The sequence below is a fragment of the Streptomyces sp. BE20 genome, from assembly GCF_036322525.1.
GTDB lineage: Bacteria > Actinomycetota > Actinomycetes > Streptomycetales > Streptomycetaceae > Kitasatospora.
The window spans coordinates 57,672-113,945 of sequence record NZ_JAQYWW010000587.1 but is presented as its reverse complement, the minus strand read 5'-3'; the positions used below and the strand labels follow the sequence as shown (position 1 = coordinate 113,945).

General features: G+C 75.2%; 50 protein-coding genes and 1 pseudogene (1 of these 51 cut by a window edge). 33 read left to right on the top strand and 18 right to left on the bottom strand.

Features of this window, described 5'->3' with window-relative positions; translation table 11 throughout:
* Nucleotides 1–775, bottom strand: partial view of a LysR family transcriptional regulator substrate-binding protein gene (locus PUR61_RS11250; protein WP_329878386.1) — the 5' portion only. It extends 116 nt beyond the left edge of the window; only the first 775 of its 891 coding nucleotides appear in the window; its start codon is at nucleotides 773–775; its stop codon lies off the left edge, out of view.
* A gap of 115 nt (nucleotides 776–890) precedes the next feature.
* Here PUR61_RS11250 and PUR61_RS11245 point away from each other — a divergent pair, with 115 nt between their 5' ends.
* The 4 genes from PUR61_RS11245 to PUR61_RS11230 all read left to right on the top strand — a co-directional run bounded on the left by PUR61_RS11245 (nucleotide 891) and on the right by PUR61_RS11230 (nucleotide 4,485).
* Nucleotides 891–1,889 carry a DMT family transporter gene (locus tag PUR61_RS11245; protein ID WP_329878383.1) on the top strand — a complete coding sequence of 333 codons (999 nt, stop codon included), beginning with the start codon at nucleotides 891–893 and terminating at the stop codon, nucleotides 1,887–1,889.
* Between the two features lie 348 nt (nucleotides 1,890–2,237).
* Nucleotides 2,238–3,560, top strand: coding sequence for a sensor histidine kinase (locus PUR61_RS11240; protein WP_329878498.1), 1,323 nt, complete (start codon nucleotides 2,238–2,240; stop codon nucleotides 3,558–3,560).
* Entirely contained in the window at nucleotides 3,548–4,213 is a 666-nt protein-coding gene (locus tag PUR61_RS11235) for a response regulator transcription factor (RefSeq protein WP_329878381.1), read from the top strand. Before PUR61_RS11240 ends, PUR61_RS11235 begins: the two co-directional genes overlap by 13 nt.
* A 62-nt stretch (nucleotides 4,214–4,275) precedes the next feature.
* Complete coding sequence (locus tag PUR61_RS11230; RefSeq protein WP_329878379.1) at nucleotides 4,276–4,485, top strand: hypothetical protein; 210 nt, start codon at nucleotides 4,276–4,278, stop codon at nucleotides 4,483–4,485.
* A 110-nt stretch (nucleotides 4,486–4,595) separates the two neighbouring features.
* Here PUR61_RS11230 and PUR61_RS11225 read toward each other — a convergent pair whose 3' ends face one another.
* From PUR61_RS11225 to PUR61_RS11215, 3 genes are all read right to left on the bottom strand, one after another.
* Nucleotides 4,596–5,054, bottom strand: coding sequence for an AraC family transcriptional regulator (locus tag PUR61_RS11225; protein ID WP_329878377.1), 459 nt, complete (start codon nucleotides 5,052–5,054; stop codon nucleotides 4,596–4,598).
* Nucleotides 5,055–5,123: 69 nt separating this feature from the next.
* Nucleotides 5,124–6,377: a glycosyltransferase family 4 protein gene (locus PUR61_RS11220; RefSeq protein ID WP_329878375.1), complete on the bottom strand. Its 1,254-nt coding sequence runs from the start codon at nucleotides 6,375–6,377 to the stop codon at nucleotides 5,124–5,126.
* Entirely contained in the window at nucleotides 6,374–7,690 is a 1,317-nt protein-coding gene (locus PUR61_RS11215; RefSeq protein WP_329878373.1) for a glycosyltransferase 87 family protein, read from the bottom strand. Before PUR61_RS11215 ends, PUR61_RS11220 begins: the two co-directional genes overlap by 4 nt.
* A gap of 491 nt (nucleotides 7,691–8,181) precedes the next feature.
* On the opposite strand from PUR61_RS11215, the gene PUR61_RS11210 reads away from it, so the two are divergent.
* The 8 genes and pseudogenes from PUR61_RS11210 to PUR61_RS11175 all read left to right on the top strand — a co-directional run.
* Nucleotides 8,182–9,255 carry a GNAT family N-acetyltransferase gene (locus PUR61_RS11210; protein ID WP_329878371.1) on the top strand — a complete coding sequence of 358 codons (1,074 nt, stop codon included), beginning with the start codon at nucleotides 8,182–8,184 and terminating at the stop codon, nucleotides 9,253–9,255.
* Nucleotides 9,256–9,308: 53 nt separating this feature from the next.
* On the top strand, nucleotides 9,309–10,097 hold the full coding sequence (locus PUR61_RS11205) for an aminotransferase class IV (RefSeq protein ID WP_329878369.1): 789 nt from the start codon (nucleotides 9,309–9,311) through the stop codon (nucleotides 10,095–10,097).
* A gap of 282 nt (nucleotides 10,098–10,379) precedes the next feature.
* Nucleotides 10,380–11,177 (top strand): ABC transporter ATP-binding protein, encoded by a 798-nt coding sequence (locus PUR61_RS11200; RefSeq protein WP_329878367.1) that lies wholly within the window; start codon nucleotides 10,380–10,382, stop codon nucleotides 11,175–11,177.
* Nucleotides 11,174–13,738, top strand: a complete 2,565-nt coding sequence (locus PUR61_RS11195; protein WP_329878365.1) for an FtsX-like permease family protein — start codon at nucleotides 11,174–11,176, stop codon at nucleotides 13,736–13,738. Before PUR61_RS11200 ends, PUR61_RS11195 begins: the two co-directional genes overlap by 4 nt.
* Before the next feature lie 374 nt (nucleotides 13,739–14,112).
* Nucleotides 14,113–14,655, top strand: a complete 543-nt coding sequence (locus tag PUR61_RS11190) for a hypothetical protein (protein WP_329878363.1) — start codon at nucleotides 14,113–14,115, stop codon at nucleotides 14,653–14,655.
* Nucleotides 14,652–16,256: a multicopper oxidase family protein gene (locus PUR61_RS11185; RefSeq protein ID WP_329878361.1), complete on the top strand. Its 1,605-nt coding sequence runs from the start codon at nucleotides 14,652–14,654 to the stop codon at nucleotides 16,254–16,256. Before PUR61_RS11190 ends, PUR61_RS11185 begins: the two co-directional genes overlap by 4 nt.
* Nucleotides 16,257–16,458: 202 nt before the next feature.
* Nucleotides 16,459–17,832, top strand: coding sequence for a DUF2252 domain-containing protein (locus tag PUR61_RS11180; RefSeq protein WP_329878359.1), 1,374 nt, complete (start codon nucleotides 16,459–16,461; stop codon nucleotides 17,830–17,832).
* Between the two features lie 82 nt (nucleotides 17,833–17,914).
* Nucleotides 17,915–18,064 (top strand): annotated as a pseudogene (locus PUR61_RS11175) (transcriptional regulator); the annotation flags it as partial.
* A 56-nt stretch (nucleotides 18,065–18,120) separates the two neighbouring features.
* On the opposite strand, the gene PUR61_RS11170 reads toward PUR61_RS11175, so the two are convergent.
* Both PUR61_RS11170 and PUR61_RS11165 read right to left on the bottom strand, forming a co-directional pair.
* Nucleotides 18,121–19,035, bottom strand: coding sequence for a diacylglycerol kinase (locus PUR61_RS11170; protein WP_329878357.1), 915 nt, complete (start codon nucleotides 19,033–19,035; stop codon nucleotides 18,121–18,123).
* On the bottom strand, nucleotides 19,032–20,654 hold the full coding sequence (locus PUR61_RS11165) for an FAD-binding oxidoreductase (protein ID WP_329878355.1): 1,623 nt from the start codon (nucleotides 20,652–20,654) through the stop codon (nucleotides 19,032–19,034). Before PUR61_RS11165 ends, PUR61_RS11170 begins: the two co-directional genes overlap by 4 nt.
* A 20-nt stretch (nucleotides 20,655–20,674) precedes the next feature.
* Between PUR61_RS11165 and PUR61_RS11160 the strand changes: the two genes are divergently transcribed.
* Together PUR61_RS11160 and PUR61_RS11155 are read left to right on the top strand one after the other, a co-directional pair.
* Nucleotides 20,675–21,274 (top strand): TetR/AcrR family transcriptional regulator, encoded by a 600-nt coding sequence (locus PUR61_RS11160; protein ID WP_329878353.1) that lies wholly within the window; start codon nucleotides 20,675–20,677, stop codon nucleotides 21,272–21,274.
* Nucleotides 21,275–21,407: 133 nt separating this feature from the next.
* Nucleotides 21,408–22,997 carry a glycerol-3-phosphate dehydrogenase/oxidase gene (locus PUR61_RS11155; protein ID WP_329878352.1) on the top strand — a complete coding sequence of 530 codons (1,590 nt, stop codon included), beginning with the start codon at nucleotides 21,408–21,410 and terminating at the stop codon, nucleotides 22,995–22,997.
* A gap of 46 nt (nucleotides 22,998–23,043) precedes the next feature.
* On the opposite strand, the gene PUR61_RS11150 is transcribed toward PUR61_RS11155, so the two are convergent.
* Together PUR61_RS11150 and PUR61_RS11145 are read right to left on the bottom strand one after the other, a co-directional pair.
* On the bottom strand, nucleotides 23,044–23,337 hold the full coding sequence (locus PUR61_RS11150; RefSeq protein WP_329878351.1) for a hypothetical protein: 294 nt from the start codon (nucleotides 23,335–23,337) through the stop codon (nucleotides 23,044–23,046).
* A 248-nt stretch (nucleotides 23,338–23,585) separates the two neighbouring features.
* Nucleotides 23,586–24,329 carry an SDR family oxidoreductase gene (locus PUR61_RS11145; protein WP_329878350.1) on the bottom strand — a complete coding sequence of 248 codons (744 nt, stop codon included), beginning with the start codon at nucleotides 24,327–24,329 and terminating at the stop codon, nucleotides 23,586–23,588.
* 72 nt (nucleotides 24,330–24,401) lie between these two features.
* Between PUR61_RS11145 and PUR61_RS11140 the strand changes: the two genes are divergently transcribed.
* Both PUR61_RS11140 and PUR61_RS11135 read left to right on the top strand, forming a co-directional pair.
* The gene (locus PUR61_RS11140) at nucleotides 24,402–25,316 is read left to right on the top strand and encodes a LysR family transcriptional regulator (RefSeq protein ID WP_329878348.1); all 915 of its coding nucleotides are present in this window, start codon (nucleotides 24,402–24,404) and stop codon (nucleotides 25,314–25,316) included.
* Nucleotides 25,317–25,491: 175 nt separating this feature from the next.
* On the top strand, nucleotides 25,492–26,067 hold the full coding sequence (locus PUR61_RS11135) for a TerD family protein (protein ID WP_329878346.1): 576 nt from the start codon (nucleotides 25,492–25,494) through the stop codon (nucleotides 26,065–26,067).
* On the opposite strand, the gene PUR61_RS11130 is transcribed toward PUR61_RS11135, so the two are convergent.
* Nucleotides 26,049–27,377, bottom strand: coding sequence for an FAD-dependent monooxygenase (locus tag PUR61_RS11130; RefSeq protein WP_329878344.1), 1,329 nt, complete (start codon nucleotides 27,375–27,377; stop codon nucleotides 26,049–26,051). The genes PUR61_RS11135 and PUR61_RS11130 overlap by 19 nt on opposite strands.
* Nucleotides 27,378–27,653: 276 nt before the next feature.
* Between PUR61_RS11130 and PUR61_RS11125 the strand changes: the two genes are divergently transcribed.
* The 5 genes from PUR61_RS11125 to PUR61_RS11105 all read left to right on the top strand — a co-directional run bounded on the left by PUR61_RS11125 (nucleotide 27,654) and on the right by PUR61_RS11105 (nucleotide 33,477).
* The gene (locus PUR61_RS11125; RefSeq protein ID WP_329878342.1) at nucleotides 27,654–29,693 is read left to right on the top strand and encodes an NADPH-dependent 2,4-dienoyl-CoA reductase; all 2,040 of its coding nucleotides are present in this window, start codon (nucleotides 27,654–27,656) and stop codon (nucleotides 29,691–29,693) included.
* A 66-nt stretch (nucleotides 29,694–29,759) separates the two neighbouring features.
* Entirely contained in the window at nucleotides 29,760–30,380 is a 621-nt protein-coding gene (locus tag PUR61_RS11120) for a PadR family transcriptional regulator (protein WP_329878340.1), read from the top strand.
* Nucleotides 30,381–30,470: 90 nt separating this feature from the next.
* Nucleotides 30,471–31,316, top strand: a complete 846-nt coding sequence (locus tag PUR61_RS11115; protein ID WP_329878338.1) for a hypothetical protein — start codon at nucleotides 30,471–30,473, stop codon at nucleotides 31,314–31,316.
* 136 nt (nucleotides 31,317–31,452) lie between these two features.
* Nucleotides 31,453–31,872 carry a hypothetical protein gene (locus PUR61_RS11110; RefSeq protein ID WP_329878336.1) on the top strand — a complete coding sequence of 140 codons (420 nt, stop codon included), beginning with the start codon at nucleotides 31,453–31,455 and terminating at the stop codon, nucleotides 31,870–31,872.
* Nucleotides 31,873–32,103: 231 nt separating this feature from the next.
* The gene (locus PUR61_RS11105; protein ID WP_329878334.1) at nucleotides 32,104–33,477 is read left to right on the top strand and encodes an erythromycin esterase family protein; all 1,374 of its coding nucleotides are present in this window, start codon (nucleotides 32,104–32,106) and stop codon (nucleotides 33,475–33,477) included.
* A 70-nt stretch (nucleotides 33,478–33,547) separates the two neighbouring features.
* On the opposite strand, the gene PUR61_RS11100 is transcribed toward PUR61_RS11105, so the two are convergent.
* Nucleotides 33,548–34,360 (bottom strand): NAD(P)H-dependent oxidoreductase, encoded by an 813-nt coding sequence (locus tag PUR61_RS11100; RefSeq protein WP_329878332.1) that lies wholly within the window; start codon nucleotides 34,358–34,360, stop codon nucleotides 33,548–33,550.
* A 98-nt stretch (nucleotides 34,361–34,458) separates the two neighbouring features.
* Here PUR61_RS11100 and PUR61_RS11095 point away from each other — a divergent pair, with 98 nt between their 5' ends.
* On the top strand, nucleotides 34,459–35,415 hold the full coding sequence (locus PUR61_RS11095; RefSeq protein WP_329878330.1) for a helix-turn-helix transcriptional regulator: 957 nt from the start codon (nucleotides 34,459–34,461) through the stop codon (nucleotides 35,413–35,415).
* Nucleotides 35,416–35,657: 242 nt separating this feature from the next.
* On the top strand, nucleotides 35,658–36,281 hold the full coding sequence (locus PUR61_RS11090; RefSeq protein ID WP_329878328.1) for a hypothetical protein: 624 nt from the start codon (nucleotides 35,658–35,660) through the stop codon (nucleotides 36,279–36,281).
* Nucleotides 36,282–36,383: 102 nt separating this feature from the next.
* Here PUR61_RS11090 and PUR61_RS11085 read toward each other — a convergent pair whose 3' ends face one another.
* The 3 genes from PUR61_RS11085 to PUR61_RS11075 all read right to left on the bottom strand — a co-directional run bounded on the left by PUR61_RS11085 (nucleotide 36,384) and on the right by PUR61_RS11075 (nucleotide 39,055).
* Complete coding sequence (locus PUR61_RS11085) at nucleotides 36,384–37,043, bottom strand: DUF642 domain-containing protein (RefSeq protein WP_329878326.1); 660 nt, start codon at nucleotides 37,041–37,043, stop codon at nucleotides 36,384–36,386.
* A gap of 362 nt (nucleotides 37,044–37,405) precedes the next feature.
* Nucleotides 37,406–38,122 (bottom strand): hypothetical protein, encoded by a 717-nt coding sequence (locus PUR61_RS11080; RefSeq protein ID WP_329878324.1) that lies wholly within the window; start codon nucleotides 38,120–38,122, stop codon nucleotides 37,406–37,408.
* Nucleotides 38,123–38,347: 225 nt separating this feature from the next.
* Nucleotides 38,348–39,055 carry an SRPBCC family protein gene (locus tag PUR61_RS11075; protein ID WP_443035150.1) on the bottom strand — a complete coding sequence of 236 codons (708 nt, stop codon included), beginning with the start codon at nucleotides 39,053–39,055 and terminating at the stop codon, nucleotides 38,348–38,350.
* A 182-nt stretch (nucleotides 39,056–39,237) separates the two neighbouring features.
* Between PUR61_RS11075 and PUR61_RS11070 the strand changes: the two genes are divergently transcribed.
* Nucleotides 39,238–39,915, top strand: a complete 678-nt coding sequence (locus tag PUR61_RS11070; protein ID WP_329878322.1) for a TetR/AcrR family transcriptional regulator — start codon at nucleotides 39,238–39,240, stop codon at nucleotides 39,913–39,915.
* Nucleotides 39,916–40,107: 192 nt separating this feature from the next.
* A complete protein-coding gene (locus tag PUR61_RS11065; RefSeq protein ID WP_329878320.1) occupies nucleotides 40,108–40,518 on the top strand; it encodes a DUF3052 domain-containing protein in 411 nt (136 codons plus the stop codon).
* 42 nt (nucleotides 40,519–40,560) lie between these two features.
* Here PUR61_RS11065 and PUR61_RS11060 read toward each other — a convergent pair whose 3' ends face one another.
* Complete coding sequence (locus tag PUR61_RS11060; RefSeq protein ID WP_329878318.1) at nucleotides 40,561–41,223, bottom strand: SGNH/GDSL hydrolase family protein; 663 nt, start codon at nucleotides 41,221–41,223, stop codon at nucleotides 40,561–40,563.
* 260 nt (nucleotides 41,224–41,483) lie between these two features.
* Between PUR61_RS11060 and PUR61_RS11055 the strand changes: the two genes are divergently transcribed.
* The 4 genes from PUR61_RS11055 (at nucleotide 41,484) to PUR61_RS11040 (ending at nucleotide 43,469) form a co-directional block, all read left to right on the top strand.
* Complete coding sequence (locus PUR61_RS11055) at nucleotides 41,484–42,461, top strand: DUF4331 family protein (RefSeq protein ID WP_329878316.1); 978 nt, start codon at nucleotides 41,484–41,486, stop codon at nucleotides 42,459–42,461.
* 89 nt (nucleotides 42,462–42,550) lie between these two features.
* Nucleotides 42,551–42,925, top strand: coding sequence for a type II toxin-antitoxin system RelE/ParE family toxin (locus PUR61_RS11050; protein WP_329878314.1), 375 nt, complete (start codon nucleotides 42,551–42,553; stop codon nucleotides 42,923–42,925).
* Complete coding sequence (locus tag PUR61_RS11045) at nucleotides 42,922–43,299, top strand: helix-turn-helix domain-containing protein (RefSeq protein ID WP_329878312.1); 378 nt, start codon at nucleotides 42,922–42,924, stop codon at nucleotides 43,297–43,299. Before PUR61_RS11050 ends, PUR61_RS11045 begins: the two co-directional genes overlap by 4 nt.
* An 8-nt stretch (nucleotides 43,300–43,307) precedes the next feature.
* On the top strand, nucleotides 43,308–43,469 hold the full coding sequence (locus PUR61_RS11040; RefSeq protein WP_329878309.1) for a hypothetical protein: 162 nt from the start codon (nucleotides 43,308–43,310) through the stop codon (nucleotides 43,467–43,469).
* A 24-nt stretch (nucleotides 43,470–43,493) separates the two neighbouring features.
* Here the strand turns inward: PUR61_RS11040 and PUR61_RS11035 are convergent, their stop codons facing one another.
* The 3 genes from PUR61_RS11035 to PUR61_RS11025 are packed head-to-tail and all read right to left on the bottom strand — an operon-like array spanning nucleotide 43,494 to nucleotide 45,436.
* Nucleotides 43,494–43,829, bottom strand: a complete 336-nt coding sequence (locus PUR61_RS11035; protein WP_329878307.1) for a hypothetical protein — start codon at nucleotides 43,827–43,829, stop codon at nucleotides 43,494–43,496.
* Nucleotides 43,826–44,341 (bottom strand): GNAT family N-acetyltransferase, encoded by a 516-nt coding sequence (locus PUR61_RS11030; RefSeq protein WP_329878305.1) that lies wholly within the window; start codon nucleotides 44,339–44,341, stop codon nucleotides 43,826–43,828. The genes PUR61_RS11035 and PUR61_RS11030 overlap by 4 nt, the downstream gene beginning before the upstream one ends.
* Nucleotides 44,342–44,398: 57 nt before the next feature.
* Nucleotides 44,399–45,436, bottom strand: coding sequence for an aldo/keto reductase (locus PUR61_RS11025; protein WP_329878302.1), 1,038 nt, complete (start codon nucleotides 45,434–45,436; stop codon nucleotides 44,399–44,401).
* A 127-nt stretch (nucleotides 45,437–45,563) separates the two neighbouring features.
* Between PUR61_RS11025 and PUR61_RS11020 the strand changes: the two genes are divergently transcribed.
* Nucleotides 45,564–46,205 (top strand): TetR/AcrR family transcriptional regulator, encoded by a 642-nt coding sequence (locus PUR61_RS11020; protein ID WP_329878300.1) that lies wholly within the window; start codon nucleotides 45,564–45,566, stop codon nucleotides 46,203–46,205.
* 119 nt (nucleotides 46,206–46,324) lie between these two features.
* Nucleotides 46,325–48,109 (top strand): immunity 49 family protein, encoded by a 1,785-nt coding sequence (locus PUR61_RS11015; RefSeq protein WP_329878298.1) that lies wholly within the window; start codon nucleotides 46,325–46,327, stop codon nucleotides 48,107–48,109.
* Nucleotides 48,110–48,203: 94 nt separating this feature from the next.
* Here PUR61_RS11015 and PUR61_RS11010 read toward each other — a convergent pair whose 3' ends face one another.
* Nucleotides 48,204–51,389: a putative bifunctional diguanylate cyclase/phosphodiesterase gene (locus PUR61_RS11010; RefSeq protein WP_329878296.1), complete on the bottom strand. Its 3,186-nt coding sequence runs from the start codon at nucleotides 51,387–51,389 to the stop codon at nucleotides 48,204–48,206.
* Nucleotides 51,390–51,582: 193 nt separating this feature from the next.
* Here PUR61_RS11010 and PUR61_RS11005 point away from each other — a divergent pair, with 193 nt between their 5' ends.
* On the top strand, nucleotides 51,583–55,341 hold the full coding sequence (locus PUR61_RS11005) for a thioester reductase domain-containing protein (protein WP_329878294.1): 3,759 nt from the start codon (nucleotides 51,583–51,585) through the stop codon (nucleotides 55,339–55,341).
* A complete protein-coding gene (locus tag PUR61_RS11000; RefSeq protein ID WP_329878292.1) occupies nucleotides 55,338–56,231 on the top strand; it encodes a leucyl/phenylalanyl-tRNA--protein transferase in 894 nt (297 codons plus the stop codon). Before PUR61_RS11005 ends, PUR61_RS11000 begins: the two co-directional genes overlap by 4 nt.
* Nucleotides 56,232–56,274 lie beyond the last annotated feature (43 nt).

Here is a 56,274-nt window from a genome sequence, read left to right as displayed (position 1 = left end):
GCCGGATCGGGACGAGCACGCAGTCCGCCGGAAGCATCGGCTGCGCCAGCGAGGGCATCACCGAGACGCCCACGCCCGCGTGCACCATGCCGATCAGCGTGTTGAGGTCCCGGATCCGGTGCCGGGGTGCGAACCGGACGCCCGCCCGGCGGTACGCCTCCCGGATCTGGCGTTCGCAACCGCCCTCGGAGAGCAGGAAGTCGTCGTCCTCCAGCTCGGCCACGTCCACGGTGTCCTCCCCCGCCAGCGGATGGTCGCGACGGAGCAGCGCGTGCATGGCGTCCGAGCCGAGCGTGACCGCGCCCGGCGGCACCTGGGCCGTGTCGATCAGGACCGCCGCGTCCACGGTGCCCGCCTCCAGCCAGGCGGTCAGTTCGTCGTCCTCGCCCTCGAAGACCCGCACGGTCAGCCGCGGGTGCGCGGCCCGCCAGTCGTGCAGCAGCCCGGGCAGCAGCCCCTGGCAGACGGTCGTGGGCGCGGCCAGCCGGACCGTTCCGGTGAGCCCGCCCGAGTGGCGGGCGGCGATCGTGCGGACGGCCGCCGCGGAGGCGACCGCCGTCCGGGCGTGCGGCAGGATCCGTTCGCCCAGCGGGGTCGGCCGGGCCGGTGCGGCCCGGTGCAGCACGGGCGCGCCCAGGACCCGTTCCAGGGCCGCCACCGCGTGCGAGACCGCGGACTGGCTGATGCCCAGCTCGGCCGCCGCCGCCCCGAAGCCGCCCGCGTCGGCCACCGCGACCAGCGCCCTGAGCTGGGCCAGGTTCACCTCGGGGGTCATGAGACTTCCTCATCTGCCGCGCACCATGACTTGTTGGACTCATGGTCCGCCGACGAGCCACCCTCTGTCCACGCGGTCGGCCGGGACACCCGGTCGGGGCGACGAGGAAGGGCGGGTGGTCCGGGTGCGGCAGCGCTGGTGGCCGGGGTTCGTGGCACTGTCGGCGATCTGGGGCGCGAGCTTCGCGTTGATCAAGGTGGCCGTCGACGCGGGCGTGCCGCCGGTCTGGGTGGCCTGCTGGCGATGCCTCCTCGGCGCCGCGGCACTCTGGGCGATCCTCGCCGTCCGCCGGGAGGCCGCCCCGCGCTCGCTCGCCACCTGGGGCCACTCCGCGGTGGCGGCCGTCCTGCTGAACGCGGCGCCGTTCGTCCTCTTCTCCTACGGCGAGACGCGGGTCAGCTCGGTGCTGGCCGGCGTGCTGAACGCCACCACCCCGCTGTTCACCCTGCTCTTCGCGGTCGCCACCGTCGCCGGGGAACGCCGCCCCGGCCCGCGCCGGCTCGCCGGCCTCGGCCTCGGCTTCGCCGGGGTGCTCACCGTCCTGGGCGTCTGGCGCGGCGCCGGCGCCGGTTCCGTCGACGCGGTCGGCGGTCTGGCCTGCCTGGCCGCCGCCTGCTGTTACGGCGCCGGGTTCGCCTACCTGCGGCGCCACCTCGCGGGCCGCCCGGAGTCGGCGACCGCCCTGTCCGCCGTGCAGATCGCCTGCGGTGGTGCCGAACTGCTCCTGGTCGCACCCTTCGTCGCCGGTGCCCCGCACTGGCCCGGCGCCGGACCGGCCGCCGCCCTGCTGGTGCTCGGCGCCCTCGGCACCGGAGTGGCCTACATCCTCAGCCTCAACCTGGTCCGCACGGCGGGCACCGCCGTGGCCGCCGCCGTCACCTACGTGACCCCGCTCTGGTCGACGGCGCTCGGGGCCCTCCTGCTCGCGGAGCCGGTCGGCTGGAACGCGTTGTTCGGCGGGCTCGCCGTGATCGCCGCGGTCGCCCTCACCCGGCCCCCGGCCCCCGCCGGGGCGGGGGCGGGCGGTGAGGCCGGCGGCGGGGCAGGTGGCGGGGACGGTCGGAGCCGCCGGGGCTTCCCGAGCCGCCGGAAGGCGCGTCAGCCGGTCGGTTAGGGTGGGTTGATGGGCAAGGGGCGGGCAGGTGACGGAGGCCGTACGAGCACGGCCCTTCGTGGCGGGTACCCGGGTGGCGCCGCACCGGACGCGCCTGCGTCGGACTTCCCGGTGCCGGACGCCGTGACGGCGGACGCCCCAGCGCGGGACGCCCCAGCGCGGGACGCCCCGACGGCGGACGCCGCGACGGCGGACGACTCCGCGCCGGGTACGTCCGGTGTGGTCGAGGCCGCGCCGGCCGCCGGGCGCGCGGGTGGGCCCCTCCGCGCCGGGCTCGCGGCGAACGAGCCCCCGGCCGACGGCCCCGAACCGCCGTCGCCGTCGCCGCCCGTCGCCGTCTGGGCCGCGCTGCGCGCCCGACCGCTCCGCTTCCCGTTCACGCCCCACACGGTGCGCTGCTGGGCCTACCTGGTCGGCGGCGCCCTGATCGGGCTGCTGACGACGGTGCTCCTCGTCGTCCTCGCACTGCTCGGACTCGCCCTCTCCGTGGCCGGCATCGGCCTGCCGCTGCTGCTCGCCGTCGCCCTCGCCGGCCTGCCCGCCGGCGCCCTCGAACGCCGCCGGCTCCGGCTGGTCGAACCGAACGCCGTGCCGGACCCGCACCGGGCGCTGCCCGGCGCCGGCCGTCGCGCCCGGCTGCGGACCCGTCTGCGCGAGCGCGCGACCTGGCGCGAACTCGCCCACACCGCGCTGGTCGGTCCGGTGCTCACCGCCGCCGGACTCGGCCTGACCGCCCTGCTGGTGTTCTCCGCGGCCCTGGTCGTCAGCCCGGTCGTGGTGTGGGCGCTCGCCCCCGAGACCGTCATGCTGATCCCCGGCCATACCGTCCCGGGGCCGCTCCACGCGCTCCCGGCGACCGGGGCCGGCCTCGTTGGCCTGCTGCTCGGCTCCTACGCCGGCGCGCTGCTGACCACCGCCCACGTCCGGCTGGCCCGGTTGCTGCTCGGCCCGCGGGAGGAGGACCTCGGTCGCCAGGTCGTCGAACTGACCCGCTCCCGGGCCCGGTTGGCCGACGCCTTCGAGGCCGAGCGGCGCCGCATCGAGCGCGACCTGCACGACGGTGCCCAGCAGCAGCTCGTCGCCCTCACCATGACGCTCGGCCTCGCCGCCCACGAACTGCGCGAGCGGGCCCACCCGCCGGGTGCGGGGGCCGACGAGCGCGACGGCCGGGCGGGTGGAGCGGGAGGCCGGACCGACGAGGACCCGGCCGCCGTGCTCGTCGACCGTGCCCGGGCCGAGGCCCGGCTGGCGCTGGAACAGCTGCGCGACCTGGTCCGCGGCATCCACCCCCAGGTGCTCACCGACCACGGGCTCGCCGCGGCCGTCGCCGAGATCGCGCTGCGCCACCCGGTCCCCGTCGAGGTCGACCTCGACCTGCCCGGCCGGCTGCCCGGCCCGGTCGAGAGCACCGCCTACTTCACGGTCACCGAGGCCCTCACCAACGCCGCCAAACACAGCGGCGCCACCGCCGTCACCGTCCACGGACGGGTCGCGGACGGCCGGCTGGTGGTCCAGGTGACCGACGACGGCCGCGGCGGAGCCGACCCGGCCGCCGGGGCCGGGCTCCAGGGACTGGCCGACCGGGTCGCGATCCTGAGAGGACGACTCATGGTGACCAGCCCGACCGGCGGGCCGACCCGGCTCCGACTGGAGGTGCCGTGCTCCGGCTAGTCATCGCCGAGGACGCCGTCCTGCTTCGGGCCGGCCTCGTCGAACTGCTCACCCGGGGCGGCCACCGGGTGGTCGCCGCCGTCGGCGACGCGGCCGCGCTCGCCGACGCCGTGGACGCCGAACGGCCGGACGCCGTCGTCACCGACGTCCGGATGCCACCCGGCTTCCACGACGAGGGACTCCGCGCCGCCCTGGAACTCCGCGAGCGCCACACCGACCTGCCCGTCCTGGTCCTCTCCCAGTACGTGGCCACCCCGTACGCCACCCGGCTGCTCGGTGCCGCGGGCGCGCAGCAGGCCGGGCTCGGCTACCTCCTCAAGGACCGGGTCGGCGACGTCGGCGACTTCCTGGACGCGCTGCGCCGGGTGGCCGCCGGTGAGACGGTGATCGACCCGGAGGTGGTCCGCGTCCTGCTCCGGGGCCGTTCCGCGGACCGGCCGCTCGGCCGGCTCACCCCGCGCGAGCGGGAGGTGCTGGGGCTGATGGCGGAGGTCCTGAACAACCAGGCCCTCGGCGCCCGGCTGAACATCACCGAGGCCTCGGTGGTCAAGCACTGCGGGAACATCTTCATGAAGCTGGACCTCGACCCGGCCGAGGGCAACCGGCGCGTCCTCGCCGTCCTGGCCCACCTCGCCGATCAGCGCGGCGAGTAGCCGCCGGACGGTTCCGGGGCCGGGTCACCACCCGCTGACGCTCTCCGGTCTCGCCGAGCGGCGTGGCGAGCCCGCAGCCCTCGCCCGACCGCTCGGAGAGCTCCCCGCCCCGTACCTCGTCCGCCTGCTCGACGGCCCCGGCCGCCCACTGCCGTGGCCGCCTCCTCGCCCGCCCCACCTGGCACGTGGCCGAGCCGGAGACCGGTCACCGGCCGATGTCCTCCCGGCCGCGCGAACCGGCCTGCGTCCTGCGGGAAGCCGCCGCCCTCTGAACGCGGACTCCCGGGCCCGACGAGCGGCGACGGGCGCCTGCCCCGTAGCCTTTCGATTGAGTTTCCCCCGGGGGGGGTAATTCACGGCCGTGCGAAGAAACCGGCTCGCCTCAGCAGGGGAGGACGGGAACGCAGATCTCGCACAGGTGAGCGTCGAGCATCTGTGGACGGTACCGTTCGAGAATCGGCCGCCCGGGGTCCGGGCCGAAACCCGCACCTGTCAGTGCGCGGAACAGTCCGGCCCAGGCGCGTGACAACCCCTCGGGGGTGTGCGGGACGACCAGGACCGCGTGACGGCCGCCGGCCAGCAGGGCCTCCTCGACCTCGTCGTGCGGGATCCCGGCGTCCTGCGGAAGGACGAGGCACGCGTCGTACCTGCAGTTCTGCGGCGTCGTCCGCGCGGGGTCGTCCCGGGCGATCCCCAGGACGACCGAGTCGGCCCGGAACAGGCCGTTGGTGGTGGCCCATTCCTTGAGCCTTTCCATCGGGGCGGCATTTCCGGGCCCGTACGGGCCGACGTGCCTCAGGTAGGCGATCCGGAATTCCGGAATGTCCTCCACGGTGAACACGACGTCTCCTCCGTTCGATCGGCGTGAATCGAACAGTAGCAAGGTATAAAATCCCTTCCGGCCGATATTTCAAAAGTCATCGTTCGGGAGCGCCCGGCCCGCTACTCCCGAGCCGGTCGCCGGTCGCCGGTCGTCGGTCGTCGGCGTGGGCCTCGGAGTCGAGGAGGACGCGTCGGGGGCGAGGAGGGCGGCCAGCCGCCGGGCGGTGGTCTCCCAGGACCACTGTTCCCGGACCCACCGGCGACCGGCCTCGCCCGTCCGCGCGCGCTCGGCGGCGGGCGTCCGGAGTATGCGGACGATCGCCTCGGCGACGGCGGTGTCGTCGCGGCCGTCGACGACGGTGCCGGTGACGCCGTCGAGGACGGCGTCCGGTGCACCGCCGGAGCGGCCCGCGACGACGGGGAGTCCGGAGGCCGCCGCCTCCAGGAAGACGATGCCGAGACCCTCCGCCTCCAGACCGGCCCGGCGGGTGCGGCACGGCATCGCGAAGACGTCGGCCGCCGCGTAGTGGGCGGGTGTCTGCGCGTGCTCCCGGCCGCCGGCGAACACGACCGAGCCCGGCTCGGTGTGCCGTCGCGTGAGGTCGCGCAGCCGCTGTTCGTCCGGGCCGCGGCCGACCAGCACCAGGGTGGCGCCGGGGACGGCCCGCCGGATCTGCGGGAGCGCGCGGATCAGGGAGTCCTGCCCCTTGCGCGGGACCAGCCGGGCCACGCAGAGGATCACCGGCCCGGTGGGACCGCCGCCCCGCTGCTCCCGCCACAGTGCGGACGACTCGTCGGACGGCCGCCCGGGCCGCGGCCGGAACAGGTCGGCGTCGACGCCGGGCACGAGCCGTTCCAGCCGGGCCACGGGTCCGAGCGCGGGGGCGATCCGGTCGCGGGTGTACGGACCGAGGTAGGTGACGACGTCGACGCTGTCACCGATCCGCCGCAGCAGTCGACGGGCCCCCGGGGTGCGCGCCCACCAGATCTCGTGGCCGTGCGTGGTGGCGACGGTCCGCCGGATTCCCGGCGCTCGGCGGCGGAGCCCGGGCGTCATCGCGGCGAGCGGGGCCGCGGCGCCGAACCAGATCCGGTCGCAGCCGTACGCCCGGGCGATCTCGGCGGCCCGGCGGGTGACCCGCCCGGTCGGCAGCAGCGTCCGGGACCGGTCGCGGATCACCGGGAACGGCAGTGCGGCGTCGTGGTGGGCGGAGCCCGGTTCGTCCGAGGTGTAGACGACGACCTCGCCGCCGGGCAGCCGGGTGGCCATGGCGTGGACGAAGGTCTCGATGCCGCCCTGTCGGGGCGGGAAGTCGTTGGTGACGATGAGGGTGCTGGTCATGGGGTGGTGACGACCTCGGTTCGGGGGAAGGCGGTGGCGGTGGTGCGGGCCGGGGCGCGGGCCGGTTGCCGGGGGCGGGCGGGCACCGGGGTGGTGGGGCGGCGCGGCGCGGGACGGACGCACCCGCCCGCCCGCGGCGGCGGGGCGAGGAGAGCAGGGGCACGTACGGACGGGGCGGGCACGGCGGGCACGGCGGTGGCGGTGCGGGCACGGTCGGCCCCGGGGCGGTCGCGCGCGGACAGCCTGGCGAGGAGGACGAGGAGCGCGGGCAGCGCGAGGTAGCCGAACCGTCCGGCGGGCGCCAGCAGGAAGGCCAGGCCGAGTCCGAGTGCCAGCCGGTCGGCTGCGCCGGTGGCGTCCCGGGGCGGGCGGAGCGCGAGCGACGCGGCGACCGCGAGTCCGGCGAGCAGGAGCAGGGTGAGGGAGGTGTACCACCCGGCCGGGCCGAGGTCGGCGAGGATCCGGCCGGGCAGGGGGCTGCTCGCGGGCGTGGGCAGCCCGCCGCGCCCGGTGGGGAAGGCGAACACCTGCTGCACCAGCGGTCCGGGCGCGCGCAGTGCACCGGGCAGGACGATCGCGGCCGTGCCGGCCACGGCGGTGGCCGTCGCGCGCACCGCCGCCCGCCGTCCGGCGGTGGCGGCCAGCAGGGCGGCGACCACGGCGACCGCCGGCCAGGCCGTCCACTTGAGCGCGCAGGCCAGGGCGAGGGCCGCTCCGGCGCCGAGCGGGCGGGCCCGGCCGGCCAGGGCGAGCGCCAGGCAGCAGAGTCCGGTGAGTGGCAGGTCGACCCCACTGACGCAGAGCGGCAGCGCGACCGGCGGCGAGGCGATCAGCGCCGCGACCTGCGTGCCGACCTGCGGGCCGACCGGGCCGACGGCAGGCCCCGAAGCCGGAACAGGTCCGCCCCGATGCCGACGCCGATGCTCACGCCGCAGCCGCAGCCGCAGCCGCAGCCGCAGCCGGGTCCGGTGCGGTCCGACGGCCGCGACCAGGCAGCCGAAGAACGCGGCGGCACACCACACCCGTGCGTCGCCGAGCATCCGGACCGGCCACCCGTCCGATCCGAGCAGCGCGCGAGGCAGCCCGAACAGCGCCATGCCGGGCAGGTACGGCGTGTACTCGGCGACCGTGTGCGGCTCGGCCAGGTACGGCGTGCCGTGCCGGAGCAGCAGTTCGCCCGACCGTTCGATGACGGTGACCTCGCTCTGCCCCTGCCCGGTGGCGACCAGGACGAACAGCGGTACGGCGATCGCGCCGGCGAGCGCGACGGCCGCCGCGCAGCGGGACGCCCACCGCCGGGGCAGCACCAGCACGGCAACCGCCGCCGCCAGGTATCCCGTTGCGGCGTGCAGTCCCCAACTCCGGTGCGGTCCCAGCCCGGAGACGAGCGGGAACGCCCCGGCCCAGCCGGCCGCGACCAGCCATCCGCCGCACCACAGCAGCCGTCGCCCGCCGGGGGAGCGGTGGCGGTGACGGTCGTGGCGGTGGCGGTCGTGGAGACGAGGTCGATCGTGAGGGCGGGGAGGGCTCGGACGGCTTCGACGGGCGCGGTGAATCAGCACCACTTCATTGCAGCGGCGCAGGTCGGCGAGGTCATGAGGGCCAGGTCGAGTCCTGTGGTCGGGTTTCCCCTACCACGGTCGGGTGCGCGGGGGAGGGCCGCGCGCAGGCCGGACGGTGGGATCGTGCACGGGTGGGGTCCGCCCTTTCGCGAGGTGTTCCGAACAAGTGAATTCGTACCCGACCTGACGTTCGGTGTCCATGGAATTACGCTCGGTGCCGTCCGGTCGCTATCGTGGACGGCGTGGTGAGGTCCTGGGATGCGGCGGTGGAACGGGCGCAGGCGCGGCTGGAGGCGGCGCCCGGGGTGCGGGCGGTGGGGGAGGGCGAGGGGCGGCGGTTCGCGCTCTGGGACCTCGCGTCGCGCGCCGAGGGGGAGTTGGGCGAGCAGGTGGATCCGGAGGCGATCGGTCCGGCGGAGGAACGCGCCCTGCGACAGCGGCTCGGAGAGAGCGGGCGCGAGTGGCCGGACGGTGAGCTGTACCGCCGCCGCTACTGGTTGACCGGCGCCGCCGGGACCGCCGACCCCGTGGGCGGAGCGGCCGACGCCACCGGTGCCGTGGCCGGCGCCCCGGTCGGCACCGTCGCCGTCGACAACTGGACGAAGGGGCCCGGGCAGTTGGCCGTCTCCTCGCTCTACCTGCGCCCCGCCGCGCGTGGGCGCGGCCTCGCCGCGACGGCGCTCGACCAGCTCTACCGGGCCGCCACGGCCGAGGGTCTGCCCGGCTACCGCCTGGAGGCGCACTGGACGTGGCAGCACGCCGTCCGGTACTACCTGCGCCGCGGTCTCTGGGTGGTCTCCTGGAAGCACGCCGTCGGCCTGGCGCGGCTGCCCCAACTGCCGCCCTACCGGGTACGGGAGGAGGAGGACCGGCTGGTCCTGCTGGTCGCGGACGGGGCGCCGGGCCCCGGTGGCGGCTGGACCCCGCTGCTCACCGCCGGCCGCGAGGGCCGCTGGCTGCGGCTGGACGAGACCACGGACTACCGCCGGGCGGACGGCTGGGTGCGCGACTTCGCCCGCTCCACGCTCGCCCTGCACCTGGCGCTCGCCGGACGCCCGCTGGTGCGCGGCCCGCAGTGGTGGGCGGAGGCGTGGCGGTGGTCGGACGCGGGGGAGCCGGAAGGGCTCGCGTACCGGATCGAGCACGTCGAGCGGTCGGCGCGCGACGGCGGCCGGCCGGTCACGACCCCCTACCGTCCGATCCTGGCCGGCCCGGGCGGCAGGCAGGGCCGCGAGCAGGGCCGTGAGCAGGGCCACGATCAGGGCCGCGACCGGAGCGGCGACCGGAGGGGGGAGCCCGGCGATCCCGCGCGATGACCTCGCCGCGCACCGCTCCGCACCCCGGCGGGCCGACCTGGGAAACTCGCCGCATGGCAGAGATCGAGATCGACGGCGCACCCGCCGACCCCGCGCAGCTCGCGGCGCTGGGCCTGCTCAACTACGGGCACTTCACCACGCTGCGCGCCGAGGCGGGCCGCACCCGCGGGCTGACGCTCCACCTGGACCGGCTGGTCCGCGACTGCCGCACGGTGTTCGGGGCCTCCCTGGACCGGGAGCTGGTCCGCGACCGGATCCGGCACGTCCTCCCGGCCGACGGTGCGCCGGTGATCGTCCGGGTCACCGTGTTCGACCCGGCGCTCGGCCTCGAACGCCCGGCCGCGCCGGCCGAACCCCGGCTGCTGGTCACCACCCGCTCGGCGCCGGCCGGCCCGCCCGGCCCGCTGCGGGTCCGCACCGCCGTGTACCGGCGCGAGTTGCCGGGAGTGAAGCACGTCGGCCTGTTCGGGCTGCTCCATCACCGCAGGCTGGCCCAACTGGCCGGCTACGACGATGCGCTGCTGGTCGACGAGGACGGTCGGATCACCGAGGGCGCCACCTGGAACCTCGCCCTCCACGACGGCCGTGACCTGGTCCGACCGGACGCCGCCGCCCTGCCCGGCGTCACCGAGGCACTGCTGGCCGGCGCGTACGGCGGCCCGCAGCGGCGCGAGCCCGTCGCACCGTCCGGGCTGGACCGCTTCGTCGCCGCCGTCGCCGTCAACGCGGGCGTCGGGGTCCGCCCGGTCGCGGCGATCGACGGCACCCGGTTCGACCCGGCCCACCCCGCCGTCGCCGAACTCCGCGCCGCGTACGAGGGCATCGACGGCGAGCGGATCTGACGAGGAGGCCCGAGGCGGAGGATCCGAGGAGAGAGCCCGGGGAGGAGATCCGCCCGAGAGGCCGGACGGCGAGGCCCGACGGAGAGTCCCGGGCGTGCGACCGGCGCCCTGGCGCGCGGGCCGTCGTCCGGCGGCGGCGGGGAGGGCTGACGCCACCCGGAGAGCGCGCCGGGGGATAACCCCACCCCCCGTCCGCCAGCGGCCTCCATGGTCCGCCGCGCCGCGTCTTCCTAGCCTGGAACACGTCGACGACCAGCGACGATCCCCGAAGGAAGGCCCACCATGGCACCCCGCCGCACCCGCCCCCAGCCCGAGCCGTACGGGCGTTCCGACGCCCACGCCGCGATCGAGCTGCGCGGCGTTCGGCGCAGCTACGGCCGGGGCGGCGAGACCGTGCACGCCCTGCGCGGCGTCGACCTCGCCCTCGGCCGCGGTACCTTCACCGCGGTCATGGGCCCGTCCGGCTCGGGCAAGAGCACGTTCCTGCAGTGCGCGGCCGGCCTGGACCGCCCGACCGCCGGCGAGGTCTACCTGGGCGGCGAGGAGATCACCCGGCTGAGCGAGAACCGGCTCACCAAGCTGCGCCGCAGCCGGATCGGCTTCGTCTTCCAGTCCTTCAACCTGCTGCCCTCGCTGACCGTGCTGCAGAACGTGCTGCTCCCGCAGCGCCTCGCCGGTGAGCGCCAGGACCGTTCCCGGGCCAAGGAGCTGCTCGCCCGGGTCGGTCTCGGTGACCACGCCGGGCGCCGGCCGGGGCAGCTCTCCGGCGGTCAGCAACAGCGGGTGGCGATCGCCCGCGCACTGATCACCGACCCGGACGTGCTCTTCGCGGACGAGCCGACCGGTGCACTGGACACCAGGACCGCGCACGAGGTGCTGGGCCTGCTCCGCGGCGCGGTGGACTCGATGGGTGCCACCGTCGTGATGGTCACCCACGACCCGGTGGCCGCCTCGGTCGCCGACCGGGTGCTCTTCCTGGCCGACGGCGCGCTCGCCGACGAGCTGTACCGGCCGGACCCGCGGACGATCGCCGACCGGATGGTCACGCTGGCCGCGCGCCCGGTGGGGGTGGCGGCATGACCAACGGACTCGCCCGCGCCTCGGTGCGGTTCCGCCCCGCCTCCTTCGTCGGCACCTTCGTCGCGCTGCTGTTCGGCGCGGCCGTCGTGATGGCCTGCGGCACGCTGCTGCAGACCGGCCTCACCGCCTCCGTGCCGGCCGGCCGGTACGCGAGCGCGCCGGTGGTCGTGGCCGCCGACCCGACCGTCACGATCACCTACAAGACCGCCGAGGACACCGAGACCGAGAGCCAGTCGGTGCCCGAGCGGGCCCGTCTGGACGCGGGGCTGGCGGCCCGGATCGCCGCCCAGCCGGGCGTGGCCGCCGCCCGCCCCGACACCGCCTTCCCGGTGCAGGGCGCCGCCGGCACCCCGCTGGCGGGATCGCCGCTGACCGGCCGGGGCTTCGCCTCGCTCGGCATCACCGGCCCCGCCGACAAGCTGGTCGAGGGCCGCGCCCCCGGCGCCGGCGAGGTCGTCCTGGACGCCGACACGGCGCGCGCCGCCAAGCTGGCGCCCGGGACCACCGTGACGCTCACCGCGCCCGGCGGCAGCGGCAGTTACCGGATCTCCGGCCTCGCCGCCCCGCAGCAGTTCGGCGCCGCGGCGGCCGGGACGCCCACCGCCTGGTTCGCGGACCAGCCGGCCGACCGCCTCTCCGGCCATCCCGGCCGGGTCGACGCGATCGCCGTGCAGCCCCGCGAGGGTGTCGACGCCGAGGCGCTCGCCGCGCAGGTCGAGCAGGCCGTGGGCGACCGGGCGGAGGTGCTGACCGGGGACGACCGCGGCACCGTCGAGCAGCCCGTGCTCACCGAGGCGCGCACCATGCTGACTGCCCTGGGCGGCTCCTTCGGCGGCACCGCCACCATGACCGCCGTCTTCGTGGTCGTCTCCACCGTCGCCCTGGCCACCGGCCAGCGCGCCCGCGAGTTCGCCCTGCTGCGCGCCATCGGCGCCACCCCGCGGCAGATCCGCCGCACCATCGCCACCGAGGCGATGCTGGTCGCCCCCCTCGCCGGTGCGCTCGGCATCCTGCCAGGACTGGCCCTGGCCCGCTGGTGGTTCGACGAGATGGTGGAGCGCGGCGCCGTCCCGGACTCGGTGGAACTGTCGGTCGGCCCGGTGCCGATGCTGGCAGCCGTCGGCGTCTGCACGCTCGCCGCGCTGGGGGCCGGCTTCGTCGCCGCCCGCGGCCCGGCCCGGATGCGCGCCGGCCAGGCGCTCGGTGCGGCAGCCGTCGAAGCCGGCCGTCCGGGCAAGGTGCGCACCGTGATCGGCCTGCTCTTCGCCGCGGGTGGCGTGTCGCTGGCCGGCCTCGCCTCGGCCCTGAAGGGTTCCGACGCCGCCAACACCGCGCTCGGCGTGGTGATGTGCTTCCTGACCGCCGTCGCGCTGCTCGGCCCCTGGGTGGCCCGGGGCGCGGCCGGGGTGCTCGGTGCCCCGCTGCGGGCCGGCGGCGCGCCAGGCTCGCTGGCCGCCGACAACACGCGGGCCAACGCCCGCCGGCTGGCCTCCGCGATCACGCCGATCGCCATGGTCACCGCCTTCTGCGGCACCCTGCTCTTCCTGCAGACCACGATCAGCCACGAGACCGGTGAGCAGGTGCGCAGCGGCATCACCGCCGACCACGTGCTCGCGTCGACGGGCCCGGGCCTGCCCGCCGGCACCGCCGAGCAGGCGGCGAAGGTGCCCGGTGCGGAGGCGGCGGTCGGCGTGCTGCGCACCGGTGTCCTCTACCGCAGCGGGCAGACGGTGCAGACCGCCAACGCGCTGGGTGTCGCCGGTGACCCGGCCCGGCTCTCCCGGGTGCTCGACCTCGGCGTGCACGAGGGCTCGCTGGCCGAGCTCGGCCGCTCGACGGACACCGTCGCGCTCTCCCGGACCATGGCCGACGACCTCGGTGTCAAGGTCGGTGACCGGGTCCCGCTCTGGCTCGGTGACGGTACGGAGGCGAAGCCGCTGCTGGTCGCCACCTACGAGCGCGGGCTCGGCTTCGGGCAGGCGCTGCTGCCCCGGGCGGCCGTCGCGGAGCACGTGACCGCCGGCTACGACAGCCAGGTGCTGGTCACGGACGCGCCGAACGCCGACCGGGCCGCGGTCGCGAAGCAGCTGGCCGGGGTGGGCGGCGGGACGGCTCTGCTCGTCACCGACCGGGCCGGGTTCGTCGCCCAGGCAGACAAGGCGCAGGAGCTCGGCGCCTGGGCGAACACCGTGATGGCGGGGGTGCTGGGCGGGTTCGCGGCGGTCACGGCCGCCAACACCCTGGTGATGACGGTGCTGGACCGGCGCCGCGAGATCGCGCTGCTGCGGTTGGCGGGGACCACCCGGCGGCAGGTGCGCGGCATGATGCGCTGGGAGGCGCTGCTGGTCGCCGCGACCGGCCTGGTGGTCGGCGGTGCGATCGCCTGGACCACCCTGGTGCCGGTCACCCGGGGCATCGCCGGCGCGGCGCCGTACGTCCCGGTCGGGACGGCGCTGCCGCTGGGGGGCGCGGCGGTGCTGCTCTGCCTCGCCGCGACCGCCCTGCCGGCCCGGGCCCTGCTGCGGACCCGTCCGGTGGCGATGGGCGGCGGCCGGCAGTAGGGACGGCGAGGAGGGGACCGGTCCGGTCCCAGCAGGCCGGGTGGGAAAGGCCGGGCCGGGGGAGGGAACGGCCTGGGGAAGGACCGGAGCTCCGGCTCCGCAGGGGGCGTGAACGGGCGGTGCGCGCGGGTCTGGCGCACCGCCCGTTCGGGTGACAAAGCCGCGCCGAACAGGCGCCAGAGAGTGGTAGAAGGCCGGAAGGCCCTTGATCCACACCGATCGTGATGTCTGATCAGCTACGCTCACGGCCGCGTCCGTCCGGTGCCGCACGCCCGGGGACGCCGTCCCGTCCACCCCCGCGCCGAGCCGGTCCGGCACGGCCGGTGTGCCCGCTGCCGGGCCCCGGCGCGCCCCGGCAGAGAGAAGGCCGACCGATGAGCAGTCCTCCCGCGGCCCGCACGCCCCGCCCGCCCCGTCCGTCGCTGCGCCTGCGGCCCCGCCTGCCGCCGCGTCTGCCGCTGCTGGTGCTGCGGGCCACCGCCACCGCGCTCGCCGTCCTGGCCGTGGTCCAGACGATGCTGGCCGCCAGCTTCCTGAACGGCCACTACGACTCGCTCAAGGCCCACGAACTGGCCGCCATGGCCCTGGACACCCTGGTGCTCGTCCAACTGGTGGCCGCCGCGTCGGTCGGCCTGGTCGCCCGTCGCGGCCCGGGCGGCACGCGCGGACCGTTCCGGCCGCTCGGCACCGCGGCGCTGCTGGCGGTCGCGGCAGGCGCCCAGACGGCCTTCGGATACGACCGGGCGGTCGGGCTGCACGTCACCCTGGGCGTCCTGCTGGTCAGCGCCCTGCTGTTCGCCCTGGTCGGCGCCTGGCGTCTGCCGCTGCCCGCGAGCGGCGGCGCCCCCGCCTACCCGCAGGGCGCGGCCGCCGGACGGCTGCCCCGTCCGAGCGGCTCGATGGAGGCGGCGCAGTGAGGCGCCGCCGGTTCCTCGGCGTCGGCGCGGCCGTGATCGGCGCGGGTGCGGTCGGAGCCTTCGGCGTGCCGCCGGCCGCCCGGCTGCTGGCCGAGGCGCGGCCGGGACGCCTGCTGACCAGCGAGGTCCCGCTGCCGGAGCCGTTCCGGGTGCCGCTGCCGGTGCCGCCCGTCCTCGCTCCGGTCCGCTCCGACGCGACCACGGACCACTACGAGATCGTCCAGCGGGTCGCCGGCCTGGAGATCCTGCCCGGCCTGCGCACCGAAGCCTGGACGTACGGCGGGACCTTTCCCGGGCCGACCATGGTCGCGCGGGCGGGCCGCGAGGTCGTGGTCCGCCACCGCAACGAGCTGCCGGTGCCCTCGGTGGTCCACCTGCACGGCGGCCACACCCCGGCGGACAGCGACGGCTACCCCGTCGACCTGCTGCTCCCGGCCGGATCGTCGGCCGACCACGCGGCGCACGCGATGGCGGGGATGACCGGGATGGCGGGGATGGCCGGGATGTCCGGGACGTCCGGGACGGGAACCGTGGGCCGGACCGTCGTCGGCGAGCGCAGCTACACGTACCCGGGCCACCAGCGTGCCGCCACCCTCTGGTACCACGACCACCGGATGGGCTTCACCGGCCCCGGCATCTGGCGCGGCCTGGCCGGCTTCCACCTGATCGGCGACGAGGAGGAGGACGCCCTGCCGCTGCCGCGCGGCGAACGCGACCTCCCGCTCATGCTCGCCGACCGCGCCTTCGCCTCCGACGGCTCGTTCCGCTACCCCTCCGTCGACCCCGGGCTGACCGTTCCGGGCGTCACCGACGACTACATGAACGGCGTGCTCGGCGACGTCATCCTGGTCAACGGCGCGCCCTGGCCACGCGTCGAGGTGGACCGCGCCCACTACCGGCTGCGCCTGCTCAACGCCTCCAACACCCGGATCTACCGCCTGGAACTCGACCCGCAGCCCGCCGACGGCGGCGCGCTGGTCCAGATCGGCGGCGACGGAGGACTGTTGGAGACACCGATCCGGCACGACGCCGTCGAGATCGCCCCCGCCGAGCGGTTCGACGTCGTGGTCGACTTCTCCCGCTACCCGCCCGGCACGTCCGTCCGCCTGACGAACCGCTTCGGCAGCGAGCGGACCGGCGAGGTCCTCCGCTTCGACGTCACCTCCCGCCCGGTGACCGACGACGCGACCGTCCCCGAACGCCTCTGCACCCTCGAACGGCTCGACCCCGGCGCCGCCGTCACCACCCGCACCTTCGGCTTCCGCCGCAGTCGCAACGACGGCTGGACGATCAACAACCGGCCGTACGAGCCGGGCCGCGTGCTGGCGGCCCCGGCGCTCGGCACCACCGAGATCTGGAGGTTCTTCAGCGACGTCCACCACCCCGTCCACCTGCACCTGGACCAGTTCCAGGTGCTCTCCCGCAACGGTGGTGACCCGGGCCCGTACGACGCGGGCTGGAAGGACACCGTGGACCTGCGGCCGTCGGAGGGGGTGGAGGTGCTGGTGCGGTTCACCGACTACCCGGGGACGTACATGCTGCACTGCCACAACCTGGAGCACGAGGACATGGCGATGATGGCGGACTTCGTCGTGGAGTGAGCGGGGACGGTGCGCGGCTCCGTCCGCTCGCACACCTTTCACCCGTTCGGCGGAGCGTCGGCGGGGGAGTCGCGCGCCCGCCCACCTCGTGGCAGCCCCCGCCCGCGCCCCGACATGCCGCCCCGCGGCGCGTGGCCTAGCGTCGCGAGGGAGGGGGTCCCGGCCGTGGAGGGGCTCCGGGCCGCACCGCGAGGAGCCGCGCATGACCAGTCCCGCCGAACGCCGCCGGCGCGGCCGGGCTGCCCGCAGCCGGGTCTCCCGCTCCGCCCACGGCCGCTGGATCCCCGCCGCCGACCGCCCGGACCCGATCCGCCTGCTGGAACACCAGGCCGAGGACCGGCTCGCGGACCTCCGCCCGATCCGCTACGGACGGATGGCCGAATCCGCGTTCGCCTTCCTGCGGGGCTCCGCCGCCGTCATGACCGCCGACCTCGCCGCCGTCCCCGACACCGGCCTCACCGTCCAACTGTGCGGCGACGCCCACCTGCTGAACTTCGGCGTGTACGCCTCGCCGGAACGCGCCCTGCTCTTCGACGTCAACGACTTCGACGAGACCTACCCCGGCCCCTTCGAGTGGGACGTCAAACGGCTCGCCGCCAGCGTCGCGGTCGCCGCCCGCGACAACGGCCACGACGACGACCGCGCCCACCGCGCCGCGCTCGCCGCCGCGGACGGTTACGCGGTCGCCATGCGGCGCCTCGCCGAGATGGGCGAACTCGAGGTCTGGTACGCCCGGATCGACACCGCCGACCTGCCGGCGACGGTCCGCGGGGGCGGTCGCCGCCGACAGGTCGAGGCCAACCTCGACCGCGCCCGCCGCCGCACCAGCCTGCAGGCCTTCGGCAAGCTCACCGAGCGGGGTGAGGACGGCCGCCGTCGCATCATCAGCGACCCGCCGCTGATCGAACCGGTGCCGCGCGACGAGCTGCGTAGGGTCGGCAAGATCTTCAGCGACTACCGCGCCACCCTCGCCGAGGACCGCCGGGTCCTGCTCGACCGCTTCCAACTGGTCGACGTCGCCCGCAAGGTGGTCGGGGTCGGCAGTGTCGGCACCCGCTGCTTCGTCCTCCTCCTGGAGGGCCGGGACGAGCGCGACCCCCTCTTCCTCCAGATCAAGGAGGCCGGACGGTCCGTGCTGGAGGACTACCTGCCGGAGACGCCGACCGAGGGCCGCCACCTCACCGAGGCACCGGTCGTCCACGGCGGCCGGCGCGTCGTCACCGGCCAGCACCTGATGCAGGCCGCCAGCGACATCTTCCTCGGCTGGACCACCGGCCCCGGGGGCCGCCACTTCTACGGACGCCAGCTGCGCGACATGAAGGGGGCCGCCGCCGTCGCCGACATGGCGCCCGCGGACCTGCGCGCCTACGCCGACCTCTGCGGCCGGACCCTGGCCCGCGCCCACGCCCGCTCCGGCGACCGTCTCGCCGTCGCCGGCTACCTGGGCAGCGCCGACACCTTCTCCGAGGCCGTGGCCGACTTCGCCGTCCAGTACGCGGACCGGACCGTCGTCGACCACGCGGCGTTGCTGGCCGCGATCGACGCGCACGCGGTGGCGGCACGGCGGGGTATCTGAGGCCGCCCCGGCCTGCCCGGGGCCGAGCCCGGGTCCGGCCCCGCCCGGGGGCCGGAGCCGCCCCCGTGTACAGATGGCTCCCGTGGACTTCCCCCGGACCCTGCGCGAGCGCCGCACCCACCGCCGTCTCAGCCAGCGCCACCTCAGCTTCATCGAGTCCGGCCGCTCGGCGCCCGGGCGCGGCATGGTGGTCCGGCTCGTCGAGTCCCTGGACCTGCCGCTGCGCGAGCGAATTCGGAAAAGGTGACGGATGCCGCGGGGCCCTTCGGCGTTCGGGGGTGTGGCGGGTCAGGCGGGGGTGAGGAGGTGGAGGGCGGCGGGGGTGACGGTGACGGTGACGGGGAGGGGGGCCATGAACTCGCCGTCGGCGTAGGCGGTGATGGCGGGGGAGTCGATGCGGACCGACGTGGTGCGGTGGGTGGTGACCTCGCGGCGTCGGACGTGGGTGCCCTTGAAGAGGGTGGGGAAGAAGCGGGCGATGCGGTGGCGGGGCATCGCGTCGACGAGGGTGAGGTCGAGGAGGCCGTCGGTGGGGTCGGCGGTCGGGCAGATGAGCATCCCGCCGCCGTAGCTGCTGGTGTTGCCGACGGCGGCGAGCGTGAGGTCGCGGGTGATCTCGGTGCCGTCGGCGAGGGTGAGGTGGAAGGGCAGCGGGCGGAGGTTGGCGAACTCGACGGCGATGGCGAGGTTGTAGCGCATCCGGCCGCGGGGCCGGCGGAGCCGGTTGGTGCGGTCGCTGACCAGGGAGTCGAAGCCGCTGGCGAGGACGGAGCCGAACCGGCGGGTGCTGCCGTCGGCCGCCGTGACGAGGCCGAGGTCGACGGTGCGGGTGTGGCCGGCGGCGACGACGTCGGCGGCGGCCTCCGGGGCGTTGCGGGGGAGGCCGTAGGCGCGGGCGTGGTCGTTGCCGGTGCCGGCGGGGACGACGCCGAGGGGGACGGAGGTGCCGGCGGCGGCCTGCAGGCCGAGGTTGACCATGCCGTCGCCGCCGACGACGACCAGGGCGTCGCAGGACCCGGAGCCGACGGCGGCGCGGGCCAGTTCGAGGGACTCGGCGGCGGAGGTGCCCGCCTGCGCGTCCACGGCGATGCCGAGGTCGCGCAGGCGGGCGGTGGCGCGGCGGGCCGCCGGCTCGGCGTGGCCGGCGGCTGCCGCGGGGTTGGTGAGGAGAACGACGCGGGCGATGGTTCTCCGGCCGCTCACGGGATCAGCTTGCCCGGGTTGAGGATGCCCGCCGGGTCCAGCTCGGCCTTGACGGCGCGCAGGATGCGCACGCCCAGCTCGCCGATCTCGTCGGTCATCCAGGGGCGGTGGTCGGCGCCGACCGCATGGTGGTGGGTGATCGTGCCGCCGGCCGTCAGGATGGCGTCGCAGGCGGCGCGCTTCGCACCGGCCCACCGCTCCAACGGGTCGTCGCCGAGGGCGGCGACGACCGTGAAGTAGAGCGAGGCGCCGGTCGGGTAGACGTGCGAGATGTGGCAGAGCACGAGCGAGCCGGGGAGGGCCTCGGTGAGGGCGGTGGTGACGGCCAGACGGAGTTCGGGGAGGTTCCGCCAGCTGGTGGCGGTTTCGAGGGTCTCGCAGAGCGCGCCCGCGCGGAGCAGGGAGTCCCGCAGGTAGGGGGCGTTGAACCGGCCGTGTTCCCAGGCCCGGGCGGGCGCCTCGCCGAGCGGGGTGCCGCCGGCGGCGAGCAGGACGGTGCGGGTCTCCGCGTGGCGGGTGGCGGCCTGCTCGGCGGTGCCCTCGAAGACGGTGACGGCCAGGCAGCCGGTGACCGCGGGTTCGCCGCCGATCCTCTCCGTCATCGCGAGGTTGACCATGGTCTCGGCCTCGTCGGAGAGCCGGATGACGGTCGGGCCGGTGCCCTGCTGCTCGACAGCGCGCAGCGCGGCCGAGCCGGTGGCGAAGTCGGGGAAGGACCAGGCCTCGTACGCCTTGGCGGCGGGCGCGGGGTGGACGCGGACCCGGACGGCGGTGATCACGCCGAGGGTGCCCTCCGAGCCGAGGAACAGTTCGCGCAGGTCGGGTCCGGCGGCGGAGGCGGGGGCGCGCCCGAGGTCGAGGGTGCCGGCCGGGGTGACGACGCGCAGGCCGCGCACCATCTCGTCGAACCGGCCGTGGCCGGCCGAGTCCTGGCCGGAGGAGCGGGTGGCCGCGAAGCCGCCGATGGTGGCGAAGCGGAAGCTCTGCGGGTAGTGGCCGAGTTCGAGGCCGTGCGCGGCGAGCAGCGCCTCCGCCGCCGGGCCGGTGAGGCCCGCGCCGAGGACGGCCTCGCCGGAGGTCTCGTCGAGGTCGAGCAGCCGGTCGAGGCGGCGCAGGTCGAGCGACACGACGGCCGCGAGGCCGCCGCGCTCCGGGTCCAGCCCGCCGACCACGCTGGTGCCGCCGCCGAAGGGCACGACGGCGATGCGGCGCTCGGCGCACAGCGCGAGCAGGGCGGCGATCTCGTCCTCCCCTCCGGGCAGGACGACGGCGTCGGGCGCGTCCTGCGGTGCGCGGCTGCGGCGGCGCAGCAGGTCGGGGGTGGACTTGCCGCCGGCCCGGGGGAGGCGGTCGGCGTCGGCGGTGCTGATGTGCGCCTCGCCGACGACGGCGGCGAGGGCCGCGAGGTCGTCCGGGGACAGGGTGGACGGCCGCAGCACGACGTCCGAGGCGTCCGGGCCCGGCTCGGCGTCGCCGGTGACGCCGAGGGCGGCGGCGAGCAGGTCCTTGACGTCGGCGGACAGCTCCTTGGCGAGGGCCGGGTCGCCCCAGGCGTCCCACTTCATCGGGGGGAGCGGCAGCGCGGCGTCGGCCGGTTCCGCTTGCTTCTCGGCGGTCATGCGTTACAGTTTTACACATCATGTCAAGTAGTAACGCGGACCTCGACCGGTCGTCCGAGCCTCGCGGCACCGACGACGCCATCCTTGACGCCGCCGCCGATCTGGTCATCCAACTCGGCGTACGCCGTACCCAGTTGGCCGAGATCGCGCGCCGTGCCGGGGTCAGCCGGCCGACTGTCTACCGGCGCTGGCCGGACGTCCGGGCGGTGATCGGTGCGCTACTCACCCGCGAGATCGCGGCCACCCAGGAGGCCGTCCGGCTCGCCGGGGTGGACCGGGCCGCGTTCGTCGACGGTGTCGTCGGGGTCGCCGTCCGCCTGCGCGACCATCCGGTGCTCGGCGCGCTGCTGCGTTCCGCCGACTCCGACACGCTCTTCGAGTACGTGGTCGAACGCCTCGGGACCAGCCAGCGAGGGCTCCTCGAAGCACTCCGCGCCGGCATCGCGCAGGGGCAGGAGCACGGCTCGATCCGGGCCGGTGATCCGGTCGAGCTCGCCGCGATGGTGCTGCTGATCGCCCAGTCCACCGTCCAGTCGCACCGTATGGTGGCCCAGTTGCTGTCCGAGGACGCGTGGCGGCGTGAACTGGCCCGCGCCCTGGACGGGTACCTCGCGCCGTGAACGACCGCCGGGGACCGGTGAACGCCCGCGCCGGGCGGGCCGTCCGTCTGCGGGTGACCGCCCGTCCATGCCCGGTCGGCCGCCGTCGGCAGCCGGTGAACCGCCGCAACGCCACCCGCCACGGAGGCCGCAGATGACCACCACCGCCGGACCCTACGCCGGGACGACCCGACTCACCGCCCGTCGCCGGGAGTTGGAGCTCGACGCGCTCGCCGCCGACCCCGTCGTCGACGTCCTGGTGATCGGCGGAGGCATCACCGGCGTCGGTGTCGCCCTCGACGCGGCGGCGCGCGGGCTCTGCACCGTGCTCGTCGAGTCCCGCGACCTCGCGTTCGGGACCAGCCGCTGGAGTTCCAAGCTCGTCCACGGCGGCCTGCGCTACCTCGCCTCCGGGCGGATCGGCGTGGCGCGGGAGAGCGCCCGCGAACGCGGTGTCCTGATGACCCGTACCGCCCCTCACCTGGTCCGTTCGCTGCCCCAACTCGTGCCGCTGCTGGACGGGTTGTTCCGCCCGGGGCAGGCCGCGCTGGTCCGGGCCGGTTTCCTCGCGGGCGACGCCCTGCGGCTGAGCGCCGGCACCTCGGGGACCCTGCTGCCCCGGGTCCGCCGGGTGGACGCCGCCCGCGCCCGTGACCTGGTGCCCGGGCTGCGGGCAGCCGGTCTGAACGGCGGCCTCGTCGCCCACGACGGGCAACTCGTCGACGACGCCCGGCTGGTGGTCGCCCTCGCCCGTACCGCGGCTCAGTACGGGGTCTCGGTGCTCACCCGCGTCCGCGCCGACGAGGTCACCGGAGGCGGCGCCCGGCTCACCGACGGACTCACCGGCCAGTCGTTCACCCTCACCGCCCGCGCCGTCGTCAACGCCACGGGAGTCTGGGCCGGCGAGGTGGATCCGTCGATCCGGCTGCGGCCCAGCCGGGGCACCCACCTGGTGGTCGACGCCGCGGCCCTCGGCCGGCCGACCGCCGCGCTCACCGTCCCCGTGCCCGGGTCGACCAGCCGGTTCGTCTTCGCGCTGCCGCAGCAGCTCGGCCGGGTCGCGATCGGCCTGACCGACGAGGACGCGCCCGGCCCGATCCCGGACGAGCCCCGGCCCACCGGCGCCGAGCTGGACTTCCTCCTCGACACCGTGAACTCCGCCCTGGAGACGGCCCTGACCGGGGCCGACGTGCGCGGCGCCTACGCCGGGCTGCGGCCGCTGCTCGACACCGGCGACGGCGCCACCGCGGACATCTCCCGGCAGCACGCGGTGCTGGAGTCGCCCAACGGCGTGATCACGGTGGTCGGCGGAAAGCTCACCACCTACCGCCGGATGGCCGAGGACGCCGTCGACACCGCCGTCCGCCTGCGCGAGCTGCCTGCCCGCGACTGCTGGACCACCCGCCTGCCGCTGGTCGGTGCGCCCGGCCACCGCGACAGCCGGCCCTGCCCCGAGGGCGAGGTGCCGGCCTCCCTGGTCGCCCGCCACGGCGGCGCGGCGCGCGAGGTGCTCGTGGCGGGGGAGGCGCTGGGTGCCGGTTACGCGGCGCCGGTCGCGGGCGGCGTCGACGTCAGCCGGGCCGAGATCGTGTACGCGGTGACGCACGAGGGCGCGCTGGACGTCGAGGACGTGCTGCACCGCCGGACCCGGATCGGCCTGGTCCCGGCGGACGCGGAGCGGGCCGGGGCGGCCGTCGAGGAGATCATCGCCAAGGTCCGCCGAGCGCCGAGCGCCGAGCGCTGAGTGCCGAGCGCGGAGTGTTGCGGCAGGCGGCCGGGTCGCCGGGCGGTCACTGCCCGGTGCGCTCCGCCATCGGGTGCACCGCGCCGTGCACGTCCAGCGCGCACGCGAGGGGGCGCTCGGGGTCACCGGTCCGCTTGAGTTCGACGGCGAGCGGCAGCGGAGGCTCCTCGGGCAGCCGGGCGGCCAGCGTGAGCGGGTAGACGCCGTGCCCGTGGACGCGGTGGAAGGCGACCTCCTTGCCGTCCACCAGCACCTCGGTCTCGGTGATCCAGCCGGACCGGACGTTCACCGTGACGGAGTGCCCGGCCCGGTCGAGATGGAAGCTGTGCCGCTGGCGCATGAAGACCTCCGGGGGACCGCCGAGCCCCCCGCGCGACCACGCCAGTCTACGTCCGGCCCCTCGGCCCGGCCGGGCGAGCGCGAGCGCTGCGCGAGTGGTGGGCGGTGACCGGGAAGGGGAGCGGCCCGGGCCGGGGGACAGTCGGCCCCGGCCCGGGCCGCCCCCCTTCCCGCCCGGGAACGGGACCGGGGCCTCGGGAACGGGGCCTCGGGGAAGAAGGGGGGACGCCACGGCGCCCTGGCCGCGCCTCAGACGAGGCGGCCGCCGCCGTCGACGTGCAGGACCGTGCCGGTGACGAAGGGGCTGGTCATCGCGAAGTGGACGGCGCGGACCAGGTCCTCCGTGGTGCCGGTCCGGCGTGCGGGGTTGCGGTCGGCGACGGAACGCAGGAAGTCGGTCTTGTCGGCGCCCATCCGGTCCCAGGCGCCGGTGTCGACGATGCCGGGAGAGACGGCGTTGACGCGGACCGGGGCGATCTCCACGGCCAGGGCCTGAACGAGGAAGGCGAGGGCGCCGTTGGTGGTGGCCATCACGGTGCGGGCGGGCGCGGGGCGCCAGGCGGCGACGCCGGAGAAGAAGGTGAAGGAGGCGCCGTCGGGGGTGTCGGTGGCGGCCTGGCCGGCGAGGTGCTTGGCGAGCAGCAGCGGGCCGTACACCTTGGCGGCGAACGCGCGGTGGACGTCGGCGAGTTCGAGTTCGGCGAGCGGGCCGTTGGCGGGCATGGCGGCGGTGGAGACCAGGTGGTGGAAGCGGCCGGTGGCGGCGGCGAGGGCGGCGATCGAGTCCTCGTCCGCGAGGTCGACCGGGACGACCTTCGTGGGGCCGGTCAGTTCGCCGGCGGTCCACTCCAGCTTGCGGGGGTCGGGGCCGGCGAGGACGAGTTCGGCGCCGGCGGCGGAGGCGGTGTGGGCGAGGGCGCGGCCGGTGTGGGAGCCGGCGCCGACGACGACGACGCGGCGGCCGGCGAGGGGGAGCGTTGCGGAGGAGGTCATGTCCGCAACCCTCCGCCGAGCAGGGGTGATACGTCCAAGGCTTGTTTTCTGGGAAAGCCATAAACTGCCTGCATGGCCACTCTCCGACAGTTCGAGTACCTGGTGACCGTCGTCGACACCGGTTCCTTCACGCGCGCGGCCGAGCTGCTGCACGTCACTCAGCCGGCGCTCTCGCACCAGGTGCGGGCGCTGGAGAAGGCGGTGGGCGGCGCGCTGCTGGAGCGCCTGCCGCGCGCGGTGCGGCTGACGCCGATGGGGCGGGCGGTGCTGCCGCACGCCCGGGCGGCGCTCGCGGATGCCGAGCGGCTGCGGGCGGCGGCCCGCTCGGCGGCCGGACTCGACGGCGGTGAGCTGGAGTTGGCGACGGTGTACTCGGTGAGCCTGGGCATCCTGCCGCCGGTGCTGCGGGCCTGGCGGCGCGCGCACCCGGGGGTGCGGATCCGGCTGCGCGAGTACGCGCACAACGAGGAGCTGCGGGCGGCGATGGCGGCGGGGCAGGCGGACGTCGCGGTGGGGACGCAGCCGGCCGACTGGGAGGGGCCGATCAGGGAACTGGGGGTGGAAGAGTTCGTCCTGGCGCTGCCGCCGGAGGACGCGGAGCCGGAGGGATGCCGGCGCGTTCCGCTGGCCGAGCTGGCGGAGCGGGACTGGGTGCACTACGCCCCCGGGAACGGGCTCGCTGACCTGCTGGACGCGGCCTGCGCGGAGGCCGGGTTCCGGCCCCGGGTGGCGGTGCGGACCGAGCAGACGGCGGCGGCGCCGCTGCTCGCGGCGGCCGGTCTGGGAGTGGCGCTGGTGCCGGCGAACATCGTGCCACCGGGGTTCGACGGGCTGGTCCGCCGGCCGGAGCCGCCGGTCCGGCGGGCGCTGGTGGCGTACACCCGGACCAGGCCGGACCCGTTGACGGCGGCCTTCGTCGACCTGCTGGCCCGGCAGGCGTGCCTGCTTCCGCCGCAGGTGGCGGCGCTGCTGGCGGAGGGTGGCTGAGGCGGCGGGCCGCGAAGGGGCGGGGCTCGGCCGGGGAGCGTGCCGGGGGCGGGCGGGGGGGGTCGGCCGTGTGCCGGCCGGGGATGGCTGTATTCGGTCGCACGGATTCTCGTGATCTCTACAGTGTTGTAGATTCTTTTCCAGGGAGAGCAGTAGCGCAACCGAGGAGGGCACTGTGGGAGTTTCGCTGGCCAAGGGCGGCAACGTCTCGCTGACCAAGGAGGCGCCGGGCCTCACCGCCGTCATCGTCGGACTCGGCTGGGACGTGCGGACGACCACCGGCGCCGACTACGACCTGGACGCGAGCGCGCTGCTCTGCAACGCGGTCGGCAAGGTGCTCTCGGACGGGCACTTCGTCTTCTTCAACAACCTGCGCAGCCCGGACGGTTCGGTCGAGCACAGCGGTGACAACCTGACCGGTGGCGGCGACGGCGACGACGAGCAGATCAAGGTCGACCTGGCCACCGTGCCGGCCGAGGTGGCCAAGGTGGTGTTCCCGGTGTCGATCTACGACGCGGACGCCCGGCACCAGAGCTTCGGCCAGGTCCGCAACGCGTTCATCCGGGTCGTCAACCAGGCCAACGGCCAGGAGATCGCCCGCTACGACCTCACCGAGGACGCCTCGACCGAGACGGCGATGGTCTTCGGCGAGCTCTACCGCAGCGGCGCCGAGTGGAAGTTCCGCGCGATCGGCCAGGGCTACGCCTCCGGCCTGCGCGGCATCGCGACCGATTACGGCGTGAACGTCTGACGGGTCGAACCGTCCGTCACTGAAGGGGAGTTCGACGGCCGGTCGAGGGACAGGCCGCCGAACCCGCCCGTACCGGCGAGCTGTTCGCGCCACCACTCGGCCATTCCGGCCTCGTCGATGGTCCTCCAGTCCGGTGCGCCGGTGACCTGGGCCCGTCCGAGCCGGCGGCCGAGGTCGACCAACGCCCGCCCCACCGCGCCGCGTTCGCGGTCGTAACCGGGCAGCAGATCGTCCCAGCCGTCCGCCGACCGCCAGGCGTCCTCGAAGGCGCAGGCGTCCTGGAGGGCCTTGGCCGCGCCGCTGGTGTTGTGCGGGCGGACCAGGGTGGCGGCGTCCCCGGCGAGCAGCAGGCGTCCGGCGGTGCGGCGCGGGGTCGCGAGGTCGTGGATCGGCTGGAGCAGGATCCGCTCGACCGGGGTCAGGTTGACCACCCCGGCCCAGTACGGCGGGAGGTGTCGGTCGGCGAGGTCGGCCAGTTCGTCGAGGCGGACGGGGTCGAGCGAGCCGGCCGGGATGCCGTCGGGGTCGGCCGACGTGTGGGCCGGGACGCCGGCCCCGGTGTCGCCGGTCGGGTGCAGCCAGGCGGGTGCGGGGGCGTAGAAAACCCAGTTGACCAGGGTGGTGCCGGGCGCCAGGCCGGGAATGCGGTAGAGCACGACCTGACCGCCGGAATAGCAGGCGGTGATCACCTCGTGCCCGGGCCAGCGCGCGCCCCCGCCGGGCAGCCGGTCGAGGAGGCGGGCGTCGAAGCTGCCGCGCCAGCAGACGTAGCCGGCGTACTCGGGCCGGGCGTCCGGGCAGACGGCGCCCCGGACCACCGAACGGTGGCCGTCGGCGCCGACCACCAGGTCGTACGGGTCGCGCCCGCCGGAGGTCGCCACCCAGGCCCGCGGGCCGTCGTCGGGGCCGCCCCCGCCGACCGCCGTGACGGTCGTCCCGGTGCGGAACTCCACGGCGTCCGGGGCGCGTTCGCGCAGTCCCTGCCAGAGCACGCCCCAGTGGAACGCGTGCATGGCCATCGGCTGGACCCAGAGCACCCGCCCGCGCGGGCCGTGCGTGCCGGAGGGGTCGGCGGCCACCCAGTGCCGTTCGGTGAGCGGGTGGTGGCGGATGCCGTCGTCGAGGTGGCCGGCCCGGACCAGTTCGGCGTAGCGGTCCAGGACCACGCACAGGCCCACGCCCCGGTCCTCCAGGCGCCCGGGGCTGCGTTCCAGCACGGTGACCTGCTCCGCCCCGCCGCGGGCCGCGGCCCGGGCGAACGCGCACCCCGCGATGCTGCCGCCGACCACGGCGACCGATCCACCCCGCACGGCCGTGCCCCCTCTCCGGGGCCTCGGCCGGCCCCGCCCGTCTCCCGACGACCATACGCCGTGGACTGACGATCCGTCAGCAAAGGGGCGGGTGGAGTGCCGTGGCGGCCGGGCCGCCCCGGGGGCGGCGCCGCAAGGGGTTCGGCGGGGCCGGGGGAGGGGTTCGGCGGGAGTTCGGTCGCACCCTCTTGTGCAACTAGTTGCATATAGGCATCCCCTCCCCTACCGTGTGGTAACAACGAGCCGCCGCCTCGACGAAGCCCTGGGAGACCCCCGATGACCGCCACCCCGCCGCCGCCCTACCCGCACCTGCTGCGCCCGCTCGACCTCGGCTTCACGACCCTCCCCAACCGCGTCGTCATGGGGTCCATGCACGTGGGCCTGGAGGAGGCCCCCGACGGCCCCGAGCGGCTGGCCGCCTTCTACGCCGAACGCGCCCGCGGCGGCGTCGGCCTCATCGTCACCGGTGGCATCGCCCCCAACGAGGCCGGGCGCCCCTGGGGCGGCGGCGCCATGCTCACCACCGAGGAGGAGGCCGACCGCCACCGCGTCGTCACCGACGCCGTGCACGCCGCCGGCGGCCGGATCGCCCTCCAGATCCTGCACTTCGGCCGCTACGCCTACCACCCCGACCTCGTGGCCCCCAGCGCCGTCCAGGCGCCGATCAGCCCGTTCCCGCCGCGCGCCCTCACCGCCGACGAGGTCGAGCGGACCATCGAGGATTTCGCCCGCTGCGCCGCCCTCGCCCGGCGAGCCGGCTACGACGGCGTCGAGATCATGGGCTCCGAGGGCTACCTGATCAACGAGTTCATCGCCGCCGCCACCAACCACCGCGAGGACGAGTGGGGCGGCCCGTACGAGAACCGGATGCGGTTCCCGGTCGAGATCGTCCGCCGCGTCCGCGAGCGGGTCGGCCCCGACTTCATCCTGGTCTACCGGCTCTCCATGCTCGACCTCGTCCCCGGCGGTTCCACCCTCCCCGAGGTGGTGCAGCTCGCCCGGGCCGTCGAGGAGGCCGGTGCCACCATCATCAACACCGGCATCGGCTGGCACGAGGCGCGCATCCCCACCATCGCCACCTCCGTGCCGCGCGGCGCCTTTGCCTGGGTGACCCGGAAGGTGATGGGCTCGGTCGGCATCCCGCTGGTCACCTCCAACCGCATCAACACCCCCGAACTCGCCGAGCAGTTGCTCGCCGACGGTTACGCCGACCTGGTCTCCCTCGCCCGCCCGCTGCTCGCCGACGCCGACTTCGTCGCCAAGGCCCGCGACGGCCGCGCCGACGCCGTCAACACCTGCATCGGCTGCAACCAGGCCTGCCTCGACCACACCTTCAGCGGGAAGACCACCTCCTGCCTGGTCAACCCGCGCGCCTGCCACGAGACCGAGCTGGTCCTCGCCCCCACCAGGACGCGCAAGCGCATCGGCGTCGTCGGCGCCGGACCGGCCGGCCTCGCGTTCGCCGTCTCCGCGGCCGAACGCGGCCACGCCGTCACCCTGTTCGACGCCGCCGACACCGTCGGCGGCCAGCTCGACATCGCCCGGCGCATCCCGGGGAAGGAGGAGTTCGACGAGACCATCCGCTACTACCGCACCCGCCTCGCCGAACTCGGCGTCGAGCAGCGGCTCGGGGCCATCGTGGCGGCACCGGAACTCGCCGCCGAGGACTTCGACGAGGTCGTCCTCGCCACCGGCGTCACCCCGCGCGTCCCCGCCGACCTCCCCGGCATCGACCACCCCAGCGTCCTCGGCTACCTCGACGTGCTGCGCGACGGCGCGCCCGTCGGCGAGCGCGTCGCCGTCGTCGGGGCGGGCGGCATCGGCTTCGACGTCGCCGAGTACCTCACCGACCAGGGCGACGAGGCAAGCCTCGACGCGTCCGTCTACCAGCGCAAGTGGGGCATCGACCCGGAGTACCGCGAGCGCGGCGGCCTCGCCCGGCCCGAGCGGCCGACGCCCCCGCGCCGCGTCCACCTGCTCCAGCGCCGGACCGGCAAGGTCGGTGCCGGCCTCGGAAAGACCACCGGCTGGATCCACCGGGCCGAACTCAAGCACCGCGGCGTCACGATGGTCGCCGGCGCCCGCTACGACCTGATCGACGACGCCGGGCTCCACGTCACCCTCGACGGCGAACCGCAGCTGCTGCCCGTCGACACCGTCGTCCTCTGCACCGGCCAGGAACCGCGCCGCGACCTGGACGCCGCCCTGCGCGCCCTCGGCATCACCCCGCACCTGATCGGCGGCGCCGACGAGGCCGCCGAACTCGACGCCAAGCGGGCGATCAAGCAGGGCACCGAGCTGGCCGCCGCGCTCTGACCGCCGCACTCCGACCGCCGCTCCGAGGGGCGCGGGCGGAATCCCCGCGACCCCTAGGATCGACCCATGTCGCTGCCGCACGCCATCCTGACCGCCCTGCTGGAGAAACCGTCCTCGGGGCTGGAGCTGACCCGGCGGTTCGACAAGTCGATCGGCTTCTTCTGGTCCGCCACCCACCAGCAGATCTACCGTGAGCTGGGCAGGCTGGAGACCTCCGGGCTGATCCGGGCGCTCCCGCAGACCGGGCCGGTGCGCGGGCAGAAGAAGGAGTACGAGGTCCTGCCCGAGGGCCGTGCGGAACTCGCACGGTGGACGGCCGCCGGGGACGACCCCAAGACGGTCCGGGAACCGCTGCTGCTGCGGCTGCGTGCCGCCGCGGTGGTCGGCACGGCCGGCCTGGACGCCGAACTCCACCGGCACCTCGCCCTGCACCGGGCGCAGCTGGCCGACTACCGGGCGATCGAACGGCGCGACTTCCCGCCGGGGGAGGGCGACGCCGCGAACCCGTTGCAGCACGCGGTGCTGCGGGCCGGCATCGGGCTGGAGGCCTTCTGGGCGCAGTGGCTCACGGAGACCCTCGCCACGCTGCCGTCCGACCGGACCGACGGCGGCCCGCCGGGTGGTCCGGCGGGCGGTCCGGCGCGTGGTCCCGCGGAAGGCGCCGCCGAGGCCCTCGGCCCGTCCTGACCTGCGGATCCACCCGTCGGACGGGCGGGGTCCCGGACGCGGTGGGAGACTGGACGCCTGTCCCTGCCCGAACTCCCGACCGGGGGCCGCATGTCTCTCCCCAGGCCTCTTCTCGCCCTCACCGTCGCGGCAGCCGGTCTCACCGTGTTCACCCTCGGCACCACCGGGCTCGCCGCAGGATCGCCGTCCGCTCGGCCCGCGCCGGCCGTGACGCTCGCGACAGCCGCCGGGGCCACGGTCGCCGCCGCTCCGGCCGCCGCCGCACAGCTGCCCACCGACGACCGGCTCAGGGCCGCGCTGCTGACCGCCGACGAACTGGGACCGGACTTCACCGAACTCCCGGTCGGCGCGAGCCCCTCGCCCGAGAGCGACGCCTCCCCGGTGGCAGGGTGCGACGCGCTGCGCGCGCTGCTGAACCGCGAGACCGCCCGAGGGCCCTCCGGACGCCCGCACCAGGGCGTCGAGTTCGACGGGCCGGCCGGCAACCCGATGATCACCGAATCGCTCACCGCCGAGGAGCCGGACCGCCTCACCACCGACTTCGCCGCCGTCACCGCCGCGTTCGCCGACTGCCGCAGCATCACCTTCACCGACGACACCGGCGCCCCCGTGGTCTTCACCGTGACCCCGGTCGCCCTCGGGGACCGGCCGGGCGCCCCCGCCGTCCGCCTCGACGGCGAACTGGCGGGCATCCCGCTCAACGGCTACCTCGGCCTCGAACGCCTCGGCGACGTCGCGCTCTCCTACGGATTCTTCCAGCGCGACTCCGTCTCCCCCCAACTCGCGTCCCTCTACTACCGCGCCGCCGTCGCCAAGGCCGAACGCAACCTCGGCGCGCCGGCGGGGTCCACGACGGCCCCGACGGCCCCGGGCGTTCCCACCACCCCGACGGCCACCCCGACGGCTGCTCCGGGCGTTCCGTCCGCGGCGGTCTGACGGGCCGCCGCCGGTCCCGTCCGGCCCGGTCGCCACAGCCCGATCCGGCCTCCGATCCGGCCTCCGATCCGGAGGCCGACCCGACGGCCCGCGCCGAACTCTGGTGCGGGCCGGCCGGCGGAGCCACAATGCGGGCATGCGGAAACGGCTCCTGGCCGGTCTGGCAGGTCCGGCCCTGGTTGTTGCGGCGGCCACGGCGTCGGGATGCGGTGGACCCGACGCGTCACCCGGGAACGCGTCACCGGGGACGGCCGCCCCGTCGACCACGCCGACGGCGCCTTCGCCGTCGTTCGACCCCTTGGAGGACTGCGTCCTGAGCATCGCGCCCTGGCTGCGCACGTACCTCGACGGCGGTACGGACCTCGGTGACTACCAGGAGATGGGCCTCTCCAGCGCCCAGGGCGGCGCGCTGCGCGAACTCCAGCGGCAGGCCGCCGCCCTCGGGGCGCAGGGGCCGCTGCCGCCCGACTGGGCCGACCGGGAGGTCCGCAGGGCGTGCGCCGCGATCGTCGCGGCCAGGGCCACCATGACCGCGAAGCCGACGGGCTGGCCCTGACCGCGCCGGGTCGGCGGCGCCCGGCCCGTGGCGACGGGCCCGTCGCCACGGGCCGGGCGGGGAGGGGCGCGGCGCCGGGCGGCACCGGGCCCCGTCCGGTGGACAACCACCCGGTGAGCAGGGGGTTTACCCCCGGACAGGTTCGGAGGACGGCCCCAGCGCGGCCCGCCCCCGTCCCGAGCCATGATCATTCCACCGCCCAGTGGAACACCGAACTGAGGAATGATCAGGATGACTGCGCACATGACGGCGATCGGACGACGCGGGCTGCTCGCTGCGACGGCAGCGCTCGCGGCCACCGCCCTGCTGGCCCCGGTGGCCTCCGCCGTGCCCGCCGGTCCCGCGCCCGCCGCATCCGGCGCCACGGCGGTCGACGGACGGCAGGCCGCCGCGATCCGTGCGCTGGAGAGCGCCGCGCAGCCGCTGCGGTCGACGGAACCCGGTGGCCGCAGCACCGACCTCCGGGCGCTCGGTGCGATGGTCGGCGACGCCGCCGTGGTGGGGCTGGGCGAGGCCACCCACGGCTCGCACCAGTTCTTCGCCATGAAGGAACGCGTCTTCCGCTACCTCGTCGAGGAGAAGGGCTTCACCACCTTCGCCCTGGAGATGAGCTGGTCGGCCGGTCTTCGGATCGACGAGTACCTCCAGGGAGGCCCCGGCGACGCCCGGCAGACGGCCAAGGAGGCGCTGGCCGGATCCCCCTGGGAGCGTGAGGAGTTCGTCAGCCTCATCAGCTGGATGCGGCGGCACAACGACCGGCACCCGGACCGCAGGGTCCACTTCATGGGCAACGACGTCGGAGCGCCGAGGCTCGGTGACCAGGTCTTCGACCGGGTCACCTCCTACGTCCGCACGGCCCGCCCCCAGGACCTCGCGCAGGTCGAGGCGCTGTACGCGGGCCTGCGCCCCCTCGACGACGTGTTCGCCTACCTGGGCAGGCCCCTCGCCGAACGGCGCCACAACGCGGCCGTCGCCCAGCAGGCGTTCGACCTGGTCACCGCGGGCAAGGGTGCCGGCGGCGAGACCTACGAGTGGGCCGAGCAGCACGCCCGCAACATCCTCCAGACCTTCGTCTTCACCTCCCTGGACCTGGCCGACCCCGAGTCGGTGTCCGTCGCGGAGCACTACCGCGACCGGGCGATGGCCGACAACACCGCCTGGTGGAACCGCCGCACCGGCGACAGGATGCTGCTGTCGGCGCACAACGGCCACGTGGGCTACCTGTCCACCGACCCCGTGATGTACCCGACGACGCAGGGCGTCTACCTGCGCAACGCGCTCGGGCGGGGCTACGCCGCCATCGGCTTCACCTTCAACCAGGGGTCCTTCCTCACGGCGACCACCCTCGGCAGTCCCTGGAACGCCGTGACCGTCCCGGCAGCCACCCCCGACATGCAGGAGTACACCCTCGACCGGGTCCGCCACCGCGACTACTACGTCGACCTGCGCACGCTGTCGGCCGCCGGCCGCGACTGGCTCGACACCCCCCGCCCCGTCCACGACGCCGGATCGAGCTTCGCGCAGCCGGCCCCCAGCCTCGCCGTCAACCAGGCGTACGACATCCTGATCCACCTCCACCAGGTCCACGAGGCCACCAAGCTCTGACCCTCGCCGCACCGGCCCGCCGTCGGCCCGGCCCGCCGCCGCACAGGCCCAGGGCCGAGCCGGCGGCGGGTCAGCCGCGCGGCGCGAGGTGCAGGCCCGGGCCGGCCGTGCCCGGCTCCTCGACGCCCGGCAGCAGCCGCATGTCCCGCCCGTAGTCGCCGCCGTCGAGGCGCCGGAAGGGCACCGGCTCATCGGTGAACAGCCCGTCCAGCCGGCGCCCGTACTCCCGCGCCAGCTCCGCGAACCGCTCCGACGACACGTCCACCGACCCGTACACCGCGAACGGTTCGAGCGCCGCGATGCCGGTGAACCAGAGCACCCCGTGCTGCACGGGGAACAGCAGGTCCGCCAGCGGGCCGTGCGCGCCCCGGTCGGAGAACGCCGACTCCCGGGCCCCGGCCGTCACGGCCAGCAGGCCCCGGCGCCCGCCGAGCGCGCCCTCGCTGTACGGCGGCGGAACGGCCGGCCCGTGCGCGAACTCGAAGGTGAACACCCGGTCGATCCAGCCCTTGAGGATCGCGGGCACAGAGAACCACCACAGCGGGAACTGCAGCACCACGGCGTCGGCCCGGCGCAGCTTCTCCTGCTCGGCGGCGATGTCCGCCGAGAGCCGCCCCGCGTGGGTGGCCTCGCCCTGGGCGGCCAGGACCTCCAGCCGCTCGTCCGCCGGCAGGTCGGGGAAGTCGTCGCCGTCCAACGACGCGTGCCACTTCATCGCGTAGAGGTCGGACACCTCCACCCGGTGCCCGGCGGCCCGCAGGTGGTCGGCCGCGAACGCGGACAGCGCGGAGGTGAGCGAACGGGGCTCGGGGTGCGCGGTGACCAGGAGGACGGTCTTCTGCCGGGTGGGGTCGGGCTGTTGCCGCGATGCGTGGTCGGTCATGGCACCACCCTCGCGCCGGTCGCGAGGCGCAGCCAGCACCCTGTGATTCCGGAGGACCGCCGGTCCTGGTACTGCGAGGGCCACCCATACTGGATCGCATGGACACCAGCACGGGCAGGAGCTCCGACAGCAGGACCGGCAGCAGCACCGACGGGGACGGCGCCGCCACCGCGGCCACCCCGCCGGACGGGGTCGGCGACCCCGGTCGGGCGCTCGGAGCGTTCCTGCGCGCCCGCCGGGGCCGGGTGGCCCCCGAACTGGTCGGCCTCGCCGGGGGCGGGCGCCGACGGGTGCAGGGGCTGCGCCGGGAGGAGCTGGCCCAGCTGGCCGGGATCAGCGTGGACTACTACGTCCGGTTGGAGCAGGGACGTTCCACCCAGCCGTCCCCCGAGGTGCTCGACGCGCTCGCCCGCACCCTCGGGCTGGACGAGGCGGAGCGCCGTCACCTCGACACGCTCGCCTCCGCCCGGCGGGTGCCGGTGCCCAGGCCCCGGGTCAGTCCGCTGCTGCGCCGGATGCTGGACGCGCTGGGCGCGGACCTTCCCGCCTTCGTGACCGACCACCGCCTCGACGTCGTCGCGTCGAACGGACTCGGCTCCGAACTCGTCGGCGGTGTGGGCGAGGTGCCTCGCCGTGACCGGAACCAGGCCCGCTTCCTCTTCCTCGACCCGGCCTCCCGCACCGTCCATCCCGACTGGGCGGACCGAGCGGCGGAGGCCGTCGGCCAGCTGCGGGTGGCGGCCGGCACCTGGCCGGGCGATGCCGAGCTGGTCGCCCTGATCCGCGAACTCTCCTCACAGAGCCGGGAGTTCCGACAGGTCTGGGAATCCGGCGAGGTGGTGATGTGCGCGGCGGGCCGCAAGCGCCTCCACCACGCCCTGACCGGCGTGCTCACACTGGACTTCGAGCCCCTGAACGTCCCGGCCGCCCCCGGCCAGACCGGCCTGGTACTGCACGTGTTCAGCGCGGGGGAGGACCGGGTGACTGCCGCCGCCCTGACCCGACTCGCGACGGCGGCGCCGGTCGCGACGGCCGGGCCGGAGACGAGGGACTGACGAACCCGCCCCGCCCCGCCCCGGCCCGGTCCGCCCCCGCCCCGAGCTGCGCCCTGCCGTGTCCAGGCCCCGGACGGGGGGGAGGTACTGTTTTCGGCCGGAATCGATGATCGGTGGGCGAGGTTCCGGCCGTGGTTCGTGTCCGCACCCTTGGAACGGTCCGTGGTCTCGGATGCTGGACGGAGTGCCCCGCCCCGATCGGGTGGGCGCCTTTCCGCAGCTCTACACACGGAGGTGGACGGATGAGGTCGGGGATTCGTACGTGGGTGCGCGGGGCGGGTGTCGCCCTGCTGGTGGTCGCGGTGGCGGCTCCGGTGGCGGGCGCGACGCCCGCCGACACACAGGGCCGGCCGGGGATGATCGACGTCGCCGACCTGCCGCCGGACTCGCTGACCTGGATGGGCGGGGCCTCGGACGAGCCGGGCGGGAGCTACACGCCGACCTGTCTGTGGGACCGGATCAACGAGGTGCCGGAGCAGAACACCTGGAGCGCCGACTTCTTCACGTCGGAGACCGCCGCGGCCGTCGAGCGGGTCTTCGTGCTGCCGACCGAGGCGGAGGCCGTCACCCTCGCCGAATCGCTCCGCCAGTACTACGCGGCCTGTGCCGACCGCCTGCGTGCCGCGTACCCGGGCGACACCGTGACCGGGCAGGACCACGGCTCGCTCGACGTCGAGGAGGGCGCGACCGTGGGAGGCGTGCACCGTTCCCGAACCTCCCCCTGGGCGTCGTACAACAACCACCTGTACGGGGTCGGCCGGGACGGCAGCACGGTGGCCGTCGTCGAGTGGGAGAGCAACTGGACCCAGCCGGACGTCCCCGCCTTCAAGGAGACGGTCAGGGCCGCGGTGAACAAGCTCTACTGACAGGCCCGTTGGCGCTCGGATCCGTGCGCCGCACGGGTCCCGCCGGGTCCGGCCTGTTCCGGCCTGTTCCGGCCGGTTCCTGCGGGGTGGTGCACGGGTCCGTCAGGGCAGGCAGAGCACCAGCAGGCAGCTGCGGACCTTCACGTCGTCGATGACCGGGCCGCCGTAGCCGGGGGTGGTGCTGGCGAACGTGAGGGTGGCCGAGGTGCCCAGCAGGTTGGTGAAGGCGGTGGTCTGCTCGACGTAGCCCATGGAGCGGAGGCCGTGTCCGCTGATGTCGAAGGCGAAGTCGAGCACCGTCGTGCCGTTGACCCGCACCTGGCCGGTCTTGAGGGCCGGGGCCCACACGGGGTTGCCCGCCAGCTTGAAGGTGACGAGGTAGGTCGTCAGCGGTGCCACCGGGAACGTCTGCGAGACGCTGCCGGTGGTGCTGCCGTTGAGGTCGAGCGACTGGTGGCCCTCGGCCACGTCCCACAGGCGGTCGTAGGTCAGGTCGGCGCTGTCGCCGCCGACCGTCCAGGGGCCGAAGGTCTGTCCGCCGAGGTAGTCGGTGAACGGTGTGGGTGCCGGGACGACGGGGCTCTCGAAGCCTCCGTCGGAGAAGGCCACGGCGGCGACCGCTGTGGCGGTGGCCCCGGCGGCGGGCGGGGCGGCGGGCTCGGCCGCGGCGGTTCCGGCGGTGGCGGTCAGCAGGAGGGCGGCGGTGGTGACGGCGGCGGTGCGGGAGACGGCGCGGGCGGCGGACGGGTTCGGCGGGTGCATGGGTGCCTTCCGGTTGCGCGGGGCGGCCTCCGGTCAGGAGCCCCATCCGGAGTGTGCGGTCCTGCGCGCGCCCCGCCAAGGGGTCCGGGCGCGGTGCGCGGGAGCACGGTGGCCATGCCAGGGGCGGGAGTTCTGTACGCCTGGCGCGCACGCCTCGCCGCGCGCCCCCTGATCGACGACGGCCTCGGGGTCAGGACCAGGATCCGCCGGGACGTCCGCCGCAACGTCCACCGGAACGGCTCCGACCGCCCGGAGCCGAGCCGAGCCGGGGCCGGACGGTTCACTACGCGCGCCGGCGGGCGGCGGAGGCGACGGGCCGGTGCGCCGCGAGCGGCACGGGGCCTCTCGCGGCGCTCCGCGGATCAGCCCTTGAGGGTCTTGGCGAACTGGCGGGCCAGGGACTCCTCGGCGGCGGCGTCCTTGGCCGCGTCGGGGTTGTTCGCGCCCAGCTTGCGGTTGGACTGGACCTCGACCCGGTAGAAGTGCGGGCCCAGCGCGAAGAACAGGGCCGGCTTGCCCGCGTTGCCCCGGGACGCGACGAACACCTCGTCGCCGACGTCCTTGACCGCCGGCTCCTTCGCGTCCGGGCGCTGGGAGTCCCGCTTGTGGCTCGCGAACGTGGAGGAGTCCACCTCCTGGAGCGAGGTGAGGGAGTCCCAGTTGCTCCAGCCGCAGCCCCAGACCGCCGAACCGTCGAGGCCCCGGCCCAGGGGCATGCCGTTGAACGGGCCGGGCGTGCCGACGACGGCCACCACCTGGTCGGACGTCAGCAGCGTGCAGGGGTCGGCCGGGCGGTTGGCGGGAGGGGCCGCCCTGCCGCCCCCGCTCGGCGCGGTACCGGCGGGCGGCGTCGCGCCGCCGGGGGAGGTGCCCGGTGCGGCGGTTCCCGCTGCGGAGGTCCCGGCCGCGGTCTCCGAGGGCGCCTTGGCGGCGTCCGAGGCGGAGTCGCCCGAGGACGAACAGCCGGCCACCGCGACCGAGGCCAGGGCGAGCGCGGTCAGCCACGTGGACGGGCGGGACGTGGACGGGCGCGACTGGTGTGCGTGCTTGCCGTGTCGGACGGCGGAGTCGAACTGCATGCGGGATTCCCCCCTCTTCGGCGGTTCGTCCCGTCGGACGGACCGGTCGTGCGGCTTGATCGTACCGAGTGGTAGACGATCACAACCCGGTTCGCCCAGGACGGAGTTGGCCGACCGTCAGATCCTCCCGACCGGTGGGGGCGCCCGCGGCCGGGGCGCGGGCGGACCTGCGGCGCCGGCCCGCCCGGCCGCGGGCGTCTCCCGGCGAACCTCCGAGCCGATCCGTCAACTCCGGCCGTGGGCAGGGGCTTCGGCGGCGGTCTTCAGGTCGCTCAGCCAGGACTCCAGGCCCGACCGGAGGACCTCGGTCGCGAAGGGGACGTTCGCCTCGACCTGGGGACCGCTGTGGGTCTCCTCGGTGGTGACGCGGACGCCACCCCGGACGGCCGTGAAGTTCCACAGGTGGACGCCGTCGATGCGCAGCCCCTCGGCGACGGCGGGCCCGGTCCAGCGGAGGCACGAGCCGGTCCGGAGCTGTCGGACGGTGGAGGTGATGTCCAGGCTGGTGGCGGGAGTCGCCGGGTTGGGCGGCAGCGGGGTCGTCCACCGGAAGGCCGAACCCCGGTGGAGCGGCCCGTGGTCGAGGCGCTCCGCGGTCCGGACGGGCGCCTGCCAGTCGGGCCAGCGCTCGACGTCGGTCTGGAGCTTCCAGACGGTGCGCAGCGGCGCGTTGATCACGATCTCGGTCCGGTGGCGGACGAGGGCGTCGGGGTCGACGCCCTTGCCCTGGCAGGTGAGGGACCTGCCGTGCTGGGGGATGGTCGCGCCGGCGGGCGCGGCGGCGCTGCCGAGGAGGCCGGCGACGAGCGGGACGGCGACCAGGGCGGTGCGGATTCCGGCGCGGCGAGGACGGGCGGTGCGGGAGCCGTTGGCGCGGGGGTCGGTGGCGCGGGGGTCGGTGGCGCGGGGGTCGGTGCTGCGGATGCCGGACATGGGTTCCCCTCTGACGGTCGGTGGAGTGCGGGGCCCATGCCCTGCACTCCCGTGTGAGCTACATACTCATGCGTTCGTTAGAAGGTGTAACGCACGGTTGAGGGGGAGGTCAACAGGTTGCGTGATACCTTCTCACCAACCCTTGAGCATGTAGCTGAATGGGGGCGGGAAGGCGGCAGGTCATGGCGAGGGCGGGCGCGGACACCCCGAGGGAGCGCTACCGGGCCCAGGTGCGAGCGGAGATCACGGAACGCGCCTGGGAGCAGATCGCCACGGCGGGCGCGTCCGCGCTCTCCCTCAACGCGATCGCCAAGCAGATGGGCATGAGCGGGCCCGCGCTCTACCGCTACTTCGCCAGCCGCGACGACCTGATCACCGAACTCGTCCGGGAGGCGTACCGGAGCCTCGCCGACACCCTGCGCACGGCCGCCGCCGCCGGTGCCGACCTGGCGGGGCTGGCGGGCGCGCTGCGCGGCTGGGCCCTGGCGGACCCGCAGCGGTATCTGCTCATCTACGGCACCCCCGTCCCCGGCTACCGGGCGCCCGAGGACGTCACCGCCGTCTCGAACGAGATCATGACCACCCTGCTCGACGCGTGTGCGGCGCTCGCGCCCGCCGGCCCCGCCGGCCCCGCCAGCCCCGCCGCCGCGACGCCTTTCGGCGCGTACCTGGAGGAGCACCGGGACTGGGCCGGCGGCCACCCCGCCCCGTCCGAGGTGCTCCACCGGTTCCTGACCGTCTGGACCCGCCTGCACGGCGTGCTGTCACTGGAACTCGCCGGCCACTTCGCCGGCATGGGCTTCGATCCGGCGCGGCTCTTCGCGGCCGAGCTGGAGGAGCTGCTGGCGCACCGGGCCTGACGCAGCCCCGGCGGTTGCCGTAGTCGCACAGGAAGTCGACGTGGTCGACTTCCTGTGCGAGGAGGTGTCGGGCTCGAACAAGATCGATCACTTTCCGCCGGGGTGTGGCATCGGCACCCGGCCGGGCGGTCCGGCGGCGACCATGGCTGCGGCGGTCGACCGGTCGCCCCTTGCGCACTGGAGGAGTTCGGGATGACGACGCAGGCGAGCGTGGCGGATCGGCTCGGGATCGAGTCGGGCACGGTGGTCCTGGAGCTGGGCTACGAGGAGGACGTCGACCACGACGTCCGCGACGCGGTGGCCGAGCGGTCGGGCAGCGCCCTCGTCGAGGGGGAGGCCGACGTCGTCGTCGACGTCGCGCTCCTCTGGTTCCGCGACGGTGACGGCGACCTGGTGGATCTGCTCGTGGACGCGCGAACGCTGCTGGCCGACAGGGGAGTCGTGTTCGTCCTGACCCCGAAGTCGGGACGGCCGGGCTACGTGGAGCCCTCGGAGATCGGCGAGAGCGCCCCCACGGCGGGCCTCCAGCAGACGGGCGCCTTCTCCGCGGGCGGCGACTGGACCGCCACCAGGCTCGTGGCCCCCCGGTCGGCCCGCCGCTAGGGCTTGCCCCGGGGCCGGGGCCGGGGCAAGCCCTAGCGGCGGTCACGCGACCAGGCGCAGCCAGGCCGACGCGAGTGCGGCGTGACCGGCCGGCGTCGGGTGTACGCCGTCCGCGGCCCAGTACTCCGGACCGGTCGCCGCGGCGAGCCCGGTGAACATGGCGTCCGCGGCGAGAAGGTGCGCGCCGTAGGCTTCGGCGAGCTCGCGCACGACCTGGATCTTCGGGTCCAGGTCGGCCCGCCACTCCTTCCGGACCGCGTCGTCGACCTCCGCGTGGCGCGTCCTGACGCTGCCGCTGATCGGCAGCAGGAACGGTTCGACGAGGATCAGCTCCGTGCCCGCCCCGGCCAGCGGCGCGAGCAGTCGGCGGTAGCCCGCTGCGAACTCCTCGGCGGGGATCACGCGGCCGTTCGGGTCGAGCGTGTGCCAGCCCATGTCGTTGACGCCGACGAGGATCGACACCACGTCCGGGCGGGCGTCGAGCACGTCGGCCTGCCAACGGGCTTCCAGGTCCCTCACCTTGTGGCCCCCGATCCCGGTGTTCAGCCAGGTCACGGGCCGGTCCGGGTGCCTGAGGCCCCACTCGTCCGCGACGCGCAGCGGGTAGCCGAACCCGAGGCCGTCCTCGCTCGCCAGCCGCAGGCCGTCGGTGATCGAGTCCCCGGTGAACATCACCCTGGTTCCCGGGCGGAGGGTGATCGTCATCTGTGCTCCTTGTTCGAGTCGGGCAGGAGGGGTTCACCGGGGGAGTTCGCCGGGGGACGGGACGGAACCTCGTGTTCCCGAATCGCCGAGCCGCAAGCCGCCGGCCCGCTCGGAGCTTCCGGCCGGAGCCGCGAGCACGGATCCGGTCCCCACCCGACCTCTCCTCGCGAACTCCTCGCCGTCCGCCATCCGGCGGACGGCGGCTTTCCGCGCGGGTGTCCTCCGGTCGCTGCCCCGGCAGTCCTGGTACCACTGCGGCCATGTCCCACCACCTCAGCGGTCCCCACCTCCGCTCCCCGCGCGGCGATGCCCGGCTCGACCTCACCGACCTGTTCGCCTTCCCGGCCGCCGGCGACCCCGGCCGCACCGTCCTCGTCCTGGACGCGCACCCATACGCGGCCGTCCCCGGCGCCGCCTTCCACCCGGACGCCGTCTACCGCCTCAACGTCGACACCGACGGCGACCACCGGGCCGACATCGCCTACTCCTTCACCTTCTCCGCCCCCGACGCCTCCGGCGGCCAGACCGTCACGGTCCGCCGTGCCACCGGCGACGCGGCCCAGAAGCACGAGGCGGGCGGCGACGTCCTCTTCTCCGACGCCCCGGTGGCGTTCGGCGACGCCCCGCACGTCGTCGAGGCCGACGGACGCAGGCTCTCCGTCGGCCTGCGCAGCGACCCCTTCTTCGCCGACCTCGAAGGGATCGTCGACAACTTCACCTGGACGGGCCGGGACGCCATGGCGAACGCCAACGTCCTCGGTATCGCGCTCGAAGTGCCGGACGCCGACCTCGGCACCGAGGCGGAGATCGGCCTCTGGGCCCGGGTCAGCCTGCACGTCGACGGGCAGCTGGTCTCCGTCGACCGGGGCGCCCACCCCTCCCTCACCGCGTACTTCAACGCGGAGGAGGTGAAGGACGCCTACAACGCGGGCGAGCCGGCCGACGACTGGACCAACTACCGCGAGGCCTGGACGGCGGTGCTCCAGCACACCGGCGACTACACCACCGACGCCGCCACCGAGACGCTGAAGCTCGTCCTGCCCGACATCCTCCGCTACGACCGCTCCCGCCCGGCCGTCTACCCGAACGGCCGCACGCTCACCGATGACGTGACCTCGGCGCGTCTGGCGATGGTGTCGGGGGGCAAGGTCACCTCGGACCACGTCCCGCCGCACACCGACCTGCTCCCCGCCTTCCCCCACCTCGGTCACCCCCACCCGGCGGCCCCGGCCGGGTAGCCGGCCCCGCCGGTGCTGCCTGCCCGAGGCCGGGCGGGCAGCACCGGCGAGACTCGTGCGGGTATATAGATATCTGTATAGTCACCTGGGTGGGCAACCCGTGGCAGATCGAGATCGAGCCAGAGGTCAGGCGGTGGCTGGAGCTCCTCCCGGACGCCCACTACGACAAAGCCGAACGTGCGGTCGATATGCTCGCAGACAGGCCGACGACTCTGGCTGAGCCCTACGCGCGCCACCTGGGTGGCAGAGCGCGTGAGCTGCGCTTCAGCGTGGACGGCAGCGCTGTGCGGATCACCTACTGGCTCGCGCCTGCTCGCCGCATCGTGCTGCTGACGGTCTTCCGCAAGACGCGGCAGCGGGAGGCGGCCGAGGTCGAGCGCGCTCAGCAGGCGCAGAAGGAGTGCGAGGCGGACCACGGTCCCGCTGCACACGTCTACGACCGGACCACGGAGGAGAGCTCGTGAACCACGCACAGTGGAAGACCCGCCGAACCCGGAAGATCCTGGGCGAGCCGGTGCACGAGTCCCAGGCCTATGTGGAGGCCGGTTACGCCTTCGCCCTGGGGCAGGCCGTCTATGACCGGCGGACGGAGCTGGGGATCTCTCAGGCGGAAGTGGCGCGGCGGGCCGGTATGACGCAACCGCAGATCTCCCTCGTCGAGGGTGGCGATTCCCTGCCGACCCTCCCGCTGCTCACCCGGCTGGCGAAGGCACTGGATGCCGCGCTGAGCATCGACCTGGACGGTGACGCCGCCGTGTTCGTCTTCTCGGCGCACGGTGGCAGCCCGTCCGGAGGCGCGGGCGGCGAAACCTCGACGGGCGGGAGCGCGGCGGCCTGAGTTCTACCGTGCCTCCGAACGGCCGCACGCTCACCGATGACGTGACCTCGGCGCGTCTGGCGATGGTGTCGGGGGGCAAGGTCACCTCGGACCACGTCCCGCCGCACACCGACCTGCTCCCCGCCTTCCCCCACCTCGGCCACCCCCACCCGGCGGCCCCGGCCGGGTAGCGCGGGGCCGGCCCGGTGCGGCGGTCAGGCGGCCGACGAGGTCCCGAGGAGGACGTCCCCGGCGCGTACGTCGACGCCGTCCGGGCCGGTGGGCGCCCCGGCGCCGGCGCCGGCGAGGAGGAGACGGGCGCCGTGCGGCGGCTCCAGTTCGTCGACCGTGAGCGTGGGGTTCCGCCGGATCTCCACCAGGGCGAGTTCGACCGCGTTCCCCCGCCGGTCCGTGCAGTGGAACCGCGTGCCGAGGCGCGTGTGCGCCAGGCAGCGCACGACGAGGGCGAGGTGGTCGGCGTCCACCGGGTCCACGTCGATGACCTGGACCTGCGGCGGCCGGTGCGCCCGGCCGTGGGTGAGCGCGCTCATCCCGCGCTCACCGGCTTCGCCAGGACGAGCTCGCGCCGGACGCCGTCCGCCAGGAGGTCGCCCTCCTCGCCGGTCCTGGTGAAGCCGGCGCGCTCGTACAGGGCGATCGCCCGCTCGTTGTCGGGCATCACGGCGAGCTTCAGGGCGGCGCACCCCCGTGTCGCCGCCCAGAGCTCGATCTCGCGGATCAGCCGCTCGCCGACTCCCCGGCCGCGTGCCGCCGGGCCGACCCACATCGAGATCAGCTCGGTGCTCGCCCGGTCCGGCTTGCCCTCCGCGTCCTCGCCCGGGACGCCGCTCGCCATCCCGGCGGGCTCGCCGTCGACGAACGCCACCAGATCGACGGCGCCGGGGATCTCCAGGCGTGAGCGCCAGCGCTCCTCTCGGTCGCCCTCGCCCTGCCAGTCGGCCAGGGTGGAGCCGAAGGCGTAGGGCGCTTCGCCCAGGGCGGCGAGGCGCAGTCCGCGCCAGAGCCGCCAGTCGTCGGAGGTCAGTGCACGCAGTTCGATCATGTCGGCGACTCTGCCGTGCCCGCAGCCGTTGCCGCAATCGGTTTTGAGGATGCCCCGTCACCCCGCCAGGGGCGGGTTCAGGCGGGCGAAGGCCGCCTGGCGGCGGTACGGGAAGTAGGGGTACGGGGCGGTGCGGCCGCTGGTCGCGTCCAGGCGGGCGATCTGCTCGACCGTCAGCTCCCAGCCGACGGCGCCGAGGTTCTGCCGCAGCTGCTCCTCGTTGCGGGCCCCGATGATGACCGAGGAGACGGTCGGGCGGCGCAGCAGCCAGTTGATCGCCACCTGGGGGACGGTGCGGCCGGTCTCCTTCGCGACGGAGTCGAGCGCGTCGACGACGTCGTGGAGCAGCTCGTCCTCCACCGGCGGGCCGTAGTCGGCGGTGTCGTGCAGGCGGCTGCCGGCCGGGATCGGGGTGCCCCGGCGGATCTTCCCGGTGAGCCGGCCCCAGCCGAGCGGGCTCCACACCAGGGCGCCGACGCCCTGGTCGTGGCCGAGCGGCATCAGCTCCCACTCGTAGTCGCGACCGACCAGCGAGTAGTAGACCTGGTGGGCGGCGTAGCGGGGGCGGCCGTGCGCGTCGGCGGCGGCGAGCGACTTCATCAGCTGCCAGCCGGAGAAGTTGGAGACGCCGGTGTAGCGGATCTTCCCGGCGCGGACCAGGTCGTCCAGGGTGGCGAGCACCTCCTCGACCGGGGTGGCGGCGTCGAAGGCGTGCAGCTGGAAGAGGTCGAGGTAGTCGGTGCCGAGGCGGCGCAGGGCGGCGTCGACGGAGGTGATCAGGCGGGCGCGCGAGGTGCCGGCGTCGTTGGGGCCGTCGCCGGTGGGCAGGCCGGCCTTGGTGGAGATCAGCACCTGGTCGCGACGGCCCTTGACCGCCTGGCCGAGCACCTCCTCCGAGGCGCCGTCCGAGTAGACGTCGGCGGTGTCGAACAGGGTGACGCCGGCGTCGATCGCGATGTCGAGCAGGCGGCGGGCCTCCTGGACGTCGGTGGTGCCCCAGGCGCCGAACAGCGGGCCGCTGCCGCCGAAGGTGCCGGTGCCGAGCGAGAGTGCGGGGACCTTGAGGCCGGACGCTCCGAGCTGGCGGTACTCCATGACTGTGCTCCCTCCCCGTCCCGGTGGGCGACTGCACTGCACGCCCTCCGCTAACGGGACTCTTGTTCCGTTAAGATGTCCTGACCTTAGCACCGCGCCCACCCCTAACGGAACGGGAATCCCGTTAATGACTCCGGAGAACGCCACTCCCGACGCCCCCGCCCCCGGCGCCGCCCCCGGCGCCCAGCGCCCCGGCGGTCGCACCGCCCGCGTCCGGGCCGCCGTCCTGCGGGCCGCCGAGGACGCCCTCGTCGAGGTCGGCTTCGCCGGACTCGACCTCGGCGACCTCGCCCGCCGGGCCGAGGTCGGCCGGACCACGGTCTACCGCCGCTGGGGCTCCACCGGCGCACTGATGGCCGACCTGCTCGCGGACATGGCCGAGCAGTCCCTGCCCCGCGCGCGCACCGGCTCGCTCCGCGACGACCTCCGCGCCAACGCCCGGCTCGTCGCGCGCACCCTCGCCGACCCGCGCCAGGGCGCGCTGTTCCGCGCCGTCCTGGTGGCGGCGACCTGTGACGAGGCGGCGGCCGAGGCCCTGCACCGCTTCTACCTGGTCCGGGTCGCCGAGTGGGCGCCGTGCGTGGCCGACGCGGTCGAGCGCGGCGAACTGCCGCCCGACACCGACCCGTTCGAGGTGGTCCGGGCCGTCTCCGCCCCGCTCTACTACCGGATGCTGACCACCGGCGACCCGCTGGACGAGGCCGCCGCCGACCGCGCCGCCGACGCCGCCGAGGCCGCCGCCCGCGCGGGCGCCTACCGCCGGGCGTAGCGCCCGTCGGCCGCCCCGCGCCCCTCCGGACGGGCGGTTCCCGCCGGTCCGACCCGCGCGAGGCGGTGACCGACCGCGCCCGTAGGCTGACGTGCAGGTCAGGAGCAAGGAGCGGGGCTGTGCGGATAGAGCGTCACCAGGTGGGCGAGGCGTTGCTTTCGACGACACGTGAGGACTTCACCAACCGGATCGGAAGGGAGGTCCACTCCATGTCGCGGGCCGGCCGGATGGCCTCCCGGGAATGGACGTACCTCGCGGACGAGTTCGTCGAGTACCTGGGCGCCCTCTCGGCCGAGCGGCCCGCCCTGGACACCCCGGAGGCCAGGGCCGTCCTGAAGGACGCCACCGAGTCCGCCGCCGGAGCCGTCGCGTTCGCCGCGTACTTCCCGCACGTCGACTTCCAGGTCTTCCTCGACTACGTGAACTTCGGGATCACCTACGAACCCGGCGAGGACGACGACGGTGCGGGCGGGGTCGCCCCGTACGAGTGGCTCGACGCGTTCTGCCTCGCGATCCTCTCGGACCGGGCCCACCACCACGGGGAGGCGTTCTGCTTCGCCCGGCAGAAGTTCGACGCGGGCTCGGCCGGTGACCCCGTCGTCGAGCTCGCCACCGGACTCCTGGCCCAGGCCGTCGGCGTCCTGGACGACGAGGACGCGTCCTACCCGCCGAGCCCGCAGGAGCGGCTCGCCGCCGTCGACGCGGCGCTGGAACGCGTCCGCGGGCGCGGGGAGGCGAGCGGCGAGGACCTGCTCGACCGGCCGCACGCCGCCGGCCTGGTCACGCTGCGCGCCCTGGTCGCCGGGGACCGGGCGGCGTTCGACGCCGGGTTGACCGGGCTGCTGCTCCGGCAGAGCCGGACGAACCCCGTCCACGCCCGGCCGGGCAGCCTCCTCCCGCTGGTACCGCTCGCCCTGGCCGCGCTCGCGTACCGGGGCCCGGGCTGGTGGCCGGCGGTCGACACCGACTACCTCCCGCGCACCCTGGTCACCGGGTTCGAGACGCCCGGCCCGCGGGTCGGGCCCTTCGGCCGGGACCGCCGCCCGGACGCGGTCGCCGCCCTGGCCGCCGGGCCGGTGAGGGTCGAGCGGCCGGGGGAGCCGCAGGCCGTCCACCCGGACGGCGCGGCGTTCCTAGCCCGGGAGGCCGAGGAGGCGTTCACCCCGGTCGACGGGAAGCCGCTCGCCGTCTGGCGGCTGGCGGGCGTGGCCCGCTACGAGGAGATGTTCTTCAAGGCCCGCGCCTCGCAGGCCGACGACGTCGGGGAAGGCGAGATCGCCAGGCTGCGCCGGGCCTCCCGCATGGCGGCGACGGTGTTCCGGACCGCCCTCGCCGCGCCGGGCACCGAGGTGGAGGTGGCGATCGACGGCCGGACGCTGCGCTACCCCGCCACCCTGGACAGGGACGAGGCGGGCCCCTGGGGCTGGTGCAAGGCTGTCTCCCTCGCCCTGGTCTCCGGCGCGCGCGAGGATCTCGCCCCGCTGGTCCACGCCGGTCCCGCCGTCGCACTCCGGGACGGTGCGCCCCGGTCGGCGTTCGCCTCCTACCCGGAGGCCCTGCACGACTACCTCCGGGGCGAGGACCCCGTACCGGCGACGGAACGGGCCCTGGCGGAGGTCGAGCAGGGGAAGGACTGGGGTTTCTTCCCGCCGCCCGTCGTCCTCTTCTCGCAGCTGGTCGAGGGGGACGAGGAGAGCTTCAACCTGGCCCTGGTGGACGCCCTGGAGGTGCACCGCGACTACTACCGGGTCGCGGATCGCGCGGACAGCAGCGACTCGGCGGTCGACCTCGCCGTCCTGGGTCTGGCGTGCCACGCCCGCCGCCGGGGCTGGCGGATCCGGGTCGACTCCCCGTACCTCCCGAAGCGGCTGCTCGCGACGGCCGAGCCCTTCCGGCCCGCCTGATCCGCTTCCGGCCCCCTTTCTGGTCCCCTCCCCCCTCTCCTTCCCGTTCCCGGCCCACTGCCGGGCCGGGAACGGGAGCGGCGGCGGGACCCGCCTACGCCGGGGCCGGGCGGCTGTCCGGCCGTCCGTCGGGGGCGGCCGTCCACTCGGCGATGAAGGTGCGGGCCTGGTCCGGGGTGAGCGGGTGGGCGAAGAGGTAGCCCTGGCCGAGCGGGCAGCCCATCCCGGCGAGGAGGTCGCGCTGCTCGGGGTTCTCGATGCCCTCGGCGATGACCTGCACGTCGAGGGTGTCGGCGATCCGGGTGATGCCCTCGACCAGCGCGTACTGCTGCGGGGAGTGGCCGAGGCCGTCGATGAAGGACTTGTCGATCTTGAGGATCGAGATCGGGAACTCCCGCAGGTACGACAGGGACGAGTACCCGGTGCCGAAGTCGTCGATGGCGATGCCGACGCCCAGGTCCGCCAGGGTCCGCATGTCGGTGTGGACGCGCCCGTCCCGGCGCATCAGCACGGATTCGGTCAGCTCCAGCACCAGCGACTCGGCCGGGATACCGGAGGCCCGGACGGCGCCGCGCACCACGTCGACGAAGCCGGCGTCGCGGAACTGCCGGGCGGAGACGTTGACGTTGACCCGCAGCGGCGGCCGGCCCGCGGCGGCGCGGACGGCGGTGCTCTGCCGGTGCCAGACGGCGGCCTCCTGGGCGGCGCGTTCCAGGACCCAGGCTCCGAGCGGCACGATCTGGCCGCTCTCCTCGGCGAGGGCGATGAACTCGTCGGGCAGGACCATGCCGCGCCGGTCGTGCGGCCACCGCACGAGCGCCTCGAAGGCGACGAGGTCACCGGTCGCCAGGTCGACGATCGGCTGGTAGTACAGCCGGAACGCGGACTCGGCGATCGCGGTGTCCAGGTTCTCGTTCAGCTCGTGCCGCTCCACCATCCCGGCCTGCAACGCGGGCTGGTAGGGGCACCACTGCCGCTTGCCGGCCGCCTTCGCCGAGTACAGCGCCAGGTCGGCGTGGCTGAGCAGCTCGGTGGTGTCCACGCTGTCCTCCGTCGTCGCCACGCCGATACTGGCCGTCACCCGGACCGCGCCCGCGCTCAGCTTGAACGGCTCCGCGAAGGCGGCCAGCACGGTGTCCGCGATCCCGCCCACGTCGGCGGGCCGCACCGCGTCCTCGACCAGCACCGCGAACTCGTCGCCGCCCAGCCGGGCCGCCGTGTCGGAGGTGCGCAGCGCGGTGGAGACCCGCAGCGAGACGGCGACCAGCAGCTCGTCGCCGACCGCGTGCCCCTGGGTGTCGTTGACCATCTTGAAGTCGTCCAGGTCGATGAAGAGCACGCCGGTGACGGCCCCGCTGCGTTCGCCGCGGGAGAGCGCGTGGCCGACCCGGTCCAGGAAGAGGACGCGGTTGGCCAGGCCGGTGAGCGAGTCGTGGAAGGCGCGGTGGGTGAGTTCGCGCTCCATCTGCCGCTGGTCGGTGACGTCGCGCAGGGTGAGCACCAGGCCGCCGACGGTCGGGTCGTCGCGCAGGTCGTTGCAGCGGACCTCGGCCTCGATCAGGGTGCGGTCGGAGCGCAGCAGACGCCAGTGCTCACGCTGCGTGTCGCCGCCGGACCGGCTGCCGGCGCCGTCCGGGCCGCGCATCCGGGCCAGCGCGCCGCCGACGGCCCGGCTGTCCTCGGGCGGGACGAGCTCGGTGATCAGGGTGCCGTTGAGGTCGGGATAGCCGAGGACCCGCTCGGCGGAGGAGGACGAGGCGTAGCGGACGGAGTCGTCGGCGTTCAGGATCAGGATGACGTCGCTGGCGCTCTGCACCAGTGTGCGGAAGTAGGCTTCGCTGTTGCGGCGGGTGATCTCCTGGCTCAGCGTGACGCGCTCGACGGCGAGGGCGGCCTGGGCGGCCAGGATCTCCAGTGAACCCCACAGGCTGGTCAGTTCCTGCTCGGTGCCGGTGACGATGAGCGCGCCGATCAGCGGGTCCCCGGAGGGGCGCTCGGCGAGGGTGAGCGGGCAGAGCAGGGCGTTGGGCATGCCGTCGAGGCGGCCGGAGAGGCCGGCGCCGACGGCCTCGACGGGCAGCAGTCTGGTCTCCCGGTAGGCGGCCAGCGCGAGCACCTCGTCGGAGTCGCCGCCCCGGATCGGGTGGTGGCCGGAGCCGCGTTGGGCGTGCCGGACGTGCAGCATGCCGCCCTCGGTGACGGCGAGCAGCGCGACGTGACCGTCCTCCGTGGGCATCAGGGTCGAGGCGGCGGCCTGGACGGCGTCGGCGACCTCCTCGACGGTGACCGCCGCGGTGAGCGAGGATCCGGCCTCGCGCAGGGCGCGTTCCCGCGCGACGGCCTGCCTGCGGGCGCGGACCACGACGGCCAGCCGGGCCAGCACGAGCAGGTAGAGGACGGCGGAGAAGGCGCCGATCACCCCGGCGTTGCTGGTGTTTCCGAGGACCGACTCGACGATCAGGATGGTCGGCGCGATCAGGGAGGCGAGGGTGAGCAGGGCGAGCCGGCCGGGGCTGAGGTCGGGCTGCTGGCTGGGGATGGGTCTGGTCAGTTCGACCATGGACGGGTGCAGCGCGGCCGCGCCCCAGGCGGTGTAGAAGGCCGCCCAGCCGAGGTCGACGGGGGTGCCGATGTGCCACTCGCCGTGCAGCAGGATCAGGCCGTAGGCGACGTCGGCGGCCAACAGGCCGACGGTGCCGATGGCGAGCAGCTGGAGCGAGCGGCTGAACCCGCCGCGCGGCACCACCAGCCGCAGCAGCAGCGCGAGGACGACCACGTCGCCGAGCGGGTAGGCGATGGCGACGGCCTTCTGGAACCAGCCGAGGTCCGGGTTCCGGGTGTACGGCAGGATCAGGTAGATCCAGGCGAGCAGGGCCAGGCCCATGGTGAGGATGAGCGCGTCCAGCAGGCTGGCCCGGTCCTGATGTGCCGTACGCCAGCGGATGAAGCCCAGGACGCCGGCCGCGTAGAGCAGGTACTCGGCGAGGTAGAAGCCGTCGGCGACGGAGGGGAACGGGCTGCCGAGGTGCAGGAACTGCATCTGGATGACCTGGACGACCTCGCCCGCCGTGAAGCTGAGGTTGGCGAGTGCCAGCAGGTACCAGAACATCGCGTGGGACGGGCGGTTGAGACGGACGCCGACCACGATGGCGGCGACGCCGCCCAGGCCGATGCCCGTCCACCAGATGATCCGCTGCGAGGGGTTGGTGTAGTAGATGGCCGTGAACAGCACCATCCAGACCAGGTAACAGGCCATCAGGCGTTGTCGCCGACGAGTCAACGAGGCTACCTCCTCCACGACATCACCCCGCCTGTCGGGCGGGCGAGTTCGGGCGAGGACGGGGCGGTCGGGCCGCCCGTGAGCGGTTCACCCGTGGTGACGGGCGGAGGGTCCGGCGGGTCTCGGGGCCTTTCGGGCAGGGGCTCACGAGCGTCCGAGCGGCGTTCGGTCGGACGTTTGAAATGAGCCGTGAGTGCGTATAGTCGGAAATGTCGCACCTCCCAGCATTCTGCCGCCACAGCATGAGGTCAAGCCGGTGGATGATGCAGCAGACAGCGCGCGGGGCGCGCGTTCGGAGGCGAACTCCGGGCGTCACGCCGTGCTCTGCAATCAAGACGGTCAGTATACGATCTGGCCCGGTGACTTCACGGTACCCAGTGGATGGCGCACCGTGTTCGGGCCCGCGCGGCGCGACGAGTGCCGCGACTACGTGGACCGCGAGTGGCACCCGGCCGGGCTCGGCCCGGTCGGCCACGGCGCGGCCCACGCCGGACCCGACGGCGCGAGACCGGCCCGCACCGGGTCGGAGTGCGCGGATCCGGACGGGCCGGCCGCGGCCCGCACGCCGGGCCGCGCCGGATCCACCGGAACCGTGCACGGCATGTTCCGGGCCCGTGCCGCGCACGCCCCCGACGCCCTCGCCGTCCTCACCGACGACGGCGACGCGCTCACCTACCGTGAGCTCGACCGCCGCAGTGACCGGCTCGCCGCCGCCCTGCGCGCCCGGGGCGTACGGGCGGAGCGGGTCGTCCCGGTCTGCCTGGAACGCGGCGCGGACCTGGTGACGGCCTGGCTCGGCGTCCTCAAGGCCGGCGGCGCCTTCCTGCCGCTGGACCCGGTCCACCCCGAGCGGCGGCTGACCGGGCTGGTCGAGGACTGCGGGGCGGACGTGGTCGTCGCGGAGGAGGGGCGGACCTTCCCCGGGGTGCAGGTGCTCGGGGCCGACGCCACCGCACCGGCGGGCGCCGTCGCACCGGCCGGCGCCGCGTCCGGCGACCCGGCCCCGCCCGAGGACCCGGCCGCGCCCGGGGACCTCGCCTACCTGATCTACACCTCCGGTACCACCGGAACCCCCAAGGGCGTCCCGGTCACCCACCGTTCCCTGGTCTTCACCCTGGACCGGGTCGTTCGCGCCTACGGACTCACCCCTCGGGACCGCGTGCTGCAGCTCGCCGCCCTGGGCTTCGACACCTCGTTGGAACAGGTCTTCGCCGCCCTCACCGCGGGCTCCACCCTCGTCCTCGGCGGCGCCCGCACCTGGGCGCCCACCGAACTCGTCCACCGGATGGGCGAACTGGGCCTCACCGTCGCCGACCTCACCCCCGCGTACTGGCACCACGTGGTCGCGCTGCTCCCCGAGGGCGGGCCCGCCCCCGACGGGCTGCGGCTGATCGTCGTCGGCGGCGACACCGTGCACGCCGACGACTGCCGGACCTGCCTGGACCGGCTGCCCGGGGTCCGGCTGGTCAACGCCTACGGCGTGACCGAGGCGGCCGTCACCTCCACCCTCTGTGAGATCACGCCCGAGGTGCTGGCCGCCGGCACCCACGGGTCCGTCCTCCACCCGCCGGGAGCCGGCCGTCCCTCCCCGGACGGCCACCCCTCGCTGGACGGTCAGTCTTCCCCGGACGGCCACCCCGCCCCGGACCGGCACCGCGCCGGCGACCGGCGCTCCGCCTCCGACCGGCACCCCGGCGGCATCGACGCGCCCGTGCCGATCGGCAGACCGCTGCCCGGTGTGCGGGTGCACGTCCTGGACGCCCGGCTCAGCCCAGTCCGGCCCGGCGAGAAGGGCCAGATCTACCTCGGCGGCCCCGGTCTCGCCCGCGGCTACTGGAAGTCGCCCGCGCTCACCGCCGAGTCCTTCCTGCCCGACCCCTACGCGGCCGCCCCCGGCGACCGGATGTACCGGACCGGTGACGCGGGCCGCTGGCGGGCCGACGGCCTGCTGGAGATCCTCGGCCGCTTCGACGACCAGGTGAAGGTCCGCGGCTACCGCGTCGACCCCGCCGAGATCGAGTCCGTCCTGGCCTCCCACCCGGACGTCCGACAGGCCCGGGTCGCCGCCGACGACGGCGACGACGGCGCCCACGTCCTCACCGCCTACTACACGCTCGGCGACCGGGGCGCGTCCGGCGCCCGGGCCCGGCGCCGGGAGATCCGCGCCTTCCTGGCCGCACGGCTCCCCGACTTCATGGTCCCCGCCGAGTTCGTCCTGCTCGACTCCATGCCCCTCACCCCGGCGGGCAAGATCGACCGGCGCCGACTGCCGCACACCCGACCGCAGTTGCAGCGCCGGGACGGCGAGGAGGCGGACGGTGCCGCGGACGGCCTGCGCGCCTCCGCCGGGAACGGGAGCGGGAACGGGAGCGGCCCCGGCCCGGGCGGTGCGAGCGGCGGCAGCGGCGGTGGTGACAGCAGCGGCGGCAACGGGAGCAGCGGGGCCGGTACCGGCGACGCCGTCGACGTCGGCGTAGGCCACCTCTGGTCCGAACTCCTCGACGTCGAACAGGTCGGCCCCGACGACGACTTCTTCGACCTCGGCGGCAACTCCCTGCTCGCCATGGAGATGATCGCCCGGGCCCGGATCATGTTCGGCATCGACGTCACCCGGATCCGCGGGCTCACCCGCTCGCTGCTCCGGGACGCCACCCTGCGCGCCTTCGCCGCGGCCACCCGGGCCGCCCGCGCGGGCGAGGACGCCCCCGGCGGCGCGCCCGCTCCCGGCCGCGCCGCCGTCGACTGGACCGCCGAGGCCCGGCTCAGCACCCCCGTCCGGCAGTCCTGGCACCCCGCGCCCTCCCGCGCCGAACCCACCGAGATCCTGCTCACCGGCGCCACCGGCTTCTGCGGCGCCCACCTGCTCGACACGCTGCTGCACACCACCGCGGCCCGCATCCACTGCCTCGTCCGGGCCCCGGACGAGGAACACGCGCTGGAACGCATCCGCGCGGCCCAGCAGCGGTTCCTCCGGCACGACCTGGCCGACCGCCGGGTGGTCCCGCTGGTCGGCGACCTCGCCGAGCCGCTGCTCGGTCTGACCCAGCACCGGTTCGAGGAGCTGGCGGACAGCCTCGACGCCATCCACCACCTCGGCGGCCAGGTCAACTTCATCTACCCGTACCAGCAGCTGCGCGGCCCCAACGTCGGCGGCACCCGCGAGGTGGTCCGGCTCGCCGGGCACTCGCGCGGCATACCCGTGCACTACCTCTCCACCCTCGCGGTGCTCGCCGGGTTCGGCGCGGCCGGCGTCCGCGAGGTGACCGAACGGACTCCGCTCGCCCACCCCGAGAAGCTCGCCGTCGGCTACGTGGAGAGCAAGTGGGTGGCCGAGCAGCTGCTGCACAACGCGGCGGCGGCCGGGCTGCCGGTCACGGTGATGCGCACCAACGACGTCACCGGGGACCTCGCCGGAGGTGTGATGAACACCGGCACCGAACTCTGCGCGCTGATCAAGTACATGGCGGAGAGCGGGAGTTACCCGGACGTCCGGCTACCGCTCGACTTCGTCCCCGCCGACCGGTTCAGCCGCGCCGTCGCCCACATCGTCGCCCACGCCCCCGCCAACGGCGAGGTCTACCACATCACGTCACCGCGGCCCGCGGGCCTCGCCGACCTCGCCGACCGGCTCCGCGCGCGCGGCTACCCGGTGGACGAGGTGCCCTACGGCGAGTGGGTCCAGGGGCTGATCCGGTTCGCCGCCGGCCACCCCACCCACCCGGTGACCCCGTTCGTGCCGCTCTTCGTCGACCGCGCGCCGGGCACCGAACTCTCCATCAGCGAGATGTACTTCCGCCCGACGTTCCCGCTCTTCGACCGGGCCAACACCGACCACGCCCTCGCCGGAAGCGGCATCCAACTGCCCGCCGTGGACGGCGAGCTGCTGGACCTCTACCTGACGCAGCTGACCGCCGAGGGCTTCCTCGTCCCGCCGCTGGGAGCGATGAGGTGACGGCGCCGGACGGCGGGCGGGCGACCGAACCCCCCTCGGCGGCGGGCCTGTTCGACGCCGTGGACGTCGCGCGGGCGCCCGCCGACGGTCCTGCGGCGTTCGGCGGCACGCTGGAGCCGGACGTGCTGCTGGCGGCGTACCGGCGCGGGCTGTTCCCGCTGCCCGCCGCCGACGACTACGCGAGCGCCTTCAACGAGGCCCGGTACGAGGACGCGGTGGCGGCGGGGGACGTCGTCCTGCTACCGGGACCGGACCACCGGGACCCGTACGCGCTCGGCTGGTGGTCGCCCGACCCGCGCCCGGTGATCGCCCCGGAGCAGGTCCGCGTCGGGCGCAAGCTCTCCCGGCTGCTCCGCAACCGCCTCGGCTGGTGGACCAGCGCCGACCGGGCCTTCGAGGAGGTCCTCGCCGCCTGTGCGGAGGGGCGCGAACCCCCGTGGCTCACCGCCGGGTTGCAGGAGGCGTTGGTCCGGCTGCACCGGCTCGGTGCGGCCCACAGCGCCGAGGTCTGGGAGGGGGAGGAGCTGGTCGGCGGCGTCTTCGGCATCGTCACCGGTTCCGTGCTCAGCCTCGACTCGATGTTCCACCGCCGCCCCGACGCCGCGCGCGTCGCCGTCGCCGACCTCGCCACCCGCTTCGCCGACGCCGGCGGCCGGCTGCTCGACGCGCAGTGGGACTCCCCGCACGTCCGCACCCTCGGGGCCGCCCCGGCCCCCCGCGCCCACTACCTCGCCGAACTCGCCCACCCGGTGCGGACGGAGCCCCTCGACACCGCGGCCCACCCGGCGGCCCGGCTGACCCCCCGGCGGCCCCGCCACGGCGGTGGCCACCGGGCCGGACCGGCCCGGTCCGCAGGCCCTGCCGGGTCCGCGGGGTCCTCTCCTCGTTGACGGCGGGCATCGGCGGGCATCGGCGGGCCGCCGGGGTGCCAGG

Coding starts and splice junctions, on each gene's coding strand:
- PUR61_RS11090 (WP_329878328.1), top strand. CDS start 35,658: ATGAGGTCGGGGATTCGTACGTGGGTGCGCGGGGCGGGTGTCGCCCTG.
- PUR61_RS11200 (WP_329878367.1), top strand. CDS start 10,380: ATGGCACCCCGCCGCACCCGCCCCCAGCCCGAGCCGTACGGGCGTTCC.
- PUR61_RS11060 (WP_329878318.1), bottom strand. CDS start 41,223: ATGACGATCACCCTCCGCCCGGGAACCAGGGTGATGTTCACCGGGGAC.
- PUR61_RS11075 (WP_443035150.1), bottom strand. CDS start 39,055: ATGTCCGGCATCCGCAGCACCGACCCCCGCGCCACCGACCCCCGCGCC.
- PUR61_RS11035 (WP_329878307.1), bottom strand. CDS start 43,829: ATGAGCGCGCTCACCCACGGCCGGGCGCACCGGCCGCCGCAGGTCCAG.
- PUR61_RS11155 (WP_329878352.1), top strand. CDS start 21,408: ATGACCACCACCGCCGGACCCTACGCCGGGACGACCCGACTCACCGCC.
- PUR61_RS11160 (WP_329878353.1), top strand. CDS start 20,675: ATGTCAAGTAGTAACGCGGACCTCGACCGGTCGTCCGAGCCTCGCGGC.
- PUR61_RS11150 (WP_329878351.1), bottom strand. CDS start 23,337: ATGCGCCAGCGGCACAGCTTCCATCTCGACCGGGCCGGGCACTCCGTC.
- PUR61_RS11055 (WP_329878316.1), top strand. CDS start 41,484: ATGTCCCACCACCTCAGCGGTCCCCACCTCCGCTCCCCGCGCGGCGAT.
- PUR61_RS11025 (WP_329878302.1), bottom strand. CDS start 45,436: ATGGAGTACCGCCAGCTCGGAGCGTCCGGCCTCAAGGTCCCCGCACTC.
- PUR61_RS11095 (WP_329878330.1), top strand. CDS start 34,459: ATGGACACCAGCACGGGCAGGAGCTCCGACAGCAGGACCGGCAGCAGC.
- PUR61_RS11140 (WP_329878348.1), top strand. CDS start 24,402: ATGGCCACTCTCCGACAGTTCGAGTACCTGGTGACCGTCGTCGACACC.
- PUR61_RS11190 (WP_329878363.1), top strand. CDS start 14,113: ATGAGCAGTCCTCCCGCGGCCCGCACGCCCCGCCCGCCCCGTCCGTCG.
- PUR61_RS11145 (WP_329878350.1), bottom strand. CDS start 24,329: ATGACCTCCTCCGCAACGCTCCCCCTCGCCGGCCGCCGCGTCGTCGTC.
- PUR61_RS11205 (WP_329878369.1), top strand. CDS start 9,309: ATGGCAGAGATCGAGATCGACGGCGCACCCGCCGACCCCGCGCAGCTC.
- PUR61_RS11120 (WP_329878340.1), top strand. CDS start 29,760: ATGTCGCTGCCGCACGCCATCCTGACCGCCCTGCTGGAGAAACCGTCC.
- PUR61_RS11195 (WP_329878365.1), top strand. CDS start 11,174: ATGACCAACGGACTCGCCCGCGCCTCGGTGCGGTTCCGCCCCGCCTCC.
- PUR61_RS11105 (WP_329878334.1), top strand. CDS start 32,104: ATGACTGCGCACATGACGGCGATCGGACGACGCGGGCTGCTCGCTGCG.
- PUR61_RS11100 (WP_329878332.1), bottom strand. CDS start 34,360: ATGACCGACCACGCATCGCGGCAACAGCCCGACCCCACCCGGCAGAAG.
- PUR61_RS11165 (WP_329878355.1), bottom strand. CDS start 20,654: ATGACCGCCGAGAAGCAAGCGGAACCGGCCGACGCCGCGCTGCCGCTC.
- PUR61_RS11080 (WP_329878324.1), bottom strand. CDS start 38,122: ATGCAGTTCGACTCCGCCGTCCGACACGGCAAGCACGCACACCAGTCG.
- PUR61_RS11110 (WP_329878336.1), top strand. CDS start 31,453: ATGCGGAAACGGCTCCTGGCCGGTCTGGCAGGTCCGGCCCTGGTTGTT.
- PUR61_RS11070 (WP_329878322.1), top strand. CDS start 39,238: ATGGCGAGGGCGGGCGCGGACACCCCGAGGGAGCGCTACCGGGCCCAG.
- PUR61_RS11030 (WP_329878305.1), bottom strand. CDS start 44,341: ATGATCGAACTGCGTGCACTGACCTCCGACGACTGGCGGCTCTGGCGC.
- PUR61_RS11065 (WP_329878320.1), top strand. CDS start 40,108: ATGACGACGCAGGCGAGCGTGGCGGATCGGCTCGGGATCGAGTCGGGC.
- PUR61_RS11115 (WP_329878338.1), top strand. CDS start 30,471: ATGTCTCTCCCCAGGCCTCTTCTCGCCCTCACCGTCGCGGCAGCCGGT.
- PUR61_RS11125 (WP_329878342.1), top strand. CDS start 27,654: ATGACCGCCACCCCGCCGCCGCCCTACCCGCACCTGCTGCGCCCGCTC.
- PUR61_RS11220 (WP_329878375.1), bottom strand. CDS start 6,377: ATGACCAGCACCCTCATCGTCACCAACGACTTCCCGCCCCGACAGGGC.
- PUR61_RS11085 (WP_329878326.1), bottom strand. CDS start 37,043: ATGCACCCGCCGAACCCGTCCGCCGCCCGCGCCGTCTCCCGCACCGCC.
- PUR61_RS11180 (WP_329878359.1), top strand. CDS start 16,459: ATGACCAGTCCCGCCGAACGCCGCCGGCGCGGCCGGGCTGCCCGCAGC.
- PUR61_RS11020 (WP_329878300.1), top strand. CDS start 45,564: ATGACTCCGGAGAACGCCACTCCCGACGCCCCCGCCCCCGGCGCCGCC.